The 57671-nt window shown below is 47.5% G+C and carries 55 protein-coding genes, 17 tRNA genes, 2 rRNA genes and 1 pseudogene (1 of these 75 running past the window's edge); 9 read left to right on the top strand and 66 right to left on the bottom strand.

What is annotated here, in order from left to right; translation table 11 throughout:
* From dptF to KJS57_RS07920, 5 genes are all read right to left on the bottom strand, one after another.
* Positions 1-1054, bottom strand: the 5' portion of a protein-coding gene (dptF, locus tag KJS57_RS07940) for a DNA phosphorothioation-dependent restriction protein DptF (protein WP_213654328.1). 740 nt of this gene lie to the left of the window's left edge; only the first 1054 of its 1794 coding nucleotides appear in the window; its start codon is at positions 1052-1054; its stop codon lies off the left edge, out of view.
* A gap of 391 nt (positions 1055-1445) precedes the next feature.
* The gene (locus KJS57_RS07935) at positions 1446-2237 is read right to left on the bottom strand and encodes a sensor domain-containing protein (RefSeq protein WP_213654327.1); all 792 of its coding nucleotides are present in this window, start codon (positions 2235-2237) and stop codon (positions 1446-1448) included.
* Positions 2238-2380: 143 nt separating this feature from the next.
* On the bottom strand, positions 2381-3280 hold the full coding sequence (locus KJS57_RS07930; protein ID WP_213654326.1) for an alpha/beta fold hydrolase: 900 nt from the start codon (positions 3278-3280) through the stop codon (positions 2381-2383).
* The gene (locus tag KJS57_RS07925; protein ID WP_213654325.1) at positions 3277-3900 is read right to left on the bottom strand and encodes a TetR/AcrR family transcriptional regulator; all 624 of its coding nucleotides are present in this window, start codon (positions 3898-3900) and stop codon (positions 3277-3279) included. The genes KJS57_RS07930 and KJS57_RS07925 overlap by 4 nt, the downstream gene beginning before the upstream one ends.
* 100 nt (positions 3901-4000) lie before the next feature.
* Positions 4001-5071, bottom strand: coding sequence for an SGNH/GDSL hydrolase family protein (locus KJS57_RS07920; protein WP_213654324.1), 1071 nt, complete (start codon positions 5069-5071; stop codon positions 4001-4003).
* Positions 5072-5174: 103 nt separating this feature from the next.
* Between KJS57_RS07920 and KJS57_RS07915 the strand changes: the two genes are divergently transcribed.
* Positions 5175-5564, top strand: coding sequence for a hypothetical protein (locus KJS57_RS07915; protein ID WP_213654323.1), 390 nt, complete (start codon positions 5175-5177; stop codon positions 5562-5564).
* Positions 5565-5582: 18 nt separating this feature from the next.
* Here KJS57_RS07915 and KJS57_RS07910 read toward each other — a convergent pair whose 3' ends face one another.
* The 8 genes from KJS57_RS07910 to KJS57_RS07875 all read right to left on the bottom strand — a co-directional run bounded on the left by KJS57_RS07910 (position 5583) and on the right by KJS57_RS07875 (position 11082).
* Positions 5583-6281: an ABC transporter permease gene (locus tag KJS57_RS07910; protein WP_213654322.1), complete on the bottom strand. Its 699-nt coding sequence runs from the start codon at positions 6279-6281 to the stop codon at positions 5583-5585.
* A complete protein-coding gene (locus KJS57_RS07905) occupies positions 6274-7197 on the bottom strand; it encodes an ATP-binding cassette domain-containing protein (protein ID WP_213654321.1) in 924 nt (307 codons plus the stop codon). Before KJS57_RS07905 ends, KJS57_RS07910 begins: the two co-directional genes overlap by 8 nt.
* Before the next feature lie 150 nt (positions 7198-7347).
* Complete coding sequence (locus tag KJS57_RS07900; RefSeq protein ID WP_213654320.1) at positions 7348-8283, bottom strand: sensor histidine kinase; 936 nt, start codon at positions 8281-8283, stop codon at positions 7348-7350.
* A gap of 3 nt (positions 8284-8286) precedes the next feature.
* Positions 8287-8988, bottom strand: a complete 702-nt coding sequence (locus tag KJS57_RS07895) for a response regulator transcription factor (protein ID WP_280520369.1) — start codon at positions 8986-8988, stop codon at positions 8287-8289.
* A gap of 237 nt (positions 8989-9225) precedes the next feature.
* Complete coding sequence (locus KJS57_RS07890) at positions 9226-9438, bottom strand: cold-shock protein (protein ID WP_211022548.1); 213 nt, start codon at positions 9436-9438, stop codon at positions 9226-9228.
* Positions 9439-9518: 80 nt separating this feature from the next.
* Positions 9519-9719, bottom strand: a complete 201-nt coding sequence (locus KJS57_RS07885; protein WP_114497440.1) for a cold-shock protein — start codon at positions 9717-9719, stop codon at positions 9519-9521.
* Between the two features lie 203 nt (positions 9720-9922).
* The gene (locus KJS57_RS07880; RefSeq protein WP_213654319.1) at positions 9923-10648 is read right to left on the bottom strand and encodes an alpha/beta fold hydrolase; all 726 of its coding nucleotides are present in this window, start codon (positions 10646-10648) and stop codon (positions 9923-9925) included.
* Positions 10649-10719: 71 nt separating this feature from the next.
* Positions 10720-11082, bottom strand: coding sequence for a hypothetical protein (locus KJS57_RS07875; protein WP_213654318.1), 363 nt, complete (start codon positions 11080-11082; stop codon positions 10720-10722).
* A 128-nt stretch (positions 11083-11210) separates the two neighbouring features.
* Between KJS57_RS07875 and KJS57_RS07870 the strand changes: the two genes are divergently transcribed.
* Positions 11211-11594, top strand: coding sequence for a YkvA family protein (locus tag KJS57_RS07870; protein ID WP_213654518.1), 384 nt, complete (start codon positions 11211-11213; stop codon positions 11592-11594).
* Between the two features lie 101 nt (positions 11595-11695).
* Here the strand turns inward: KJS57_RS07870 and KJS57_RS07865 are convergent, their stop codons facing one another.
* From KJS57_RS07865 to KJS57_RS07800, 14 genes and pseudogenes are all read right to left on the bottom strand, one after another.
* Entirely contained in the window at positions 11696-15079 is a 3384-nt protein-coding gene (locus KJS57_RS07865; protein WP_213654317.1) for a GH36-type glycosyl hydrolase domain-containing protein, read from the bottom strand.
* 49 nt (positions 15080-15128) lie between these two features.
* Positions 15129-17294: a beta-glucosidase BglX gene (bglX, locus tag KJS57_RS07860; protein WP_213654316.1), complete on the bottom strand. Its 2166-nt coding sequence runs from the start codon at positions 17292-17294 to the stop codon at positions 15129-15131.
* 231 nt (positions 17295-17525) lie between these two features.
* Positions 17526-18293, bottom strand: coding sequence for an alpha/beta hydrolase (locus KJS57_RS07855; RefSeq protein WP_213654315.1), 768 nt, complete (start codon positions 18291-18293; stop codon positions 17526-17528).
* A 41-nt stretch (positions 18294-18334) separates the two neighbouring features.
* Positions 18335-19342, bottom strand: coding sequence for a LacI family DNA-binding transcriptional regulator (locus tag KJS57_RS07850; RefSeq protein ID WP_211022481.1), 1008 nt, complete (start codon positions 19340-19342; stop codon positions 18335-18337).
* A 43-nt stretch (positions 19343-19385) separates the two neighbouring features.
* The gene (locus tag KJS57_RS07845; RefSeq protein ID WP_213654314.1) at positions 19386-20204 is read right to left on the bottom strand and encodes a carbohydrate ABC transporter permease; all 819 of its coding nucleotides are present in this window, start codon (positions 20202-20204) and stop codon (positions 19386-19388) included.
* 20 nt (positions 20205-20224) lie between these two features.
* On the bottom strand, positions 20225-21124 hold the full coding sequence (locus KJS57_RS07840; RefSeq protein ID WP_211022483.1) for a carbohydrate ABC transporter permease: 900 nt from the start codon (positions 21122-21124) through the stop codon (positions 20225-20227).
* 118 nt (positions 21125-21242) lie between these two features.
* A complete protein-coding gene (locus KJS57_RS07835; RefSeq protein WP_244861447.1) occupies positions 21243-22490 on the bottom strand; it encodes a sugar ABC transporter substrate-binding protein in 1248 nt (415 codons plus the stop codon).
* Between the two features lie 551 nt (positions 22491-23041).
* Positions 23042-23884, bottom strand: a pseudogene (locus KJS57_RS07830) (aldo/keto reductase).
* 142 nt (positions 23885-24026) lie between these two features.
* A complete protein-coding gene (locus tag KJS57_RS07825) occupies positions 24027-24446 on the bottom strand; it encodes a DUF1259 domain-containing protein (protein WP_213654313.1) in 420 nt (139 codons plus the stop codon).
* A gap of 64 nt (positions 24447-24510) precedes the next feature.
* Positions 24511-24891: a DUF1259 domain-containing protein gene (locus KJS57_RS07820; RefSeq protein ID WP_213654516.1), complete on the bottom strand. Its 381-nt coding sequence runs from the start codon at positions 24889-24891 to the stop codon at positions 24511-24513.
* Between the two features lie 209 nt (positions 24892-25100).
* Positions 25101-25583, bottom strand: a complete 483-nt coding sequence (locus tag KJS57_RS07815; protein ID WP_213654312.1) for a GNAT family N-acetyltransferase — start codon at positions 25581-25583, stop codon at positions 25101-25103.
* A 59-nt stretch (positions 25584-25642) separates the two neighbouring features.
* Positions 25643-26905: a mechanosensitive ion channel family protein gene (locus tag KJS57_RS07810; RefSeq protein ID WP_213654311.1), complete on the bottom strand. Its 1263-nt coding sequence runs from the start codon at positions 26903-26905 to the stop codon at positions 25643-25645.
* Between the two features lie 109 nt (positions 26906-27014).
* Positions 27015-27299, bottom strand: coding sequence for a hypothetical protein (locus KJS57_RS07805; protein WP_244861446.1), 285 nt, complete (start codon positions 27297-27299; stop codon positions 27015-27017).
* A gap of 42 nt (positions 27300-27341) precedes the next feature.
* Positions 27342-27791 (bottom strand): MerR family transcriptional regulator, encoded by a 450-nt coding sequence (locus tag KJS57_RS07800; protein WP_213654310.1) that lies wholly within the window; start codon positions 27789-27791, stop codon positions 27342-27344.
* A gap of 170 nt (positions 27792-27961) precedes the next feature.
* Here KJS57_RS07800 and KJS57_RS07795 point away from each other — a divergent pair, with 170 nt between their 5' ends.
* The gene (locus KJS57_RS07795) at positions 27962-28813 is read left to right on the top strand and encodes an aldo/keto reductase (RefSeq protein ID WP_213654309.1); all 852 of its coding nucleotides are present in this window, start codon (positions 27962-27964) and stop codon (positions 28811-28813) included.
* A gap of 135 nt (positions 28814-28948) precedes the next feature.
* On the opposite strand, the gene KJS57_RS07790 is transcribed toward KJS57_RS07795, so the two are convergent.
* From KJS57_RS07790 to KJS57_RS07735, 12 genes are all read right to left on the bottom strand, one after another.
* On the bottom strand, positions 28949-29707 hold the full coding sequence (locus tag KJS57_RS07790; protein ID WP_213654308.1) for an ABC transporter ATP-binding protein: 759 nt from the start codon (positions 29705-29707) through the stop codon (positions 28949-28951).
* A 5-nt stretch (positions 29708-29712) separates the two neighbouring features.
* Entirely contained in the window at positions 29713-32031 is a 2319-nt protein-coding gene (locus KJS57_RS07785; RefSeq protein WP_213654307.1) for an ABC transporter permease, read from the bottom strand.
* 24 nt (positions 32032-32055) lie between these two features.
* Positions 32056-32688: a TetR/AcrR family transcriptional regulator gene (locus KJS57_RS07780; protein ID WP_211022494.1), complete on the bottom strand. Its 633-nt coding sequence runs from the start codon at positions 32686-32688 to the stop codon at positions 32056-32058.
* A gap of 197 nt (positions 32689-32885) precedes the next feature.
* Entirely contained in the window at positions 32886-33512 is a 627-nt protein-coding gene (locus KJS57_RS07775) for a polysaccharide deacetylase family protein (RefSeq protein ID WP_213654306.1), read from the bottom strand.
* Positions 33513-33546: 34 nt separating this feature from the next.
* Positions 33547-34521, bottom strand: a complete 975-nt coding sequence (locus tag KJS57_RS07770; protein WP_213654305.1) for an aldo/keto reductase family protein — start codon at positions 34519-34521, stop codon at positions 33547-33549.
* A 37-nt stretch (positions 34522-34558) separates the two neighbouring features.
* Entirely contained in the window at positions 34559-36046 is a 1488-nt protein-coding gene (locus KJS57_RS07765) for an alpha-N-arabinofuranosidase (protein WP_213654304.1), read from the bottom strand.
* A 34-nt stretch (positions 36047-36080) separates the two neighbouring features.
* Positions 36081-36938, bottom strand: coding sequence for a carbohydrate ABC transporter permease (locus tag KJS57_RS07760; RefSeq protein ID WP_211022498.1), 858 nt, complete (start codon positions 36936-36938; stop codon positions 36081-36083).
* Between the two features lie 11 nt (positions 36939-36949).
* Positions 36950-37819 (bottom strand): carbohydrate ABC transporter permease, encoded by an 870-nt coding sequence (locus KJS57_RS07755; protein ID WP_211022499.1) that lies wholly within the window; start codon positions 37817-37819, stop codon positions 36950-36952.
* 70 nt (positions 37820-37889) lie between these two features.
* Entirely contained in the window at positions 37890-39209 is a 1320-nt protein-coding gene (locus tag KJS57_RS07750; RefSeq protein WP_211022500.1) for an extracellular solute-binding protein, read from the bottom strand.
* Between the two features lie 120 nt (positions 39210-39329).
* On the bottom strand, positions 39330-40910 hold the full coding sequence (locus KJS57_RS07745; protein ID WP_211022501.1) for a response regulator: 1581 nt from the start codon (positions 40908-40910) through the stop codon (positions 39330-39332).
* A complete protein-coding gene (locus tag KJS57_RS07740; RefSeq protein WP_244861445.1) occupies positions 40898-42727 on the bottom strand; it encodes a sensor histidine kinase in 1830 nt (609 codons plus the stop codon). Before KJS57_RS07740 ends, KJS57_RS07745 begins: the two co-directional genes overlap by 13 nt.
* 163 nt (positions 42728-42890) lie before the next feature.
* Positions 42891-44591 (bottom strand): ABC transporter substrate-binding protein, encoded by a 1701-nt coding sequence (locus KJS57_RS07735; RefSeq protein WP_213654513.1) that lies wholly within the window; start codon positions 44589-44591, stop codon positions 42891-42893.
* A 204-nt stretch (positions 44592-44795) separates the two neighbouring features.
* On the opposite strand from KJS57_RS07735, the gene KJS57_RS07730 reads away from it, so the two are divergent.
* Positions 44796-45656, top strand: coding sequence for a helix-turn-helix domain-containing protein (locus KJS57_RS07730; protein ID WP_213654303.1), 861 nt, complete (start codon positions 44796-44798; stop codon positions 45654-45656).
* A 2-nt stretch (positions 45657-45658) separates the two neighbouring features.
* Here the strand turns inward: KJS57_RS07730 and KJS57_RS07725 are convergent, their stop codons facing one another.
* The 5 genes from KJS57_RS07725 to KJS57_RS07705 all read right to left on the bottom strand — a co-directional run bounded on the left by KJS57_RS07725 (position 45659) and on the right by KJS57_RS07705 (position 50157).
* On the bottom strand, positions 45659-47158 hold the full coding sequence (locus KJS57_RS07725; RefSeq protein ID WP_213654302.1) for a glycoside hydrolase family 43 protein: 1500 nt from the start codon (positions 47156-47158) through the stop codon (positions 45659-45661).
* Between the two features lie 112 nt (positions 47159-47270).
* Entirely contained in the window at positions 47271-48233 is a 963-nt protein-coding gene (locus KJS57_RS07720; protein WP_213654301.1) for an amidohydrolase family protein, read from the bottom strand.
* A gap of 123 nt (positions 48234-48356) precedes the next feature.
* On the bottom strand, positions 48357-48728 hold the full coding sequence (locus KJS57_RS07715; RefSeq protein WP_213654300.1) for a PAS domain S-box protein: 372 nt from the start codon (positions 48726-48728) through the stop codon (positions 48357-48359).
* Positions 48715-49548: an alpha/beta fold hydrolase gene (locus KJS57_RS07710; RefSeq protein ID WP_213654299.1), complete on the bottom strand. Its 834-nt coding sequence runs from the start codon at positions 49546-49548 to the stop codon at positions 48715-48717. The genes KJS57_RS07715 and KJS57_RS07710 overlap by 14 nt, the downstream gene beginning before the upstream one ends.
* Before the next feature lie 108 nt (positions 49549-49656).
* Positions 49657-50157 carry a MarR family transcriptional regulator gene (locus tag KJS57_RS07705; RefSeq protein ID WP_213654298.1) on the bottom strand — a complete coding sequence of 167 codons (501 nt, stop codon included), beginning with the start codon at positions 50155-50157 and terminating at the stop codon, positions 49657-49659.
* Positions 50158-50318: 161 nt separating this feature from the next.
* On the opposite strand from KJS57_RS07705, the gene KJS57_RS07700 reads away from it, so the two are divergent.
* The gene (locus tag KJS57_RS07700; protein ID WP_213654297.1) at positions 50319-51062 is read left to right on the top strand and encodes an NADPH-dependent oxidoreductase; all 744 of its coding nucleotides are present in this window, start codon (positions 50319-50321) and stop codon (positions 51060-51062) included.
* A gap of 166 nt (positions 51063-51228) precedes the next feature.
* Positions 51229-51534, top strand: a complete 306-nt coding sequence (locus tag KJS57_RS07695) for a hypothetical protein (protein WP_213654296.1) — start codon at positions 51229-51231, stop codon at positions 51532-51534.
* A gap of 440 nt (positions 51535-51974) precedes the next feature.
* Here KJS57_RS07695 and KJS57_RS07690 read toward each other — a convergent pair whose 3' ends face one another.
* Genes KJS57_RS07690 through KJS57_RS07680 form a run of 3 tightly spaced genes read right to left on the bottom strand, consistent with a single transcriptional unit; the run spans position 51975 to position 53334 of the window.
* Complete coding sequence (locus KJS57_RS07690) at positions 51975-52337, bottom strand: DMT family transporter (protein ID WP_213654295.1); 363 nt, start codon at positions 52335-52337, stop codon at positions 51975-51977.
* Complete coding sequence (locus tag KJS57_RS07685; RefSeq protein ID WP_213654294.1) at positions 52334-52927, bottom strand: TetR/AcrR family transcriptional regulator; 594 nt, start codon at positions 52925-52927, stop codon at positions 52334-52336. The genes KJS57_RS07690 and KJS57_RS07685 overlap by 4 nt, the downstream gene beginning before the upstream one ends.
* Positions 52924-53334 (bottom strand): YvaD family protein, encoded by a 411-nt coding sequence (locus tag KJS57_RS07680; protein ID WP_213654293.1) that lies wholly within the window; start codon positions 53332-53334, stop codon positions 52924-52926. Before KJS57_RS07680 ends, KJS57_RS07685 begins: the two co-directional genes overlap by 4 nt.
* Before the next feature lie 197 nt (positions 53335-53531).
* Between KJS57_RS07680 and KJS57_RS07675 the strand changes: the two genes are divergently transcribed.
* Genes KJS57_RS07675 through KJS57_RS07665 form a run of 3 tightly spaced genes read left to right on the top strand, consistent with a single transcriptional unit; the run spans position 53532 to position 55395 of the window.
* Complete coding sequence (locus KJS57_RS07675; protein ID WP_213654292.1) at positions 53532-53984, top strand: VOC family protein; 453 nt, start codon at positions 53532-53534, stop codon at positions 53982-53984.
* Entirely contained in the window at positions 53981-54760 is a 780-nt protein-coding gene (locus KJS57_RS07670) for a DNA alkylation repair protein (RefSeq protein WP_213654291.1), read from the top strand. The genes KJS57_RS07675 and KJS57_RS07670 overlap by 4 nt, the downstream gene beginning before the upstream one ends.
* A gap of 50 nt (positions 54761-54810) precedes the next feature.
* On the top strand, positions 54811-55395 hold the full coding sequence (locus KJS57_RS07665; protein WP_213654290.1) for a TetR/AcrR family transcriptional regulator: 585 nt from the start codon (positions 54811-54813) through the stop codon (positions 55393-55395).
* 83 nt (positions 55396-55478) lie between these two features.
* On the opposite strand, the gene KJS57_RS07660 is transcribed toward KJS57_RS07665, so the two are convergent.
* From KJS57_RS07660 to KJS57_RS07570, 19 genes are all read right to left on the bottom strand, one after another.
* A tRNA-Gly gene (locus KJS57_RS07660) sits at positions 55479-55549 on the bottom strand.
* An 8-nt stretch (positions 55550-55557) separates the two neighbouring features.
* A tRNA-Pro gene (locus tag KJS57_RS07655) sits at positions 55558-55634 on the bottom strand.
* A gap of 8 nt (positions 55635-55642) precedes the next feature.
* A tRNA-Leu gene (locus tag KJS57_RS07650) sits at positions 55643-55722 on the bottom strand.
* Between the two features lie 30 nt (positions 55723-55752).
* Positions 55753-55827 (bottom strand) — tRNA-Gln (locus KJS57_RS07645).
* 21 nt (positions 55828-55848) lie between these two features.
* Positions 55849-55924 (bottom strand) — tRNA-His (locus KJS57_RS07640).
* Between the two features lie 25 nt (positions 55925-55949).
* Positions 55950-56026 (bottom strand) — tRNA-Arg (locus tag KJS57_RS07635).
* A 6-nt stretch (positions 56027-56032) separates the two neighbouring features.
* Positions 56033-56107 (bottom strand) — tRNA-Gly (locus tag KJS57_RS07630).
* Positions 56108-56112: 5 nt separating this feature from the next.
* Positions 56113-56196: transfer RNA gene (locus tag KJS57_RS07625), tRNA-Leu, on the bottom strand.
* Between the two features lie 11 nt (positions 56197-56207).
* Positions 56208-56280, bottom strand: a tRNA-Lys gene (locus tag KJS57_RS07620).
* A 24-nt stretch (positions 56281-56304) separates the two neighbouring features.
* Positions 56305-56381, bottom strand: a tRNA-Asp gene (locus KJS57_RS07615).
* 32 nt (positions 56382-56413) lie between these two features.
* Positions 56414-56487 (bottom strand) — tRNA-Met (locus tag KJS57_RS07610).
* A gap of 37 nt (positions 56488-56524) precedes the next feature.
* Positions 56525-56600 (bottom strand) — tRNA-Val (locus tag KJS57_RS07605).
* Between the two features lie 77 nt (positions 56601-56677).
* A tRNA-Glu gene (locus KJS57_RS07600) sits at positions 56678-56752 on the bottom strand.
* A gap of 21 nt (positions 56753-56773) precedes the next feature.
* Positions 56774-56865: transfer RNA gene (locus KJS57_RS07595), tRNA-Ser, on the bottom strand.
* A gap of 74 nt (positions 56866-56939) precedes the next feature.
* A tRNA-Asn gene (locus KJS57_RS07590) sits at positions 56940-57012 on the bottom strand.
* A 4-nt stretch (positions 57013-57016) separates the two neighbouring features.
* Positions 57017-57092: transfer RNA gene (locus KJS57_RS07585), tRNA-Ala, on the bottom strand.
* A gap of 40 nt (positions 57093-57132) precedes the next feature.
* Positions 57133-57209, bottom strand: a tRNA-Ile gene (locus KJS57_RS07580).
* 58 nt (positions 57210-57267) lie between these two features.
* Positions 57268-57384: ribosomal RNA gene (gene rrf, locus KJS57_RS07575) — 5S ribosomal RNA — on the bottom strand.
* Positions 57385-57444: 60 nt separating this feature from the next.
* A 23S ribosomal RNA gene (locus KJS57_RS07570) occupies positions 57445-57671 on the bottom strand; the annotation flags it as partial.

The raw sequence follows: 57671 nt of genomic DNA, 5'->3' as shown, positions 1-57671 counted from the left end.
ATTCAATGAAATATTGGTCCATTTTCTCCGTTCGAATCCGTGTTGGATTAATTTGATGGATCGCTTGATGAATCGATGAGGCATCCTTTTTTTCGAATAATTGAAAAGGCAATAACGATGAGGTATAATCTCTAAAATCTAGTTCCTGTATAAACTTCTTAATTAGCAAGTGATCCATATTCTCCATAGATGCTGGGACTAATATGTTATAAATAAAATCCAATAGTCCTCGAGTAGAAATGATCAACTTTTCCTTTATCATAGCCTGAATGAGTAAATCTATTATTTTATCTTGTACATCTTCATGTTGAAATAATTCATAATTTTGAATTACCGGGTTTCTTAGGGCTATGTCACGATCATTCTCATAATCATAAAGATAAGCCCGATAAAATGGGTTATCCTCCGTTTTCTGCGTAATTTTTTGAAATAGACCTTTAATATAATCTGATTTCGGTCCTTGCTCGGTCAATTGATACAAATGGTAATCACTGAAGTTGACATACTTGAAAACACGATCATCTGCTGTAGCTTCTTCAGCAATGACCGATTCAAGAATACGCTTTTTGTGTACAAAATCTCTTAATCGTGAAAAAGCGCTGCCATGTTCCGAGTCAATAAAATTGTTTAACGCTCCTAAATTAATGGCCAACACAATACTTTTGGTCCCGCCATATTGGAGGCCTTCATCTGAAAAAGGTTCTAAAACAGCAGCCAAGGTTTCAATGGATGTTTTCCGAGGTGAAAAACTTTCCGTAGCATCATTATGCAAATAAAATGCATCTGAATCATTTAAAAATGGATACTTATCCTTTAAATAGGATAGGATATGTGACTTACCATCGCCAACTCCACCACAGACTAAAATTAACTGCGCACTCTGAGAAGTGAAGGCATCGTTAATATACTTCTCTAACTCAAGCTCTACAGGGCGCTGTACATGCATATATTTTTTAAATGAACTAAATTGCTCCAGATTTTCAACAGCTTCCATTGAAGATTGTTTGCATCGTTTCAATACATCAATAAAATATTCTCTATTCGTGGCTTCCATGTGATTCCTCCACATAGTTTCTAATAGTAAGGGAAATTAAGTAAACAGTTATTATAACTCAATAGTTCAAATGTCCTGGTATATCCACTTTCGACAAAATACTATTAGAAACCTCTTGTCATTTGTAATTTATTTTAAGCAGTTCGAATTATCCCTGTCTTCCCTTCTTATTTTAAACCTCACTCCTACCCCATGACATCCTTAAGCTTAAGCTCTACCACTAGCTTCTCAGCTGTCGAAAACTGAAATTTAACTATGTAACCGTCCGCTTCCGACTACATCTCAAACCTCTTGACTTTGTCTTCGTATTTTTATTCAACATGAAATACCCTTATTCTGGAATAAAAAAGACACCTGCATCCGCAAGTGTCTTCCCCATTTTATACAGCCCCTAAACCTGTCTATGCGCCGCCTGCACCATCCCTTGAATGGACTGACCCTCTTCATACTCATAATATTGCGACGGAACGGACGCATACATTTCTGCTTCCATAGGTACATTCGACTGCTGATAAGCCTCGTCCACATACATAATCCTACGTTGAACTTGCATAAGGCCATTTACGACGCGCAGCGCGATCCAGAAGAGGACAAGGCCTACGCCTACGTAAAGCAGATATTGCTGGTTATAAGTCCAATCGATATGGAAATAACTGAACAAGCTATTTTCTAAGATATCGAGCTTCATTTCATTCATCAATATGATATGCACGGCCGGAAGAGCAATGAATCCTAATCCCAGTGCAAGCACGGTTACCATAATAGCAAAAAATACAATGCCCGTTACGAATCTCGAGAATACGAGCAGCAGATTTCGTATGAATAGCCCGCCATCGAAAGCTTTAACCATCCGCATAAACCAGTTCTGCCCGGCTTCCGTCTGTTGTTTGGAAATGTGTGAAACAGATGGAGCAGGTAAACCTAAAATATGCCGAATCATGCTTTGTTCAAAAGTCACAATCCCATTCAACAGCTTGGCTACTCCAAAGAATAGCGGGATTCCGATAAATATCGGAATTAAACCGATGGATAAGGTAAGTCCCGTAAGTGCTACCGTAAAATAAATAATCCCTAACGGGAGAGAGATCAATAAATAGAGAATCGTGGCATAGGTTTTGGGATTAAAAAGCACCCAATTTACCTTTCCTGCCCGCGACGCCGCAGTCGCTTCTGTTGCCTTCATTTTCAAACACTCCTTTTGGCTTCATAAGTCACGTTCTGAGTTATAAACCCATTATATCTGCCTTATTTGCCTGACATAACCGTCTTAAGGGGTGTCTGAACCTAGACTTTAGGCTAGGGAATTCACCCGCCGCCCGATATGTTTTACTTATAAGTTCTCGCTTTAATCATAAATCTACGAATAGCTTCGTTCACCGATGATTTTTGCTCCAGGATAAGGCAGTGCCCTGCTCCATTAATCAACACGACCTCTGAATCAGGCAACGTTTCTCTGACACATTTCAACACGTTCTCTGCATCGTAAATTTTCTCTTCATCTCCGACCAGAAAGAGTACCGGTGCCGAAATCCCGCTCCAAGCTTCTTTCTCAATGACACGAGGGACAACCGGAAGCTGCGAGCGACCATGCGTATAGGCTGATATGACCATGTCCATCACTTGCGGAGGAAGAGAGTACCCCTTCTTACAAAACCAATCCCACGCTCTCCGAATTCGATCAGGCTTGGGCCACAGCATGGCTGGGTAGACTTTTATGAGAAATTTCAGAAAGGGGACTGGCAAAAATGTCGCCACTGGAGCAATCAGAATTAACCGCTCGATTCGTTCCGGTCTGCTTGTAGCATAATTCGAACAAAACCAACCCCCCATCGAGTGGCCGATGAATGTCGTCTTAGCAAGCCCAAGCGCGTCTAGAACTTGATCCATCCAGTGAACAGCATCTTCCAGGGTGCTAATACGTTTAGCAACCCTGCTTTTGCCAAAATCCCCCGGCGTATCGATACAATAGACTCGAAAGTCCCTCAGTGCTTCAATAGTCGGGTACCACATCGATGAATTACTCGTCATCCCATGAAACATCAGGACGGTCTCCCCGTCTTCGGGTCCACTAACGATCACATGGCAAACCCCAAATTCGGTTTGGATCTCCATCGTTTCATACGGACTTGGCCAATATTCCATCAATTTATCATATGTATTCATAAACAGCCCGGCCCCTGCTACGCTTTTAAATACGGACAAATCATTCCGTCTCGTACTCGTCATACATTACCCTCCAGCCCGGAGGGCATAAGTATGGAGTGGCAAACCGTTAATAACAACTCAAATTGCTGGGACAATTCTATATTTTCAAAACCATTAATAATACTCTCAATATAAAGTCCTTCAAGTAACGAAATGAGCCAATGAACGAAAACATCCAGAGGCTGAGCAGGATGAAAGTCCCCTCTCTGAACTCCATTATTGATAAAGTCAAAAAGAGCTCCGTACACGGACTGGGACCGTTCTTCAATTAGCTTGCGACGATGATCTTCTCTGCGACCCACGATAAAATATTCATACAGGCAGGGGGCTAACCCGGTATTCGCCTCTCTAACCCGTTTTTCTTGTCCCTTAATGAACTGCACAAATGTGTTCCACGCACTGCTCTGTTCTTCTAATACAAAATCCAGCGCCATGTTCTCATACTCCCGGCGAAGCAGATCAAGAAAAACATCCTCCTTACCGGAATAATATAAGTACACACCTCCGAAGCTTCTACTAGAGCTGATCACAATATCGCTCATAGAAGTGGCTTCATATCCCTTTTCTATAAAAACATGTCGTGCTGAATTCAAAATGTCCATTCGGATAGCTTCTTTTTGTTGTTGTGTAATTTTAGGCATGAAGATGTCCTTCCCTCCAAAAAATAAACGAGAGTATTCTCTTTTATTATAAAGAGAGCACTCTCGTTTTACAATGATTTATAACTGAGTGATTAGGGAATTACCAACCCATTACTTCCTTAACCTCCGCCACCAGCTTCTCCGCAGCCTTCCGATGAGTCACTTCCGAGGGGTGGAAATTAACGACATAACCGTCCGCTTCAGACTGCATATCAAACCGCATGGCCGAGATTTTCGTATCGCCCGTTTCTTTCATATAGTCCTTAGCCGCTTGTTCAACAAAAGGATACAGTCTGTCTCTCATAATCCCAAGTGTACAGAGGATGGTGGCTTCCGGGTTATTGGATCTGATCATTTTCAGGAATTCTACGTACTGCTTCACGTAATCGGCCTGTTTCTCGGGGTCATCCTCAGTGTAGGAATCATCATTTGTCCCCAGATTCACGACGATCAGATCAGGTACAAATTTATTGAAATCCCAGCTAAGAGATTGAGGCACCAGGGTGCCGTCAAATTTCCCTTCGGATTTGCCTACCTTTTCGTAGTAATCCGGAACGAGATGGGTGAGGAGCTTTTCGCCGTTTTCCGTGTACCCTGAAATAATGCCGTAACCACTGAACGAAACCATGCTGTAATCGGCCTGAAGCTGCTCAGCTGCCAGATAAGCGTAGGTCTTCGTGACGTCTTCCGTCGCCGTGGTGAAAGTACCGGACACATTGTCATCGTCCACCCCATATCCGCAAGTAATGGAATCGCCGATAAATTCAATTTTGTGTTCGTTTGCCGGAGTGGGCTTAATCCCCTCTTTGGCATCAACCACGATCTCCTGAATCCCCACCGTCGACATGGCCGCTTCCGATAGTTTAATGACTCTAATGGTCACGTGTTGATCCGTATCGCTTTCGAATGCAGTATACTTTTTCACGGGTTGCTTCACCATGTCATCAATAACCCGGTTTCCGTTTACATAGATGCCGATTCGTGCCTCATTATTTCCGCTGGTCGCAATAGGATCGCCTTTTATGGTGATTTCCGCTTTTTTACCGTAAAAAGAAAACTCCACTCCGCCGCCCGACAAAGCCAGCCAAAGGACATCGTTGTGCCCGTAGGTTCTTCCAATGATTTTTACATGGTTCTCGGTTGCTCTGAAAACTTGCGCTGCTTCTGACATATTCGGACCTTCCTCTCAGCTCTTTACCAGTAACTTCTGCCAATATTAATTTGTTATAATCATAACACTACCTAAACTTATTATAATATGAAGGATTGTTGTTATGGATTATAAAAACTATGAGAGGTTAAAAGAAGGTCCCTATCAGAGCGTCGGAATTTTGGAAGGTGTGTACGTTTTTGAAATCCTGACCGGAATAGCAGATACCCCGGAATATTACCGGATCACGAAGGAAGAATTCGACACCTATGAACAGTGGAAAACCGAGTGGATCACGGATCTGAATACGCTATATACCATCGTAAATAGAAAATGCATATGCAGCGGGTACAACCGGACTAATTTCACGCCGCGCAATTACCACTTTGATGTGGCCGCATGCACAACATGCGGGCATGAGACAGTCAGCCTAGTCGGAAATATCCCGCTGGGGAATTCATATGAAGTAAAATGTTCGCAGTGTGGGAACACATTTACAAAATTAAAGGAATAACTTTTCGAATGCTACGTGCTACTGATCCCCTAATCGATTCACCAATTTAACGGACAGGTATACGCTGGCCATGCCCAGAAGACTAATGATCGCATAAACAATGTCCAGATTCAGCGTAACCCTAAGCATACTGAGAATCGTAGGGAGCTGCATAAGAACAATGGCACAGATGACCGTGGGGATGACCAGTCTTTTCCAAAGCCCGAACCAGAATAGCGGGATCAAGCTGGCCAGTGCGATAACCATGGAATGAGTAACCGCCCGGATCGCATAAGTCATAAAATCCGCCAACGTGGGCTCACCGTTAATGACACCCATCATCTGATCGAGCACGTAGGTAGTAATCCCTGACAGAACAAAGGATACCAGCGTGCAGAAGAAGACCGCCACGGCAATGAACATCGCCTTCGCCTGAACCAACTTTTTCCGGCTGATCGGATACCCGAAGGAAAGGGCGATCGTCTTGTTCTTATACTCTTCTATGAATACATGATTGATCAGAGAGGCCCCGAACAATAGGAATCCCATTTGAATCGGCAGCATGAGGTGAATTGCATCGGAATAACTCCGTCCGAACGCAATCATGGGATCGTCGGCAAATACAACGGTAAGAAAAAAGGTCGGCATAAACATGATAATTATCCAATAAATAAGCACTTCCCCGATCACTTTATTTCGTTCTAATTTCCTCCACTCCAGCTCCATCAGCTTAACCAACTTTATCCCCTCCTTGGAATTGATTATAGAAATAATCCTCCAGCGTGCTTGAATGCTTCTGAATCCCCTGGATTTCAATCTCATGGGAGATCAACACTTTAGAAATCTCTCCGATAGATGCTCCTGCATCATAGATTCGTATTTTCTCGCCCTGAACTATTTTTATATTGGTCATATGAAGCTCATGCTCCAGCAGGTAGGCTGTTTTCTGCACATGGGACGTCGCAAGTTCAATATAATCGCTCCGCTGCTGACGGATATCCGAGATTGCCACCTCATCAACCAGCTTGCCTGATTGAACGACGCCGATTCTGCCCGCCACCTGTTCAATTTCGCCTAATATGTGGCTGGAGAGGAGGAAGGTGATGCCGTACTCCTTGTTCAGTGACCGAATTAAATCTCTCATGTCTTTAATGCCGATCGGATCCAGGCCATTCGTTGGTTCATCCAGCACAATCAGTTCCGGCTTCGTAATCGCAGCCCGCACAATCCCTAGCCGCTGCTTCATACCGAGTGAAAATTCCTTCACCTTCTTATTTTCGTTTCCTTGCAATTGGACCATCTCCAGAGTTTGGAGAATCGCCTGTTTATCGTAAAACCCCAGGTATTCACAATGAATCTGCAGGTTCTCCATTGCCGTTAGGTGCTCGAAGAAGATGGGATATTCAATAATACTGCCCATGCGTTTCAAGCCTTCCTTGGTATCTTCCGTAAGCTTCTTGCCAAACAGCATGATCTCTCCGGAAGTCGGGATGATGAGCCCGGTGAGCATTTTCATAATCGTCGTTTTCCCGGCGCCGTTGGAGCCGAGCAGCCCGTAGATATCGCCTTGTTTTACATGAAGATTAACACCGGATATGATTGTCTTTCCGTTTATTCTCTTAGTGAGATCATACGTTTGAAGGATGTTATTCATTTTGCCGAACCTCCCGTATTTTTCATATCGTCTTCATTTGTTACTCTTATAATAATTTAAAAATTGCGTTTTTTTCTTTCTCATTCCTTACATGTTTCTTTCGGCGATAAAAAAAGAGACGTTCAGCAGAACATCTCTTCGCAGTAAGGTTCATAATTTCATTTGTTTAAACTTGCAGGTGAAGGTCGTTTTCTCAAAAGGGGAACTATTGAGGGTAATCGTCCCCTTCATCCCTTCCGTTAAGCGTTTGGAAATGCTTAGCCCCAGACCGCTTCCCTGAAATTGCGGATTCCGCGCATCATCCAGGGTGTAGAGCCTTTCGAATACGCGGTCCTGGTTCGCCTCGGCAATCCCTTTACCGCGATCCCACACATCTACCGCAACGAATTCTCCTTCTTCCCGAAGGGTCAAACCAAACACGCCGCCATCGCTTCCATACCGGATCGAATTGGAGATTAAATTACTGAGTATTCGATGCATCGCCTGCTCATTGCCGAAAATATAGATGGGCTGTTCCGGAATCTCAATCTCTACCCGAAGCCCCTTAGAGGAAAGCAGGTCATAAAATTCAAGCACGATTTGCCGGCAAATCTCGTTGAGCGATATTTTGCTTAAAGGGATTTCATAATCTTCCGACTCGATTTTTACCAGGTCAAAAAATTGATTCAGCAAACCGACCAGACTATTTACTTTATGGTTCAGCCGCATAACAACATACTTCTGTTCCTCTTGGGTCATCGGCTGCTCTTGATTCAGTTTTTCCGCATATCCCAGAATGACCGTCAAAGGAGTCTTTAAATCATGAGACATGTTGGATATCATCTTCTTCATGCTCTCTTGAGTTTTCGCATAATCCGCAATCACCTTCTGCTTATGGAACAATAGACGGTTGATTTGAATGAGTAGCTGTTGAATCTTGAGCTGATCGGTTTGGATGAGCACCTTCTCGTCCGTTTCATCCTGGATGATCTCGGTTATTTTGTCCGCAATTTCATCTATATTCTGGTTTAATTTTCTTCTGGAGTAAGATAACCAAACTATCGTCACGGCCATAACGCCAATGATCAGGCACAAAAGAACAATCATGACCTAATCCCCCAGTTTATATCCGATACCCCAAATGGTCCGAATATATTGAGGGCTTGAAGGATCCTCTTCTATTTTTTCTCGGAGTCTCCGAATATGTACATTGATGGCATTTTCATTTCCTAAATAATCATCTTCCCAAATCAATTGATAGATTTGCTCTTTGGTGAACACCCTCGACGGATAGGACAGAAACAGTTTCAAGATTTGAAACTCCTTGGAAGTGAGCTGTATGACCTGCCCCCTGACCTGTACGGAGAACAAATGCAAATCAAGAATCAGATCTTTAAACTGAATGGTTCGGGGGTCTTCTTGATGGCTATTATCTGTTTGGATATATTGAGTGGCTCTGCGAATCGCAGCCTGCACTCTAGCGGTTAATACCGCCATGGAGAAAGGTTTGTTCAAATAATCATCCGCGCCAAAGCCAAGACCCATCACCTTGTCGAGGTCACTGTCTTTTGCAGATATGATCAAGACCGGAACCACGCTAGTTTCGCGTATCCGTTTTAGCAGCTCCATTCCATTCAACTTAGGGAGCATTAAATCAAGCAATATAAGATCAAACTTCTCTCTTTGAAAAAGAGCGCTGGCTTCATCACCGTCGAATGCCGTACATACGATGTAGTTCTCCTGTGTCAGATGGCTTTCGATTAACTGGCTAATTTCCCGGTCATCCTCTACGAGCAGAATGCGGTTCGGCATGCGTTATGTTCCCCCTTTCAGATCTTACCGTTTTCTCTTCATTACTTTCCGGTTCGACTGATTTCATTGTATCGGAATAAGGGGTGTACTGTCTAAGTTCAAATAGCGAAAAAGGGGTCTCCTATCGTCATCTATTCATGACTTTTGAGACACCCTTTTCTGTGTAATGGAGGCGAGGGGGGTTGCACCCCTGTCCGAAGGCAACGCTACCCACGTTTCTACGTATGTTAATAGTATTTAAGACTTTGTCTGATTAGGACTTGTATTAGCCAGAATCGGCAGTACTTTCTCACCCTTCTCCATGAGGGAATTGCATTGGCCACAGATCGGCTGAATCGAAAAAACGAAGTTGTTCCTCATCCATCCGTTGCACTCTTTATTGGTGCAAGACCATATCATTGTCATTTCCTCTGGAAGATCAATCATCTGTCTTTTCCGTGAATAATACAAACAGCATCCCTCTTTCTCTTCTGGAATAATGAGTAAAAAAAAGGCCCCAAAACGATGTTTGGGACCTTTTAACAGCAATCTTATAGTTTAACAACATTCTCGGCCTGCGGGCCACGATTGCCTTGTACTACATTAAATTCAACGCGTTGACCTTCGTCCAACGATTTGAAGCCTTCGCTAACAATGGCGCTGAAGTGCACGAATACGTCGCCTCCGCCTTCAACCTCGATAAAACCAAAGCCTTTGTCTGCATTAAACCACTTTACTGTTCCTTGTTCCATGATCAATTACCTCCATATTTTCATTATTACATGATCTTCAAATCCCAAAAAAAAATCACATATTGTACAAGGTTACATAATCAAAATCATAACCCTCTACAATATGTGATCTCAGGTCGAAATTCCAATAAACTAAATATAACACAACTGGATCTGATTTACAACTTCTTTTTTTATTTCCCCCACGGTCATTCCGGTACCCTTTATTTCGTCGCGTCCACGATGAACTTAGTAATTTCCTCCACCGCTACCCGTTGCTGCTCTTCCCGAGTTATAGTTGCTTCGCCATCGTCCTTCTGAGCGCCGTAATTACCGAATTGGGCGTGATTGCCGCCTTCGATGACATATGGATTCAAAGAAGCGGACAACTTGGATTTATTCAACACCTTATCTTCGCTTCCATAGATCGCAAGCGTCGGCAGGTCGCTATCCTTCACCGGGTAGGCGCCTAGCAGCACAAGCCCCTCAATTCGGTCCTGATTCTTCACCGCATAGCTGCTCGCCATTGCGCCGCCCAAAGAATGGCCGCCCATTACCCAATGTTTGATTTCAGGGAATTGAGCATAAACCTTGTCAGCTGCGTTGATATCAAATACGGCCAGGTTAAACGGCATATGAACCAGGACGCCGGTGATTCCCTGCTGAGAAAGTTGTTGCAGCAAAACTGAGTAGGCCTTATCCTCTACTTTCCCGCCCGGATAGAAGATAAACCCGACGCCCTTGTCCTGCTCGGCACTTGGATGAAAGATCCACATATCGTCCTTCTTTTCAATCTGAGGCTCCGCCTCTGTACTCGACAGTACAGCAACCGCATTGTCATCGGCCCGATAGTAATCCAGGGTATAGATGTACCCTGCACACAGCAATACTAAAACGGTTACTATACTTAATAAGGTGATTTTTAATCTTTTTTTCGCTTTTGGCTTCAATGTTGTGTCCTCCTGTTTCTTCTGCACCCTGATCTGCTTCGTCATGAAAAGATGACTTTTTGAACAACCTCTTATAGCGAAAAGTCGGTAACGCCCTTTTTAGCTGCATATTTCAGGGTGTATGCTGCATCCGTACCATAAGGCATGGTAGCAATTTTGATGCGGGTATGGTCCAGCCGGCTCTCTTTTAGAACTCTTTTTACCAAGCTTATGCTCCGCTCTTCGCCCGAAACGACGCAAAAGATATTAAGATGATATTTCATCGGGTCGGACAGGGATTTCCCCATGTCAAAGCCGTCAACATGGCCTAAGTCGGCATCTGCCAGAGCGATCTCCAGGTATTCCATGACTTTATCCTTTAACCAGCCGTCGCGTTGAGTACCTTTTGCGCTTTTCAAGGGATACTGTACCACTAACCAGAATTGTTCGCTCATGTGATCACCAGCCCATTTTAATTTAATTCCCGGATTAACCAAATCGCCGCCTTTAAGCAGCTTTAAAACTACCTAATATTTGCTATATTATTATAAATGGAGGAGATTCGGTGGGACAACCAAACGCAATGACTAAGCTAAAAAGTTACGCCAAGAAAACAAAGCAAAATTTATTCGTACTTTACTTATCCTACAAAGATAACCGGGTCCCCTGGTATGCAAAAGCGGTTGCTATTTGCGTAGTAGCTTATGCTTTTAGTCCGATTGATTTAATTCCCGATTTCATTCCGATTTTGGGTTATCTGGATGACGTCATTCTCGTCCCGCTCGGGATCACCTTAGCTTTGAAACTAATACCACCTTATATTATTGAGGAAAATAGAGCAAAGGCCGAAGAGATGAAGCGAAACGGGAAGCCAAAAAATTGGGTGTTTGCAATCATAATCGTGCTGGTTTGGATATTGTTGGCTTTATGGGTCGGCAAGTTAGTATATGGATTACTGAATAGATAAGCTGATCGGATCACTGATAGTTTCAGTCCATTGTAAGCTAAAAAAGAGCCCTTTCCAAGCGGTTGCCGACCGCGCAGAAAGGGCTCAATCTATTTATAATCCTACATCTCAATCTCCACAATCGCTTTGCCGTTCTCCCGCAGCTTATCGAATTCGGCCCGGGAAATGCGCAGTCCGCCCGTACGATACGGGTTGGAAATCCGCTCGGCTTCCACTTTGTGTCCGTTTATGGTTACGGACTCTACGACGCTGCCCTTAACCCGGTAAATGAAGGTGACCGGGCCACCGTAATCAAACTCGAAGCGGGTACCGTCCAGCTCATCCGGCAGCACGGGATCGATCAGCAAGTCTCCGCCGTCCACCCGGATGCCGAGCACATTGGAAATCAACTGGTTCATGTAGATTCCGGGACCGCTGGAGTAAATGCGCCAGCCGCCTTTCACCTGAGCCGAGCCGTCGCGCAGGTCTTCAAAACGCTGCTGCGCCTCATACCGTGTATTAAACTTGCCGTCGGAGCTGCTGAAATACGTATTGCTTTGACGCAATTCCGCATTCGGCACGACATCCCGGATGCCGATCGGATTAATGGCGGCCAGATCATGCCAGATCTGCTCCCGCCGTCCGGTCTTCGCCATCGCTTCGATATAGCGGATGTGCGCATGCACGTACTGCAGCCCGATTTCGCGGCCGAAGTTTGCCGCCTGCTCCGCGCGCTTAAAGTGCACATTGACCCCGCCGACATATTGCGCCGGACGGTCCATCAGGCGTACACCGTCAGGGAACAGCAGCTTGTCCTGGATCAGCCGGTAATGGCTCTCCGCCTGTTCCGGGGACAACAATTCGCTGATCATGCTCTGAATCATCGGCAGCAGCCGGTACTTGATGCCGGTCTCCCGGTCTTCCGGGTGCAGCATCAGCTTCACGTCGTTCGGATCCTCGAAATAGAGGAAGCCCGGAATGACGCCCTTTTCCAGCATGTAATGGTTATAGTCGCGTTTGATGCCTTCGACAATCTGCTTCAGATCTTCCGACCAGGCAGGATCCACCTGGCTTAACGCCTTCGACAACACATCTGCGGCTTGATACGTCAGGGCCACGGTCCAACTGCTGACCATAAACTGCTTTAATTGGGCATTGGCCGGTTGAAGCGTATCGTCCCAGTCGCCGTCGCCGTAAGAAGAAAGATAAGTGTCATGAAGGAAATGCTCTTTGATGTAACTCAGTTCTTTAAGCACATGCTCGCGTACCGAGGCGGTCTCCTTCGTAAAGTTAAAGCCATGTTTGCTCGTATAAGGGATCTGTTCATCGAGAATTGAAAAGTCGCGGGTCGCCGTCAAATAATCGCCGAGCACTTTGAGCGGCCAGACAATAATGTCCCCATGGCTTTCCTCTTGCTGGATTTGCGTATATTTATCGAACATGAACCACTGCGGCCAGTTGCCGTCCTCGGCATATTGATGGGCATAGACCGTCAGCAAAATATCCCGTACTTGCCCGTACTGATGAGTCGCCGAAAAATATTCCACCGGCCCCTGGCAGACGTCCCGCGTCCCCCAGGCCGCGCCGCCGTATTGCTCCAAACCGTGCGGCACGGAGTAGTGAACGAGCATATTGTGGGTGTACCACCAGGCCAGCGCGTTCACCTTAAAGAACTCGCCCTCGTTCCCGCCGTCTTTAGTCAATTTAAAGCCGCTCATAACATCGGCGTAAAAATCTCTATAGCGCTCGATCTCAGCTTCGGCGGAGCGGTGATTGGCCGGCAGCTCGCCGCCGTTCAGCAGCCCTTGGTGCGTCAAAGTCCATTCCGCGCTCGCATCCAGCTCCATCGCGATCAGCGAAGCGCAGCCTGGAGCGGCGCCTTCGGCCAAGACCGACTCGTCGCGCAAAGAGTACGTTGCCCCGTCCAGTACCATCCGGTAAGTAAGCTGCGGATATACCTGCGCACTGATGCAGGAAGCGTCGGCCCGGAACGTAAGGGCTCCGCCCTCGCCGTCCTGTTCCATCACATACGGAATTTCATATTCGGCCACGTTCATCGTGATTTGATTCGTCACCAGGAAGCGGTACTTAACCCCGTTTGCGGAACGCACCTGCAACCGGACCTCCGGCGTGTCGACCGTGGTGAAGTTAGTGACGATCAGCGTGTCGGCAGGCATTTTATAATACCAGCGAACGTAGTTGAACCCGATCTCGAATAAGGAAGGCAACGTGAGCAAGCGGTATTTGCCATCCAGCTCTACGTAGATCCGCTGCCCGGAAGTTTTCGGCACATTGAGCGCATTGCGGGCGTTGGACATCATCTTGTTGAGGTTCGTATTGCCCACGACCAGCTGCGAATTGAAAATACCGTACATATAAGAGGTGGTCGTAATGACCTCGGCACCGAACCGCACATTATCTCCGCTCATTAGGATATGGCCATGCGGGCGTTCAACCAGCAGTTCTTTTTCCTTCAGAACGATATGTTCATAGCTATCCGTGAAAAAAGACAGCAGTTGCTCGCCGGCATATTCCACCTGCTGACGCCGCGGGAACCATTGGTCCAGCTCTTCCATAGTCACCGGCAAAGTTTGCAACGGTTCTCCGAGCTGCGGCGAAAGAGTTACCGCCGCACCGTTCCCGTCGCGATCACTTTCCTGCTCCAGATCGGCCGAAGCCGACTCCGCCTCTTCCCATGCCTGACGGATCACGTCATCGTATTCCAGCTCCGTAATCGCGGAAGGATGATCCCCGCGGAACAAACCGTAAAATACAAAGCGCGCTTTGCCACTTAACTCCGTCTTGCGGGATTGCAGCGCCGTATAGGCGAACTCGTACTGGTAAACCTCGTTTGCCAGCTTGTCCTTGGACAACGCCTCAGGCCGGTTGCTTTCCTTATAGGACAAGCCGAAAAACTGGAACCCGTCCGTGGAATAACCTTCGGCCTTGGTCAGCGAGCCTTGCTGCAAGTACGGGAACTTGCCTCCCTGCGGCTGGTTTTGCCGGGAACATACGACGAAGCCTTTGTCCGCATCCTCGAACACGGTATGGTCAATGTACTGCGACAAATAAGCTTCATTGCTGCGTACGGCGCCCGGATCGGCAAGGCCGACATCCTGTCCGTACACGATATCGGCGGTTACGCCGCTTCCTTCAAGCTGCACATCCCAGAACCACACGCCTTGGGCGGTCAGCGTGAACACGACCCGATACCCGATTGGCTTCTTCCCTTCGCCCGGCGCTATTTCGCCTTCCCACACCAGCCGGTCACCAGCTTGACGGAATCGGCTGCCCGAATGAATGCCCAGCAGCGGGTAAGCCTGAATTCCTTCCGCCGTGTGCAGCCGGGCGTAAAGATTGCCCAGTGAACCGTCAATCGGATTGCTTAGAAGCTGATTAATCATCGTGGAGCCGCCGGTTGCTTCATACAAATCGCCGTTCTTATGAAAAGTGAATTCTAGCTCGCCTTGTTGAATCGACAGTTTGGTATCTGTTGACATCGCCATTCTCTTCACTCCCTGTCTCTCTATTATGTCAATTTCTACATAGCCTAATTTAATGCTCCAACCGGAACGCCGCCTGCAGCGTATCGCGGCTGTTTCCTCCAACGTACAGTTCGAATTTCCCTGCATCGCTGGCAAAAGACAAGTCGCTGTGATGATATCGCAGCTGCGCTTCGGTGATCTCGAACGCCACTTCCGTACTTTCGCCCGGAGCTAGCGTCACTTGGCGGAAATCCTTCAACTCTTTCATCGGACGAACGACCTCGCCGGAAACGTCGCGAATATAGAGCTGGACCGTTTCCGTTCCTGCCATGCCCCCATCGTTGCTGACCCGGACCTTGGCCTCCAAGGTCTGCCCCGGTTTCAGCGTCTCCGACGACAATGACAGCTCTCCATATGAATAATCCGTATAGCTTAAGCCATACCCGAAAGGGAATAACGGCGCATTCGGACTATCCAGATAATGCGAGACGTATTTCTCCTGCGAGTCTTCCGCTGGCTTCGGACGTCCCGTATTGAAGTGGTTGTAATACACCGGAATTTGCCCCACCGTGTATGGAAAAGACATGGTAAGCCGGCCCGAAGGATTGGCAACGCCATATAGCAAATCCGCGATCGCCGCCCCGCCCGCACTGCCCGGGAACCAGGCTTCGAGCACCGCATCGACCTCTTCGTAGATGCCGTGCAGATCCAGCGGGCGGCCGTTGAACAGCACGGCAACCATCGGTTTGCCGAGCCGCTTCATGGCTTGCACCAGCTTAAGCTGCGCGTCCGGCAGCTTGATGTTGGTGCGGCTCGCCGCCTCGCCGCTCATCTCCGACGCTTCGCCGAGCGCCAGCACAATGACGTCAGCTTCCCCGGCGGCCTTGACGGCCTCTTCAAGCTGGCGCTCCGTGATGTCATGGATGCCGCAGCCCTCGGCCACTACAAGACCGGAACCGCCGAGCTCCGCCATCGCCGTCCCGAGCTGAATTGCCGTCTCCCGCGATCCGGTCCACGACCAGTTGCCGAGAATGTCGCCGCTTTGCGCAAACGGACCGATCAGTGCGATTCTTTGTCCTTGCTTCAGCGGAAGAATGCCTTCATTTTTCAGCAAGACGCTGGATTTCACCGCGAGCTCCTTCGCGGCTTCTAGATGCTCCTTGCAGTACACGACTTTACTTTCCGCCTCAGGATCGGCGCCGCGCAGCGGGTTATCGAACAAGCCGAGCTTTTCTTTTAACTGCAAAATGCGCATGACCGCTTCGTCGATCAACGACTCGGGTACAAGCCCGTCTTCGACCAGCCGGGCCAGTTCCAGAACATATGCCGAAGTCATCATATCGATATCGACGCCAGCCTGAATCGCCTTTAATGCCGCTTCGCGGTCATCTTCGGCGACGCCGTGCGCGATAAGCTCCCTGATGGCGGCCCAATCGGAAATGACGACGCCGTCAAATCCCCATTCGCCGCGCAGCAGATCCCGCATCAGCTTGACGTTGCCGCTGGCCGGGATGCCTTCCACCGTGTTGAACGAAGTCATCACCATCTCGGCGCCCTCGTCAATAGCGGCTTTATAGGCCGGCAAATAATATTCGCGAAGCTGGCGCTCCGAAAGATCGACCGTATTGTATTCCCGCCCGCCTTCCGCCAGCCCGTAGGCCGCGAAGTGCTTCACGCAAGAAGCGACTCGGTCCGGATCGTTCTTTAAATCCTTACCCTGAAAACCCCGGACCATCGCCCGCGCGAACAAAGCGTTCAGGTAAGGGTCTTCTCCCGTCGACTCCATCACCCGGCCCCAGCGGGGGTCCCGCACCAGGTCCGCCATCGGAGCGAAGGTGACGTGCAGCCCGGAAACGGCCGCTTCCTTGGCCGCGATTTCCGCGCTGCGCTCGGCCAGTTCCAGATCCCAGGAACAGCCCATAGCCAGCGGAATCGGAAAAATCGTCTTGAACCCGTGCACGATATCCGCCATAAATAGTAGCGGAATGCCATGCCGGTTGTTCGCCATATGTGCCCGCTGTACGGAGATGACCTTCTCCGCGCCGGCTACGCCAAGCACCGAGCCGGCGTTCTGCACGGTATCCGCCGTAATGCCGAGCGATTCCATCGGCCCGGTAATTAGCCCCTCGTCTTCGGCATCCTCATAGAAGGGCGCAGCCAATTGCTGCAGCTGGGCGATTTTTTCGTCGAGCGTCATTTTCTGCAAAAGTTCTTCCAGTCGTCGTTGCTCGGACATGATTTCTCCCTCTCCTATACAAGTTGAATTATCGAGTGATTGTTTAAATCGAATCGTTTCACAACTTAAATCTCTTTATATTCAAGCAATCTTTATCTAATTTATGTTTTAAAATAATAACGTTTCGACTCAGATTTACAGGTTTGTCCGGACAATGCCTTCACAATGCCAGCGCAATGCCCGGGTTATACCTGCACAGATCCCCAAGTCACGGATATTCAAACCCATTCACTAACGGTTCTTATCCACCGGCAGCCAGTCAAACACTTTTTGAATGTTGCGGTCCCAATAGCTCCATTCATGGCCTCCGGGTTCTTCATCATAAGTCACCCGCAGCCCGACCTTCTCGGCATGCTTCAGGAAATTCCGGTTGCCCTCGTACAAGAAGTCCTCCGTCCCGCAGCATTGATACAACTGCGGCTGATTTCCCGCCGCGGCGACCTTTCCCGCCAGCGCCAGCAAATCGTCATCACTGCCTTGAACCTCGACCACGCTGCCAAACATCCGCTCTTCCTCGCGGTTTCGGAATACTTCCGGCTCGCTTAAGCGGTGGACGATGTCCAGACTCCCCGACAAGCTCGCCGCAGCCGCAAAACGTTCCGGCTGGCGAAGCGCCAGTTTGAATGCCCCATATCCGCCCATCGACAAGCCCGCGATGAACGTGTCTTCCCGGCGGTCCGAGATCGGGAACAAGGATTTGGCGATGGCGGGCAGCTCCTCCGACAAATACGTGTAATACGCCGCCCCTTGCTTCATATCCATATAGTAGCTGCGGTCCGCCCGCGGCAGAATGAGCGCGATGCCTTTGTCCTCCGCATAGCGCTCCACCGAGGCCTGCCGGGTCCATTCCGTATGGTCACCGCCCAGTCCGTGAAGCAAGTACAGGACGGGCAACTTGCCGTCCCGGCTGGACCGAAGCGCAGCCATTGGGATCACCGCATTGATATCCGTTGACATTTCAAGCGTTTCCGCAAATAGAGCCGTTCGTATAAAAGCCAAACCGATCACTCCGCTTTCATTTCACCTTGATGTGTGCTTGTTCAGCTCTTGATCTCTGACACGACCGTTTGAACCGATTGGCGTTCCGTCAGTTCCACCTTTAATTTATACGAATCGTTGACCTGTTCGTCATTCAGCAGTTGAAACAGCAGATGGCCCGCCAGGGAGCCGGAATCATACATCGGCTGATGAATCGTCGTCAGCGGAGGTTGAACATACTCGGCCAGCTGAATATCGTCAAATCCGATGACGGATATGTCGCCCGGCACGGAGTAGCCGCCTTCTTCCATCGCTTTGATGCCGCCGATCGCCATTTCATCGTTGCCATAGAAAACGGCCGAAGGGATCTCGCCTTGCATCAGCATCATTTTTGTCGCCTTATAGCCGCCTTCCCGCACAAAATTTCCGCTCAGCCGCCATTTGGCCTTCTCCTCAAGCCCTGCCTCATGCATCGCCCGCAAATATCCCTGGTACCGGACGCTGTTATCGTAGGAATTGGCCGGTCCGCTAATAAAGGCAATGGAACGATGCCCTTTGTCGATGAGATAACGGGTCGCTTTATACCCGCCGAGTTCCCCGTCAACAACGACGCTAATAAGGCCTTCGCCCGTCGTAAGCCGGTCCATCACGATGATCGGGAAGCTCGAACTGGCCGCATTCAACAAGATTTCATCGGTAATGTTTTGCGCCAGCACGATCGCGCCATCCACTCTTTTTTCTCGCAAATATTTAACCGCCGTAGACCCTTTGCCCCCCATGGAGCTGCAAGCTACCAGGTCGTAACCGTTGGAGAGCGCCACATCCTGGACGCTGCGAATCAATTCCGAATAATAAGGCCCGGATAAATCCGTTAAAATGAGGGCTATCGTATTTGTGCGGCTCCGTTTTAAATCCATGGCGAAACCGTTCTTGTAATAATTCAGCTGCCTAGCCGCTTCCAGCACCTTTTCCTTCGTCTTGGCACTGACTTTGCTGTCTCCGCTAAGTGCGTATGATGCCGTGGAAAGCGCCACGCCGGCCAATTTCGCCACATCCTTAATCGTAGCCATTGCTTATGTCATCCTTTCTAACCGTACAAAAAATCCTACTTACTTATTTCATCCCCGAAATCGTATATCCTTCAATAATATGCTTTTGGAAGAAAGAAAAAACGATAATGATCGGAACTACCATGAAGGCGGCACCGGCCATTTGCAGGCCGAATTTCGAGGCGTATTGTCCCTTTAAGAGCGAGAGTCCGACCGACAAGGTATACAGTCTTTCATCGTTGGCAATGATCAACGGCCACAGGAAGCTGTTCCAGGCGCCGATAAATGTCAGGATGCCTTGGACGGCGAAGACCGGTTTTACGATCGGCATAATCAACTGGAAGAAAATTCGCAGTTCGCCCGCACCGTCGAGTCTGGCCGCTTCCATCAAATCCGTCGGAATGGTTGACATGAACTGGCGGAACAGGAAGATACCGAACGCGCCGACCAACCCCGGCAGTACAATGCCTGCCATCGTATTTACCAACCCAAGCTTGTTGATGATCAGATAAGTAGGAATCATGGTTACTTGACCCGGAATCATCATCGTAGCCAGGATGAGATAGAAAAATTTGTTCTTGCCCGGAAATTCAAACTTCGCAAAGGCATATCCGGCAAGTGCGTTCAGGAAAAGCCCGACGAATGAACACAACACGATGATCAGCGTATTTTTGAGATAAACCATAAAATCCATTTTCGCAAACAGATCCACATAGTTTTTGAAGGTCGGATGGTTCGGAATGATCGTCGGCGGAACAATAGTAAATTCGTTTTCCGGCTTAAAGGACGAGCCCAGCATCCAGATAAACGGAATCATCATCAGAAGGCCGCCGGCAACCAGAAGAAATATCATAAAGCCCTTTTCAAATCTTTTCAACGCCATTTGCGTCCCCTCCTTTACCCTTAATATTCAACTTCCTTCCGCTTGACGAGGAACTGCACAATCGTTGCGATGATAATGATAATGAACAGAACAAAGGAACCGGATGCCGCGTAACCGAAGTCGCTTAGCTTAAATCCGTTGTTATAAATAAAGAGCGCCATGGACATCGTTGCGTTGAGCGGTCCGCCCTTCGTCATGACCAGCGGTTCTTCGAAGAACTGAATCCAGCCGATCAGCGTCGTAATCGTCACGAAGAAGGTAGCAAAGCTAAGCAAAGGAATGGTGATATAGCGGAGCTTCTTCCACCCGGTGGCGCCGTCAATTTCAGCCGCTTCATAATAGGAGCGGGGAATTCCTTGGAGCGCTGCCAGGAAAATGATCATATTCAGGCCGATCGCCTTCCATACCGCCATCATAATGAGCGACAGTTTGGCCAGTGTCGGATCCTGCAACCAGGCTTGCCCAGGGACTCCGAACCAGGAAAGGATATAGTTAAACAGCCCGTACCTGCTGTTATAGAGATAACCCCATACAACAGCCACGGCTACAATATTCGTAATGGATGGCAAGTAGTAAACAACCCGGAAGGTATTAAACAGCCAGCTCGTTCCATAATTCAGCAATAGTGCGGCTGCCATAGAAAATAAAATGACCAGCGGCACCCCGATAATGACATAAATGCCGGTGTTCACAATGGATTTTATAAATACGGGATCCTTAAATAGCCCTAGATAATTTGTAAAGCCGGCGCCGTTAATGTTAGAAAAGTCGGCCAGCCCCAACAGGTCCATATCGGTAAAGCTGATGACTAATGCGATAATAATCGGCAAAATCGAAAATACCGTGAGTAACAGTATGGCCGGAGCAATGAACAAATACGGATACTTATATTTGTGCCAGCTATTTGCATGCTGCTTCATTTATCCTCACCCCTTAAATTTGTCCACTCCCTTCCAGACGAAGAATCTTAAAGAGATAACCGGGACCCTCGCTTCTGTAGAGTCCCGGCGTCATCTTCGCAGGCGGAAGACAAAATGATTAATTTCCTAGAATTCCGTTGGCTTCCTCATTTAATGCGTCCATCTCGGCTTGCACATCCGCTCCGCCAACTGTAATTCGTTCAAAGGCTGCGACCGAAGCTTGCGAAACTTCTTCCCATTCCTTGACCATCGGCGTCGGAATGGCACTTTCTAGTTGCTTACCGAATGCGGCGATCATCGGATCGGAGAATTGCTCGTTCTCCCAAGCCGTTTTCAAAGCAGGCAAGGAATTTGATGTTTCGTAAAATTTAAGCTGCGCTTCCTCGCTGCTCAGATAGGCGATAAATTTCGCCGCCCCTTCAGGGTTCTTGCTGTATTTAAAGATCGAAAGGTCGGAACCGCCCATCAGCGATTTATTGTTTTTGTTGGCAGGCAAGGTCTTAACTGTCCATTTGCCGTCAATTTCCGGATTTTGTTCCTTCACGGCTTGAATCATCCAAGGACCGCTGATAAACATGGGCACTGTGCCGTCCTTAAAGCCTGTAACGGTATCCAGGTCTGTCGGCGGAACGAGATTTTCCTTATACAAGCTGTTCAGGAAGTTCATCGCCTCTACGTATTCCGGCTGATTAAACTGTGGTTTGCGGTCGGAGCCAATGACATCGCTGCCTGCTTGCCAAGCGAACATGGACAAATAGTTTTGGTCCTTCGCATCGACTGGCATCATATAGTTACCTTCGCCTCTCGCGGCCAACTTCTTACCGGCATCTTTCAGTTCATCCCAAGTTTTTGGACCTTCAGGATATCCAACTTCCGCAAGTAAATCGGTACGATAGAACAATCCGCGTGTTTCCACATACCAAGGGATACCTACAGTAACGCCGTCATATTGCGTAGTTTGAATGGCACCGTCAAAGAAGTTCTCCGTTTTAAGCTCCGGATATTTCTCGATGTATGGAGCCATATCCAGCAGGGCACCGGCCGAAGCAAACTCCGGAATCCATGTCGTACCCATTTGGATGACGTCCGGGCCATTCTTGGAAGCGACGGCCGTAAGGAGTTTGTCATGCGCGGAATCCCAAGGGATCGCCTGCACGTCTACTTTCACGCCTGGATTTTTCTCTTCATACATCTTTGCAATCGGCTCTACGCTCTCCGAGGTGCCCATGAACCAGACCTTTACCGTCTTGTTGTCGCCGCCTGAAGCCGCGTTGGAACCCGAATTGTTATTTTTCGAGCCGCAGCCGGCCACGATAACAGAAACAGCAAGCAGTGTAATCAAAGCAACTAACCAATTTTTCTTCACTTTTTCTCACCTCTTCATTAGTTTAAAAGTCTTGAATAAAAACCGAAAAACTATGCGTTTGCCCTCTAACTCGAAACGTTTCGATTCATTTCGAAAAAAATATCGAACTTCTTCGAGCTGAATCTTCTCTAATTCGTGTGCAAACCCCCTGTAAAATGTTGTTTTGCTTGAAAGTTACCGCTTACATTTCCCTTTGATAGAATTGGAAGCCGTTTAGCTTCCACTTAGGATATTACAGTAAGTATTTAATTCGAAACGTTTCGTATTCACATTATAAACCCATCATTCCTGAAATTCAAGCTGTTTAATTTCAGTTTTTTTTGTTGGGTGGTATTTCCACGCACGCGCCTGTTTAACGCGCATACTTAAGACTTAATACCCGGAGAAAGGAGGTTTGTAACAGGAAAGGTAGATTGGACCTAACGCAAAAAGCACCACACAAGCAGAAATAAATTCCGCTGAATGGTGCTCCGTATACAATATATAAGATATAAGATTAGACTAAGTTTCGAGAGCCTGCCGATTCTATGACTTGGGAGTGTTACCGGCCCTTAATACTCTTCGACCTCACTCGGATCCTGCCCCCATAACCGTCCGTCTTTACGGGTGAAGGATGAGACGATATCCATCTCCTCCGGGGTTAGTTCAAAATCGAAAATAGCGAGATTATCCTTCTGATGCGGAAGGGAGCCCGATTTAGGGATCGGAATCGCCCCCAGCTGGGTATGCCATCGCAAAATTACCTGGGCCCCCGTTTTTCCATGAGCCTTCGCAATCCGTACGATTTTCTCATGCTGAACGATATCGTTCCCGCGTCCGAGCGGACTCCAGGATTCCGTAACGATGCCATGCTCCGCATGTTTCTGCCGCTGCTCCGCCTGGTCGAAGAATGGATGCAGCTCCACCTGATTTATGCTTGGAGCTACGCCGGTTTCCTGAATCAAGCGATCGAGATGCTCGGGAAGGAAATTGCTAACCCCGATAGACCGGATATAGCCGCGCTTTTTCGCCTCGATCATCGCCTGTCAAGCCTCCACATATAAGTCCTTCTTGGGGTTGGGCCAATGAATCAAATATAGATCGTAATAATCCAAATCCGCTCTGTACAGCGATTCCTCGATAGTGGCGAGCGCCTCTTGGTAGGGATGACGCCGGCCTGGCAATTTGGAGCAAATCAACAACTCTTCCCTTGGAACGGAACTTCGCTTGATGGCCTTCCCGACGGCTCCCTCATTCTCATAGCTGACAGCCGAGTCGATCAATCGATATCCTGCATCGATCGCGGCAGCCATCGCCTTAACGCCTTCCTCCCCCTTCAGGCTATACGTGCCCAGCCCGATCGCGGGAACCTTTAACCCGTCATTCAGCGTATATTCCGGAATATTCTGATTCATCTAAACAACCTCCTAGCTGTAGTTGGTAGGATAATGAATGCTTCCATTATAAACGAAAATGAGAGGTTATTGCCTACGGCGGAGTGAAAGGTCATGCTACAAGCTGATTGCCCGGTGGGGTTTGCTGTATTGACAGGAATGCCTAACCCAAGAAAGCAATAGAGCTTTTTACTTTCCTTGCGAAATCAATCGGATTATCGATTGACTCCCAGTGGACATACATTAACCGCGGTTTCTCGAACAACCAGTGATTGTGAACCGCCGTTACTTTAATTCCGTTATTGCGGAGATTACTCAGCAATCGGTTGACCTGGTCCTGGAAGAGTGCCGTTTCACCTAAACAAAGCGCGCGGCCGGAACTGTCCAGCGATTCAAACGAGAACAGTTGATATCGGACCAAAGGAGATGTGGTTTTCCTTCCAAGAATGCTGGCATTTATTTTTCGGTTTCTGCTTACAAAACAAACCGGGCCTTTGGTGATTTCATGTTCCGTTCCGCCTAAAATCGCTGAGAATTGGTTGCATAGTCTTCTAAAACGAGGGCTTGCCTTCACTTGTTCCATCAGTCGGGTTCATCCTTTCAAGTCGTAATTATGAGGTGACTTCTAACTTTACGGCCGGTCCGTATCAGCCCAAAAAAGATATGGATTCTTTTGTTTTTCTGGCAAAAGTGACGGGATTCTCAATAGCTTCCCAGTGCATATACATTAAGCGCGGATTCTCGTTCAGCCAGTGATTATGAACGGCGGTTACCTTGATCCCCCGTTTGCGGAGATTCGAAATCAATCGATTCACCTGATTCTGATGCACTGCCGTTTCACCCAAACAAAGCGCTCGGCCCGCCTTATCAAGAGACTCGAACGAAAACATTTGCATTTGAACCAAAGGGGATTGCGTTCTTCTTCCCAGAATCGTCTCGCTCAGATTCGTCATCCGCGTGACAAAACAGACCGGGCCTTCTTCAATTTCGGACTCGCCTCCCAGGATTTTGCCGAATTGGGCGCACAGCCGTTTGAATTGCGGGCTTACCTTTGGTAAATCCTCCTCTAATTGATTTCACAACATCCTATGACCACGAGAAAAAAGGGAACAAGACAAAGGCCCAACGGATCACAACAAATTAGGGCGAACGACAAAAAAACCCGCATCCTCATGAGGATGTGGGTTTACCGTATAAACGAAGCAAGGCTCCCGCGAAGTTCATCCGTACGTTTAAGCTAAACTTCTAATTTTCGAAAATACCATGCATCGCATGCAAAATGATCGGAACCGGCCAGCGGTGCATCCAGCGGCTGAAAGCCGTGTTTCACATAAAAGCGGTTGGCCGCTTCCATTGTCTTCAGCGTCTCCAGATAGCAGGCGTTATAGTGCCGCTGTGCAAACAGGAGTGCCGTCCGCAGCAGCTCCGCCGCCGCCCCTGTTCCTCTAGCCTCCGGAAGCAGATACATTTTCTGCAGCTCGCAAATCTTGTTCTCCGGGGAACCGAATTCGGCGATACCGCAGCCTCCAAGCATCTTGCCGCCGGTATCGAAGGCCGCCCAGTATTCCCGGCCGTCCTGATTATAGTAATCGGACAGATGGCTCAAGCTCTCGTCTTCCCAAGCCAGACCTTCGCGATTCCCGCCAAATTCGATCAGGCATTGCCTTATAATGACCTCGATAGTGCTGTTATCTTCCGTCTGAATGCTTCTTATCATCATAATGCTTGCCCCCAACCTCTAGCTTTCAACTCTATATTCATCCTTCCCACGACGCCGTATCAATAATGTACCGATCCTCGCGAGAATTCCGCTCTTTCTTTTAATTGGACGATATCGTGCCCTGTCGGGTTTTGGAAGACGCGCAGCCCGAATGTCGGAGCAACCGCAAAAATGTGGTCAAAAATATCCGCCTGAACCGCTTCGTACACTCCCCAGTTGGTGTCGTTGCTGAATGCGTAAACTTCGAGCGGCAGTCCGGTATCTCCCGGTTCTAATTGCCTGACGATCAGCGTCATCTCCTGATTAATTTTGTGATGATTCCTCAAATATTGATGGATGTATTCTCTGAATACGCCTACATTCGTGAGCTGCCTTCCGTTCACTTTGCTTTCCGTATTAATCCGATGCTCCGTATTGTAAGTGTTTATTTCATTTATCATTGTCGTGACATAATCGGTAAGATAGTGAATCTTCTTGAATTCCTCAATCATTTCCTCGCTACAAAAGCCAATGCTGCTAGTATCGATAAATACGCTTCGCTTAATTCTTCTGCCGCCGGATAATTGCATACCTCTCCAATTTTTGAAAGAATCCGAGATCAGAGCGTAGCTTGGAATCATCGTAATGGTCTTGTCGAAATTCATGACCTTTACCGTGTTCAACGTAATGTCGATCACATCGCCGTTCGCATCATATTTAGGCATTTCAATCCAGTCTCCGACGCGCACCATATCATTCGAGGATAGTTGAACGCCGGCCACCAGCCCTAATATAGAGTCTTTGAAAATTAGCATTAGAACGGCCGATAAGGCCCCAAGCCCGCTGAGAATAATTAAGGGATTTTGGCCAATGAGATTCGCAATGACCACAATGCCCCCGATGATAAATAGAACGATCTTCGCCACCTGGATATATCCCTTAATCGGCCTGATCTTGGAAACCTCAAACGAACGATAAATGGCGTCAAAAGCATTGAGCAGTGCATTAAATACCATAATAGTTACGATAATTACGTACGTTAGTGCGGCCTTCTCAATCAAAGCTTGATAGGACGGAAAGATCGACGCGGAATAATAGATGATGATCGCCGGCACGAGATGCGACAGCTTATGGAACACTTTGTTCTCCAGAATGATATTATCCCATGTAAACCTGTTGCTGCGGATGATATAACTGCTGGTCTTTAATACGATTTTTTTGGTTATATAATTGGCAAGTATGGAGACCACAGCGATAAAAACAACCATGATCATATTTGAAAAATAAACTATGGCTTGGTCGCTCATGCCGTATCCGTCTAGTTGATGTTTGATAAAGTCCATTACTTCCTCCTGACCCGATTTATAATAGCCTATAATTATAAATTAGATCCTAGTACGAAGCAAAAAGAATCACATTCCAATTTCTCTCATTAGCTACCGGCAGATAAGTTTATCTGTTTTCGGATTTCAATTTATCAATATATTGTTTGCCTTCTAACAAAGAAAGGCCTAAAGTTTCCCTTGCCTTTTTAACGGCTTTAACATCTTCGCCCTTCTGGATTAACTTGCGCAGCTCATCGTTTATTGGATTTTCCGGTAGTCCCGTTTGTCGGGTTAACCGGTCTATGGTATCTTGCATTCCTTTTATCCGGCCTTCCAATTTCCCCACCTTAGTCCATAAATTAATTATTGCAAGAAGAGATATAACTATAAGAAGGTATTCCACGTATTGCATGGATCCACTCACTCTCCCTCTATACTTAATTAGTTCCTTCCCTCATGCCTTCCGAACGGAAGGCGAGTAAAATACGTCACTATGCATGTGTTGAATTTTGTCCCAGTTGCCGGGATTGGTCGTATCTGGAGAGCGGTGCTCCAGAATGGCCTGATATAGGGCGGTTTTTTGTTCCAAATGGTCGATGTGCCGTTTGGCTTCCTCGAGCTTAACGAGCGCCGCTTCTTTATGCTCCATCATGAGCGTATAGCGTTGCGGAATGGTCGAATCGCCTTCAAGACAAAGGTCGATGTACGTTTTGATAACTTCAATCGGCATCCCGGATTGCTTGAGACATTTGACGCCAAACAGCCAGTTGATCGATTCCTCGTCGAACATCCGAATGTTGTTTTGATTGCGCTGCACGCTCGGCACCAGACCTTTATCCGTGTAAAAGCGTACAGCATGCTCGGTGAGTCCCGTGATCAGAGCGGCTTCTTTAACCGTATGCATGTGAAACCTCCTTAAAAAACATTTTTGGAAGCGGCTTGACTTCGTGTAACACGAAGGCTCTAGGCTTATTGTAATGCAAACCGGCCGTAAGCGAAATCCTCACACGGTGTCCGACACCAAGGATTCGCGGCCGTTGCAACTCAACAATTAAAGAAATGGGAGGAATTACAATGCAAACCGTAACACTAAACAACGGTGTGAAAATGCCGATCCTCGGCTTCGGAGTATACCAAGTTCCAGATGCTGAAGAATGCGAGAACGCGGTATATGAAGCGCTGATGGCCGGTTACCGCCTGATCGACACCGCCTCAGGTTATTTGAATGAGGAAGCGGTCGGACGTGCGATCAAACGCAGCGGTATACCGCGCGAGGAGCTGTTCATCACGACCAAACTCTGGGTTCAGGATGCAAGCTACGAGAGTGCCAAGGTGGCGTTTGCCAAATCCTTAAAGAAGCTGAATCTCGACTATCTCGATCTATACCTGATTCACCAGCCGTTCGGCGATTACTACGGCGCTTGGCGCGCGATGGAAGACCTATACCGTGAGGGCAAAATCAGGGCGATCGGTGTCAGCAACTTCCTGCCCGACCGTCTGATGGATCTCATTGTGCATAACGAAATCGTACCCGCCGTCAACCAGGTGGAAACACACCCGTTCTATCAGCAGCTCGAGAGCGCCGCTTTTATGAAAGAGCAGGGAGTGCAGCACCAGTCCTGGGCACCGTTCGCCGAAGGACTTAACAACCTGTTTGGCAACGAGGTTTTGTCCATAATCGCAATGAAATACAATAAGTCCGTCGCTCAAGTCGTATTGCGTTGGCTTATTCAGAAGAATATCGTTGCCATTCCAAAATCCGTACGCAAAGAGCGTATCGTCGAAAACTTCGATATTTTCAATTTCGAGCTACACCAAGAGGATATGGAGCAAATTACTGACCTTGATACGGGGAAAAGCCTTTTCATATCCTACCACGATCCAGAACTCGCCAAGAAGATGGGTAACTGGAAGTTTGATTACTAGGATCAAACCGCGAACGGAAACAAACCGTAAACGTATCACGGCATCATCCTCATCTACGAAGAGAAGACAGGGCGGGCCCGCCCTGTCTTCTCTTTACTTAATTCGCATGGAAGCAAACAACCCTTAAGGGCATTATCATATTCCGATCTCCCTCATCTTCACCGTTACCTTCTCGATTCTGTCATCCGGATTACTCCCGTCAAACTTTGGAAGCGTCAGCTCGCTTGCGATAGTTCCATCGTTCATAAATAGGATGCGTTCCGCCCGGGCGGCAACTTTGGCGTCATGGGTAACCAGCATAACCGCGGTCCCCTCCGCATTGATCTCGGAAAACAGGTCCATGATTTCCTGCGCGGTTTGTGAGTTGAGCGCCCCAGTAGGCTCGTCGCCGAATATAACTTTCGGGCTGTTCATCAGCGCCCGGCAGATTCCCGCACGCTGAAGCTGACCTCCCGAAACCTGGGTAATGTCGCGCTTTTCCAGCTCTGCGATTCCAACTCTTTTCATCAGCGCTCTTGCTGTTTCCGTCATTTTGGCGGCATTTTTACGGTTCCCCCGCATGGATGGGAGAATGATGTTGTCGAGGATATTCAGATTCTTCAGCATCGTCGGCTGCTGGAACACGAATCCCATCTTACTTCTGCGTAAATCCGACAACTCCGTCTCCCCAATCTCCGAAATATCCTTGCCGTCAACCATAACTTTGCCGCCATCAATGCCATCCGTCCCGCTTAGCGCAAATAGCAGCGTTGATTTCCCCGAACCCGATGGTCCCATCACCGCGACGAATTCGCCTTCGTTAATGCAGGCGGACACACCGCCCAGAACTCGGCGCTTCTCCTCGCCCTCCCCGAAGGATTTAACGATCTGATCCCCGATAATGATCTTCTTCATAGTCCCTACCCCTTTATATTTTCGGAAATTTTGATTTGTCCCGCGCCCGATGTACCGATCAGAGTTGCAATCAGCACCGAGCCGATCATCATTAACGGACTAAGCAGATACGCTGAGAACGGATTGACCGTAAATTGAAATGTCGACGCTCCAAAAGAGGAGATTACCGCGCCCGCAAGCCTCTCGCCGAGCGTGTTGGCCAGAAGCGTACCGAGAACAATTCCGACGATCAGAACGAACGCCGAACGGGAAACGTACTGTGCCTGAATATCCGCCTTCGTGAAACCGAACGCCTTCATGACGCTAATGGAATATCTGTCTTTTGCGACAAGCAGCTTCATGAACAACAGCGTAACCAACACCATGATTACCAGTGCCACAACAATTGCGGATTTTGAGGCCTTTCCGACAGAGCTCATCGTCGAGCCGAAGGTCTGTGCAACAAATTCATCGATGTCCGACACCTTCGCATAACTGAACCGGTCAGCATATTCCGCAACCTTACCGCCGATCAGAGCGGGGTCCGTAAGCTCCGCACAGATCACATACCACATCACATCCGCCGACTGATCGGTAAAAACAGCCTTTGCGGTCTTGCCTCCGTTGGTAATGTCGGAGTAAATGCCGCTTACCGTCAGGTTTTTGTCCTGCCCCCCAACCACCAGGGTGATGATCTCGCCGACCTTTGTTCCCAGTTCGCTGGCGTTCAGAGCTGAAAGAGCAATTTCATCTGCCGCTGCAGGCGCCCGGCCCTCGGAATATTTGACGGGAAATATGGAGTGGTCGCCGAGCTCAACTTTTATCCGTTCTTCCGAGCCGTCCTTCGTCTTGGCCTGGAATGTTTTCGTGGCAAGCACGACATATTGTAAAATGTCCCTGTCGTCGTTCAACGTTTGTGCAATTTCAGCCGCCTTTTCGGTAATCCGATCGGTCTGCTGAAGGTCCATTCGCATTTCGGCATCGCCTATCCCCATATACTGAGAGAAGCCCTTCGAGGAAATCGTGTTATGTAAATTTTGCGGAACAATTATGATAAATGCCGAAATCATCAGCACTGCAAGCATAGTGGCGTAGAGCTTTTTCCTTGCGAGAACATCCTTCACGCCGAGAAAAATATTCGTGCTGAGCAGCCTGTTTCCGCTCAAGCTAAAACGCTTTGCTCCCGCTGCTTTTTCCTGGGAAGTGCCAAAACGGATCGCTTCGGCCGGAGATATTCTCCGGAAGCGTCTCAGCACCCCGCTTACATAGCCTATGATGGCAAGAAATACCACCAGGATACCGATGATTCCGAAGGCTCCCGCCCAGGAAGAATGCTCGCTTTCCCCCATATAAAGCCGTATATTTTCAAGAAGCATGCCTTTGAATACGAAAGAGAGCCCGAACCCTAGAATGCTGCCAGCAGCCGCAACAGCCGCATATTTAGCGAGATAAATCTTCTTGATGTCCGAAATGCGCAGTCCGATGGCCTTCATGACCCCGATTTCACGATAATCGTCTTCGATTTTGGCAAGCAGCGTAAATCGAATGCACATTAAAGCAATGGCAACGACAAGCAAGCTGACAAGCAGAATTACTCCAATCATCATGCCGTCGGAAATGGCGTTGATCATTTTGAACAAGGGGTATGTAATTGTTGGTCCGTTCGCTTCAAGTCCTGCGGAGGCATAAGCGGTTTCGAAGGCGCCGAGCGCCGACAAATCCTTTAATCTGAACTCGATCAGATACTCCGTACTTCCCAGGTCTTTCATTTCCGCATAATCCTTGCTGCTTACAAGAAATCTCTTTGAAGAGGAAAGCGTGGAGTTCATCTGCGAATCGCGGAGAAATCCCGCCACGGTAAATTCCTTTCCGCTGATGACGGCCTGGTCGCCGACCTTTGTGCTGTTGTCCTTCATATAACTTAACGGCACATACAGCCCACCATCGGATACGTGGATGACGTTTCCGTTCAGATCAAGGAGATAGTCAAACTTTTCACTCTGGACGCTGAATCCGTTATCCTGAACACTATCCGCAAGCGAAGTATCGCCTAATCTGATCTGCGCACCGTCCATATTGAGAAATTCCAGCACCTGAAATTCATCGACATTCCCGTTCCGCTCCGCAAACTCCGCTAGGCGGCCAGTATCGATATCCCCCGTATGCATCTGCATAAAATGCGGCGTTTCCGCCTTCATCATCAACGTATTTATCGCACCTGAGAGATTTACGACGAGGATCACCGCCAGAGATACCAGCATTGCCGCCGCAGCCACAAATATCATCGTTGTCAACGTGATCAGCTTACTCCTGGCTATGTCATTGCGAATTAATCTGTAATACATGAGCCACCTCCGAATTCCAACTTTCTAACCCCCAAACATCCTCATGACGTCCATCAAACTTCCACTTTCGGCACCAAGCAGCCTTTCAACGTTGCATACAAAAGCCAGTATTCGCGATCCGCGCTCCTCCTCTGTCATAGGGACCATGTCATCATCAAATACCGTATTCGCATAGATCACGACCATTTCCATACATTCGTACGGGAACGGGGTGTTGAAAATTCCCTGCTCGATCCCCTCGCGGATGATTCCCGTAAGAATCGGCGTTACTCCAGTAATGATGCTCTTCTGGATTTTCTGGTGCATCAGCGCATTCTGCGGTTTATGAATATGCTCCATAATCTCCTTGCTGCTGCTTCCGCCATGGCTGATGTTCATAGCCATTACGGTGCGAATCACACGCTCGACGACGGGAATGCTCGTATCGGCGGCAACTGCCTGCGCCGCTCCTAAAATGTTGATATTATAGCGCTCAATCAGCGCGTCCATAATATCCTCCTTCGACTTGAAGTGATGATACAGAGTTCCCCTCGCAATGCCGACCTTGTCGAGCAGATCGTTAGTGCTTGTGCCATCAAAGCCCTTCTGTCCGAAAAGCTCATCCGCCGCATCCAGGATTTCATTTCTGCGCTCTTCCGCCTCTTTTTTAATTCTCATTTATCTGGTGCCTCCTTCATTACCGACCGACTGTCTGTCGGTTAGATATTAACAACGATGGTTTGGGATGTCAAGGGGGTGGAGGGTGGTTTTTCCAATTCAAATTATAATAAAAGAAGCGATCTCTTACCCCTGTAAGAGATCGCTCCTCTGATATTTCCGGCACGCTTATGAATAACCTTCGGGCCCTATTTCATTCAGGCTTGGTCAGCAAGCTCCAACAGCTCGCTCACCGTCAAGAACCTATACCCTTCGGCAGCAAGCTCTTCCAGCAAAACTTTTACAGCTTCAATCGTCTGGGCCCGTTCGCCATACCCGTCATGGAACATAAAAATGCTGCCATTCTCAATCGTAGGCCTCGTGTGATCCAAAATAAACTCTACTCCGGGTTGTTCCCAATCCTTCGCCTCGCCGTTGACAGTGCCGATCGAGGTATATCCAAACTCTGCGGCAAGTGAAAGAATGTCCTCATTCACGCCAAAATACGGAGGTCTAAAACTCAACACGGGTTGTCCCGTAATCTGACGAATTCTTTCATCCGCCTGCTGAATTTCAGCCCGCGCTTCCTCCAGCGTAAGTTTGGTCAAATCAGGGTGCGAGTAAGTATGATTGGCAATCTCATGGCCGGCTTGATGGACTTCCGCCGCAATGTCTTCGAACGCATCGATTTCCTGACCGATCATAAAAAATGTCGCTTTCCCGTTCGCCTTGCGAAAAATATCCAGCAGCTGCCGAGTATACAAGGGATGCGGCCCGTCGTCGAATGTAAAAGCGACCGCCTTGTCCCGGGTTGAAACTCTATGAACCAGCGATAGTGTGGTCATTAGGCTACTCCTTTCGATTCGTCATGAATCGTCATTAACCTATTTTACGAACCGTGGGTTTATAATCCAGAATGTGCTCGATTTCAGTTAATATTTCTTCCGAAAGTTCAAATCCGCTTGCAGCAATATTGTTTTCTATCTGTTCCGGTCTTGAAGCACCGGTGATCAGACTGCTGATTTGAGGTTTTCTAAGACACCATGCCAGTGCAAGTACGGAAAGGTTTGTACCCAATCCTTCCGCTACTTGAATTAATCTTTCAACCTTATCCAAATGATCCTCGGTAAGGAGATTGTTAATTTGCCTGTCCGCCTGATGCGTTGCCCGGGAACCCTCGGGGATGACCTGACCTTTCCGGTATTTGCCGGTAAGAAGCCCTTGTGACAGCGGACTGAACGGAACGATTCCCAATCCATGCTTCTGGCAGATCCCCATGATTTCGTCCTCAATATATCTGTCCATCATATTATATTGCGGCTGTATGACCGACATGGGGCGAAGGCCCATCTCCTTGATAAGATACAATGCTTCCGTAAGCTGTACGGGCGTCCATTCGCTTACGCCGTAATACAGCACCTTACCTTGCGCGACTAAATCACTCATGGCTTGCAGAGTTTCTTCCAAAGGGGTGCTCTCATCATACCGATGACAAAAGTACAGATCTAAATAGTCCACTTGAAGATTTGTAAGAGACTTGTCTATTTGTTCGATGATGTGCTTCCTGGACAGTCCTCTGTCGTTGACTCCGTTTCCGGTCGGAAAGAACACTTTACTTGAGACTGCAAAGGAGCTCCGTTCGAATTCCTTTAATATATTTCCGAGAAAAATTTCTGCTTGTCCGCCGCTATACGCATCTGCGCAGTCAAAAAAATTAACACCAAGATCATAGGCGCGTCTAATGCTCTTCTTCGCCGTGTCCACTGATTCCGGGGTTTGAACATCAGTCATCCAGCTTCCCAGAGCAATTTCACTCACTTTTAGTCCCCATTTGCCAAGGTTTCGGTATTTCACAGCAACAACACCCCCCTATTCATGTCAAAAGATCCACTTATGAGTGTAACGTCAGTACTACCACGGACATCGGTGGCAGCGTTGCCGACAAGCCGTCAACGGTTAGGCTCGTGACGCCGTCGAACACCTGCGGCTTCACGGTCTCCGGTTGATCGAATGTGTTATGAGCATTCATATCTTCGTGAGTCAGCACCCGGGCGCTGACATTCAATTCTCCGCCCAATCCGCGCAACCGCAGAGATACGTCCGCCTGGCGGTGCGGGTCGACGTTGCACAGGCTGATGTCGATCGTTCCGTCCGGCCGCTTCGATGCCGAAGCGCTCACCTGAGGAATCGATTCGCTGCCCACTTGGTAATCGCCCGTCTCAAGATGAAGCGCAAGCGCCTCCGCATCTTGGTGCACCTTGAACATCTCAAACACGTGATACGTCGGCGTCAGCAGCATTTTGTCGCCTTCCGTTAAAATCATCGCCTGCAGCACATTGACGGTTTGGGCAATGTTCGCCATATGGACGCGATCACAATGACGATGGAACACGTGGAAATGCAGACCTGCAACAAGCGCATCCCGCAGGGAGTTCTGCTGATACAAGAAGCCCGGATTCGTACCCGGCTCCACCTGGAACCAGGTTCCCCACTCGTCGACGATTAGGCCGACCCGTTTCTTCGGATCGTATTGGTCCATGATCGCCGAATGTCGCACAATGAGTTCGTCCATATGGAGCGCTAACTGCATCGTCTCGAACCATTCCGCTTCATCGAATCCCAGCGCCGGACGTTTAACTTCAAATCCACCCGGTACCGTATAGTTATGCAGACTGAGGCCATCCATATGCCCGCCGGCTTCACGCATCAGCGTCTCCGTCCAGTGGTAGTCGTCGACGTTGGCTCCGCCGGCAATTTTATAAACGCGATTCTCGCCATAATTCCGGACATACGTCTGGAACCGGCGGTATTCGTCCGCGTAATACTCCGCCCGCATGTTGCCGCCGCAACCCCAGTTCTCATTTCCTACCCCGAAATATTTCAGCTTCCAGGGCTTCTCCCGGCCGTTCGCCTTCCGCCAGTCCGCCATCGGTGATTCACCGTCAAAGGTCATGTACTCGACCCATTCCTGCATCTCTTGAACCGTACCGCTGCCGACATTCCCGCAGATATACGGCTCTGTATCCAGCAGCTCGCACAGATCGAAAAACTCATGCGTGCCAAAGTGGTTGTTCTCCACGACGCCGCCCCAGTTTGTATTGACCATGCGTTTGCGCTGTTCCCTCGGGCCGACGCCGTCCTTCCAGTGATACTCATCGGCAAAGCACCCGCCCGGCCAGCGAAGCACCGGTATGCTGAGGTTGCGCAAAGCCTCCAGAACATCGTTCCGGATACCGCGGGTATTCGGGATCGGTGAGTCTTCGCCCACCCAGATGCCTTCGTAGATGCAGCGGCCGAGATGCTCGGCGAAATGCCCGTAAATATGACGGCTGATCGTACCCGAAGTCTGATCGGTATTGACCGTAATCGTTGCTTTCATCTTAATAACTCCCTTCTAGTCTTTCTTTCGGCCCTTATCCTTTGACAGCGCCTGCGATCATACTCTTCTGCACCTGTTTGTTGAGCAGCAAATAGATAATTATCGTTGGGATTGTAGCGATCATGAGTCCCGCTCCAATAATTCCCCATTGCGTAATATAGGTCCCGACCATCGACATCATCCCTACCGTCAAAGTCTGATAGGATTCATTATTGATGAAGGTCGTCGCAAACATTAACTCGTTCCAACAAGCCAGGAATGTAAATATCGCCACCGTCGCTATAGCTGGACTGACCAGCGGCAACATAATCGAAAAAAAGGTTTTGTAAATCCCGCATCCGTCCATCACCGCCGACTCTTCCATTTCGCGGGGCACTCCCTTAAAGAAGCTGCTAAGGATGAACACCGCGAGCGGGATACCAAAGGCGACATAAGGAATAATCAGGGACCAATAGGTATTCAATAAATGCAAGTTCTTCAGAACCATAAACAGCGGTAACAGAGCTGCATGAATCGGGACCATCATCCCGAGGAGGATCAGCGTCATCGTTAAGTTGCTTAACTTCCAATTCATTCTCGAAATGGCATACCCCGTCATTGCGGACAAGATCAATACAAGGATGATGGAAGCGGCAGTTACTAACACGCTGTTAAAAAAATAATTTAATACATGACCGTCCGATAATGCCTTAGCATAGTTGCTCCAGAGGAATTTCTTCGGAAGCCCCACGACATCGCCGCTGAATATTTCACTATTGTCTTTCAGTGAGAAAAATGCCAACCAGATAAGGGGGTAAATTTGTATGATCGTTACAATGATTAAAAACCCTTGCAGTAGTATTTTCCCAATGAAGTTTGGCCTTCTTTGCAACAGCCCTTTTGCAGTACTCACTTTGCTCCCCCCTATTCTGTTTTGAAAAACTTATTAATGATGACTGTAAATATTAAGCATTCCAATATAATAAAGACGGATATCGCACTGCCATAGCCATATCTGTAAGTATCAAATATGGTGGTATACATCAGCGTGCTCGGCACCTCCGTGGTAAATAAAGGCCCTCCGCCAGTCAATACATAAATGAGGTCGAACACTTTAAATGCTCCGATTACCGAGAAGACAAGACACACTTTGAGAATAGGGCGCATTAACGGAATTGTAATGGAAAATGCAGTCCGTATAGGGGAAGCTCCGTCAATTTTAGCCGCTTCAAAAATATCCTGCGAAATCGATTTGGCGCCGGCATACATCAGCAACATATGGTAACCCACGTACTGCCAAAGCGTCGGAATAAAAGAAGCGACAAGCGCAGTATCCTTTTGTCCAAGCCAGTCTTGTGCCAAATTTGCAAGACCTATATTCTCGAGCAACCAGTTTAAAAGGCCATAATCCGCATTATAGATTTTGGACCACAGTTGAGCGATTACAACGGTCGAAATCAACACCGGAATGAAATATACCGTACGGTAAAACCCTTCACCCTTGATCGTGGATGCCAGTATAAGGGCAAGTACAAGAGAGATCGGCAACTGAATGAAAATAGACGCTGCCGCAAACAGCATGGAATTTTTGATGGAATTTAGTGCCCGTGTATCCGTGAACATCTCTTTATAATTATCCAGTCCAATAAACGCACCTTTGCCGACGCCATTCCAATCCAATAAACTATAGTAGCTGGAAACGAAGATCGGAACTAATACAATTCCACAGAATATGAGGAGGGTAGGCAGGACAAATATAGCAATAGCCTTCTTGTTGGAAAATACAGAATTCATTATGGTTCTCCTCTCAAAGATGTGGTCAGGGACAGTCCCTGACCACATCTCGTTTGGGTTTATTCAAGGATTAGAGACTTAGTTCCGTCGGTTTAAGCTGTGCCATTTGTTTGCAGAATTCCTCTGGAGTGATATCGTCCGCCAAGAGTTGTGCAATTAGGTTTTTGTGGGTTTCCGCAGATTCGGCCGGAAGAATATTATCCCACCATGCGATAAACGAGGTAGCTGTTTTCATGATGTCTGCAGCAGATTTGTCGAGTTCGGAAAGGCCTGAAGTATCAAGGCCATCAATGTTCCAGCTAGGAAGACCTGCTCCGGCAAGAAAGCCCTGCGTACCAAGTTGCTCGCTTAAATACATAAGGAACTCAACGGCTTCCTTCGGATGCTTTGTGGTGCTGCTGACATAGAAACCATCGACCGCCCCGCCGAAAATTTCAGTGTTCTTCCCTTTACCGTCTTCAAAAACCGGGAAAGGAATTACTTTTACCTTGCCTTTAACGGCCGAGGAGTCATCTTCGATGCCGGCATTCACCCAGTTCGCCTGGAACATCATGGCTCCGTTACCCGCATTAAACGCACCCAGCATTTCATCATAGCTCATGCTGAACATACTGCTGTTGAAGGCGCCTGCCTTTGCCAGCTCCTGCATTTTGGTAGCTGCAGCAATGAAATCCGGCGAATTCCATTTGGATGGATCCTTAAACGCTTCGATGACCGCTTCATTCCCTGCTTGCCGCATGGCAATAATGTCGTACCAGTACATCCCAGGCCACCGGTCTTTCTCTCCAATGAGAGCCGGAGTAATGTTCGCTGCCTTCAATTTCTCTACGGCATCCAGCAATTCTGTATAAGTCGTCGGGATTTGGGCTCCCGCTTTATCGAACAACTCGGTATTCACAAAAAGATTTGCAATGTGGGTGTAAACGGGCAGTGTATAGATTTTCCCATCCACTTCAATGGCTTCCGACATTCCTGGGGCCATTCTCGACTTCACGTCGTCCGTTAAATAGTTGGTGATTTCAAGAACATTTCCGGATTCAATATAAGGCTGCATGAAGCTGCCGCCACCCATACCGTAAAACAGGTCAGGCGCTTCGCTTGCGGCTAATGAGGTCTTGATTTTGGTCTTATACTGTTCGCCGGTTGTGCCTGTGCGTTCAATTTGGATATTTGGATGCTCACTATTCCATTTCTCAATAATTTGCGGCAACAATTTAGCCGATGGATCCGTATTACCAACCGACTGATCCCATAGTGTCAACTTTATGGAACCGCTTCCATCCTTGCCCGAAGATTTCCCACCGGACGAATCCGAGGAGCATGCGGCCAGGCTTCCTGCAATCCCTACCGCCAGAATAATGCTCAATGATTTTTTTAATAACGCTTTCATCTCTTTGACCTCCCTATTTGTGAAATCGCTGCTTCTAGTAGTCATTTTAGGGAAGTACCCTTAATAACTCCATTCAAAATCCGCACATCGTCTTTTAAAATTCGAACATCTCTTTACCCGTCATTTTCCGTTCCGATACTCATTCATAGACCTGCCGGTCGTTTTCTTAAAGAGAACACTGAAATAGTGCGGGTCCGGGATTCCTACCTGTTCACCAACCTCGTATCCTTTTAAATCAGTCGTTTTCAGAAGGTTTTCAGCTCTTTTCATGCGAACATGGGTAAGATACTCCACAAAGGTCTGCCCCGTCTCCTTCTTCATAAGCCGTCCCAAATGGCCTGGACTGATAAAGAATGCGGCAGCGGTACTGGCCAATCCAACCTGGGGATCACTCATATGATTCTCCAGATACTCTTTCACCTGGCTGATCAGGTTGCCTTCTTTGGTTTGGAATTTCGAATGAATCGTTTGGCAAACGTAAAGGACATACCTTTCCAGTATGTTCATCAATTCCGGAAGATTGTCTGCCGTGAGAATCGAGACCAGGGTTTCCGCATTCTGCGCTTGTTCATCTTCGATCTGCTGCTCCATCGCCGCCCGCTGACATTCGGTAATGACATCCATCGCCGCCATCCGGAATTGTGATACACCGGAGAACGAAACATTGAATATTTGCTCAAGAATCTCCGTCGCCCGCTCGGACGAACCGACACTGATGCAGAACTGCAGTTGCTGAAGAAGCTCCGGATTAGACCGATAGTACTCTTCCCGGTTGTCCACGATATCCTCAAAGCAAACTACCTGATTATGTCCGACGAACGCTTTGTAGTGAATTGCACGACAGGCTTCCTGATACCCCAGGTGCGCTTCTTGCATTTTATCGCGTCTTCGCCCGATCCCGATGTTCACCAAGCATTTGTACGATTTGAGCAAAGTGGCCTGAATCGATTCGCAATCGCTGACAAGATGCGTTGTCTGGCTGAATGAAATGATCACCATTTGATTTCGGGTATCTGGAATAATCATCACCCGGGAATCATCCTTATAGAACGTTTCTATCTTGTTCCTGCACTCCATTCCCAACAGAATCAACTGTTCCTCTGTCTGCTTCTCTGATATCGGAGAGATTTCTATCACGGCAATTTGATAGGTACCACCGCTGAAAAACACAGGCAGTTTGAAATACTCCGCCTTTTCATGGATTTCCTCTTTTGAAAGAGCACCTTCTAACCATTGATAGAGGAATTTCTCCCTGAGATACGGGAAATTCCTCTCCAGGTCTTTCTTCAGCCTCTCCAGTTCTTGATTTCGCGTCCGTTCCTCATAAATCTTCTGCGTTAACTTGGCGGTCACATGGAGCAGATCTGAAGCATGAATCGGTTTTAGAATGAAATCCGAAATTCCAATTTTGATACTCTGTTGGGCATACTCAAACTCATCGTGGCCGGTAACGACCACTATTTTGATATCCGGATATTTCTCTAGTACCTTGCCGCTAAACTCAATTCCGTTAATGTACGGCATATAAATGTCTGTGAAAATGATATCGGGTCTAAGCTCATCCACCATATCCATCGCTTCATGTGCATTGGAGGCTTCCCCTACGATTATCAGACCTTGGCTTTCCCAATCAATTCGCATTCTAATCAGATTACGTATCAGATGTTCATCGTCAACGATCAAAACCTTCAATTTTCCCATGATGCATCAACTCCATTCGGTATGATTAGCGTTATAATCGTTCCCTTTCCGGGTTCGCTCTCAATGGTTACACAGTCTTTATCCCCATAAAAAATTCGCAAGCGTTCCATGGTTCCCCACAGTCCAAAGCTCTTGATTTCACCCTTTCTTTCGGTATAGAGAATTTGCGTAATTTCTTCCTCTGACATGCCGACACCGTCATCAGCTATGGATAGGATCACTGCTCCTTCTGAATTTCGTGCGCTGATTCGTATCGTTCCTTTCACACCTTTGGGTCGTATGCCATGATAAAGGCTATTCTCAACCAATGGTTGCAGCACCAGTTTGGGAATCGGGGACTGATAACAGTCTTCGTCTACGTCAAATTGAGCCTCAAAAACATCCTGGTAACGTACATTTTGGATTTTTAAATAGTTTCGAACGATCTCAATTTCTTCACCGACCGTGATTACGTCTTTTCCTTTGCTGACACTCATCCGATAATAGCTTCCCAATGCTTCAATCAGATAACACACCTGATCGTTTAACCCGGACAGCGCCAAGGAAGTAATGGAATCCAGCGTGTTATATAAGAAGTGCGGTTTGATCTGGGATTGCAGTGTACTTAATTCCGCCTTACGAATGGTTCTCTGCTCCTCAATAACGCGCTTCAACAATTGATCGATTTGTTCAATCATCTGATTGTAGCCGTTGTAGAGCTGTTCAAATTCATAACTGTTCAACTCCACATTAACTTTCATAAAGTTGCCGCTCGGGGCCTTGTTCATGGAACGCAAAAGCTTATGGATCGGATTGATAATACTGCGCGAAATGACGAATGAGCTTACAAAGAAGATCGTCCCGTTAATCACCAGCAGGATCAGCGCCAACAGCACGATCGACTTGTTTCGTGACTCAATGGAGTTATGCGGCATGATGCTCACGAATTTCCAATGATCCTGTCCGTCCGAAAGATAAGAAACACTATATTTCTGCGAATCCGAGCTCATTGTAAGAACCCCTGAATTTCCTTGCTGAAATTGTTGCTCCAGCGTATCTTTGTTCGTTGTCAGGAGCTCTTTAAAGACTGCATCACTTTGATCTTCCGTGGAATCGGCTACGATAATTTGATTGTTTTCATCCAAAATCGCAATTTCCAATGAATTCTGATCGAGCAAACTGGAATAAGCCTGGACAAATGCATCGTCTTTGATATTAATAACGAGGATTCCGAGGCGGGAGGTATCATCAATGTCCCGGATCAAACGAATGAAGGATACGAAATTATCATCCGTGGTCCCCTTCTGAAAGGTTCCACTGCCGTTTAGTCTCAAGATATACTTCCCTTTATTCTGTACCACTTGCTCATACCAGGGAGCATCCTCTATGTTCGCATCCATAAAAGTCGGCAATTCCTCTGTTCCAACCGAAAACCGATGACCGGAATTATCGAAAATATTGACCGAGTCAATAATAGGAACCGCTTGCATAAGATTATACAAGTAAGCGCTGACCTTAGACTGGGTTTGAAGGTTGGCATACACGTCCCCCTGTCTTAACAGGTTTTGCAGATTATGATCCGAAAATATCATTTTAGAATAGTTATTAACGTTTTCGATCATTAAATCCACGTTGGTCTGTATAGAGGTTATGGTCTGTAATGACGCCTCATTAATTTTCTTCTGCGCTGTATTCGTGGCTATTTGATTCATGACCAGATAGCTGAACCCCACCGTAAACAAGATGACTAAAAAATAGGCGAAGGGTATTTTGAATGCCAGTTTTCTCGGTTTGCCATAAAATATTGATTTTACGCTTCTTGTCATCCGTTCTATCACTTTTCGCTCCTCCGCCACTTATGTCATATTCAATGCCAAATAATTAAATCCCATTATAGCCATAACTCTTAATTTCGGACAATGAGAATTCGACATGAACATGAAGAGCACGGACCGTCGGGTCCGTGCTCTTACGTGTCTTAAACCATATATTCTATCAACTCTATTTTATTTCCTTGCCCGTAAAGAGCGAAACTCTCGCTTTTACCAATTCCGTATATTCCTCCTCCATCTTCTCGGCTCCGACTTTATCCAACTCGGCGAGGAAGTCGTCATAAACCTGGTCGAACTTATCCGCTTTGGCCAAAATCGCCTCCGGAATTCTTTTTTGGATGATATCCTGAGTCTTTTGATAAATGACCTGGTAGTCTCCGTCCGTTGGAACCTGCATGTTGTACAAAGCGCCCCACTCTTTGACAGGAAGCTCATCTTCGCTAGGGAACAGATCCTTCCATGTCGTTGCTTTATAAGCGGCTAATGTCTCTTTTTCAACATCCGAATATTTGGCGATGATTTGCTCCGGAAAATTGGTTGTATAGTAATTGCCTGTGGCATCTTTAACGCCATCCCCGTACCGTGGAGCGAGGGTCGTATACAAATCGACACCCGTTTCTTTGGTAAAAGTGCTGGCATCATTGACTTTTTTGTTGAGAACATCTTCAGGAATGACGCGGGTACCGTTCTCTACGTTATATTGCTTACCCTCGATCCCCCAGTTTCTAAGCACTTGACCCTCATCTGAGGCCAGCCAGTCGAGGAACTTGATCGCACGGACCGGATCCTTACAAGCGGTCGTAATGCTAATGCCGTAACCGTCAACCCCGAAAGATTGCATGGCATGATCCTTGTATTCTTCGCTCAGCGTAACCGGAAAGTGCGCATACGTGTATTCGTATTTGCCTGCAGCTTTCAAGGCATTTTCGGCTTCGCCGTATTCCCAGTCCACCGAAGTTAAGCCCAGCACACGCCCGCTTGCGATTTTCGCCTTATATTGATCTTCCTTTTGCACAAAAGAGTCTTTATCTAGCAATCCATCATTGTACAACTTGTTCAACCAGCGAAAATATTCCCTTTCTACCGGTCGTTTATAGTGAAGCATCGCCTCATAGGTTTCGGGATCTACATGATATTCACCGTCATTCATCCCGCCTGTCGTATTATTGGCCTGATTGGTGACCGTAATTAGCATTTTCCAGCCATCCGCATTCAGCGTAAGCGGAATTGTTGGTTGCCCGTCTGTGGTCGGGTGCTTCTCCGCATATTCTCTTAGCACATTTTCAAAATCATTGATCGTTCTGATTTCCGGATAACCCAGTTCCTTCAATACGCGATGCTGAACTTGAAAGCCATTCGTAGCGTCAAAATATTGCTGGCCCACTCCGATATTGGTCGGGATCGCATAAATGGCCTGGTCTTCATTGCTATATTTCAAACGATTCATATTTTCGCTCATAATCTTCTTGATATTCGGGGCATGCTCCTCGATCAGATCCGTAAGATCTATAATCGCGTCGGAATCCACCAGCTTACCGAGCTCGCCCTTGGCGTATATGAGATCGGGATAATCGCCGCTTGCCGCCATCAAAGAGATTTTGTCCTGACCGCCGCCGCTACCTACATCAAACTCCGCTTCGAGGGTGACTCCGGTTTTAGCTGTAATTTCCTTGCCCACATCATCCTTCATGTTGTTCCAACTCGGGTTCGCATCGGCTCCAAAAAAGGTAAATGAGATCGGGCTATTATCGTCTCCGCTAGTTGAATTCCCTGAATTCACAGCTTTATTTCCCGAATTGCCGCAGCCTGCCGTAACGAGCAGCATACTTGCCAACAACAGAACTCCAAATTTCTTGTTCAAGCTTCGCATCAAATCATCCTTTCCCCCTGTATATTTCTCGGTACAACCTTGGTGAATACGCTTTCTTTAGTGGCTATAAGCCATAACTCCCAGCGAGTTCGGCCCTGCTTACATTCCTCATTCTATCGCATCATTTATGAGCAAACCTTGATTTTCAAGTCATTCAATAGCATGATATAGACATAAACTTAGCCATAGCAGGCGGTGATCATTTTGACGGATGTCTATTTAAACTGGTTTACGAGGGATGAGCATTTCCCTTTTTTCATTCAATATGGAGGACATGAGGAGGACACCTTTGATCATAGTCACGTAGATTTCTCCGAATTAGTCATTGTTCTGAACGGACATGCTACTCATATCGTCAATAACGAAGAGTCATTTATCAAAAAGGGTAACGTCTTTGTTATTAACGGCAGTACTTCTCATGCTTATAAAGAGCCTCAGGATTTTAAAATTTGCAACATTATGTACAAACCCGAGATGCTGGAATCCGCCGGCCCGGATCTCCGGACGTTAAATGGATTTCAGGCGCTTTTCATTCTGGAGCCGTTTTATCGGAATATCACCACCTATAAAAGCAAATTAAATTTATCGATATCAAGTCTGGAGTATGTTGCGTCCCTCATCTCCTTCATGGTCGGAGAATACGAGGCCAAGCTTCCCGGCCATCAAACCTTGCTCGCTTCGCGCTTTATGGAACTCGTTGTCTATTTGTCCAGACACTATGACAATGGGGAACGCGGCTTGGACAACGGTCTGATCCACCTGGCGAATGCGGTCTCCTATATTGAAGACCACTATCTCGAGCCAATTGCCTTGGAGGAAGTTGCTGCGAAATCGAATATTTCCATAAGACACTTAAACCGGATTTTTAAAGCCTATTATCAGACGACACCGATTGCTTATCTTCAACGACTTCGGCTTGAAAGAGCCTGCATGCTCTTGAAACAGACCCATCTTTCTGTAACGGACATCTCCTACGCATGCGGATTTAACGACAGTAACTATCTGGCGCGCCAATTCAAAAAGGCTTACGGGATGTCCCCGCAAGCCTACCGAAAGAACCGGTGAATTTAATTCACCGGTTCATAATCAAACCAATCAAAATATGCAGGGGTTGCTTGCTCCGATTCACTCACGGCATACATCGCCATAAACACGCCGGTAAAACCGCTCGCTACTTCTGTCGAGAGTAAATGAGTTTCGCCCCATCCTATCTCAACACTCTTCGAATCCATCGTTCGGAGTGACAACTCGAACCTCTCGGGAAAAGCTTTAATTTGAAGCTCGATCACTCCCTCTGGGCAGTCGAGCCTCTCCTCTACTTTCATCGAGCCGACCGTCCGGCGAAAAACGACTACTTTCCGTCCTCTGTCGCGCCTTACGGCAAGGTCGTAATGATATTTCTCATTCATATACACGGTTAAACCCGCCTCTTCCCCATCGTGCAACGGGTCAAATTCCATCGCCGCCCTAATATGGCTGGTGAAATGACAAAGTCGCCGTCCGACAAAAGCCGGGGAACCTATATCGTTCAATGACGTTGAATTGCCATAAAGAACAAGATAACTCGGACGTTCTTCCAACGACCAACAGCTTATGTGAGGATTTCGTAAAAAAGTCCACTCCATTCCCAGCCGGGATTGGTCGAAGTCGTCTCTGATCGGTTTTTCCGGCCAATGAACTTCCGGTAAATTAGGACCCTCCATGAGGGGGTGAATATGTCCGGAGTTCCCAATGATCGGCCATCCGCCCGCCGTCCAGGTTACATTCGCAAGGAAAACTTCTCTTCCCAGATGGTGCCGATATGGATAGGAGACGGGTCTTATTCCCAAGCAAACTGCCCACCAGCTGCCGTCCTGGGCTTGGACCAGATCCGCATGTCCTGTAGCATGTATCTTGCTATCCATGCTCCGGTTTGAAAGAATAGGATTATGGGGACAAGACTCATACGGCCCAAACGGATCACCGCTTCTGGAAATAGTCTCCATATGGCCATATTCGGTACCGCCTTCGGCGATCATCAAATAATACAGACCATTGATTTTGAATAAATGTGGCGCTTCGGGATGTGCCCCGCCCGATCCTGTCCAGATCAAGCGACTCTCGGTCAACATGCTTCCGGTTTCAATATCGATCTCGCATTGATATATACCGCCATTACGTGCAGACTGAAAATACACGCGTCCGTCATCGTCGAACAAAAGGGAAGGATCTATGCCGTCCTGAGCAACCTGAATCGGCTTCGACCAGGGTCCTTCCGGATTCATCGTTTTCACATAGAAGTTCCCGATTCCGCCTACATTGGTGGTCGCCATATAAAACCAGCCCTTATGATAACGGAGGGTCGGAGCATATATGCCCCCGGAACTTCTTATATTCCCAAGCGTCAGCTGGTCTTCGGTCGTTAAACAATGGCCGATCTGCCGCCAATGGACCAGATCCTTGCTATGAAAAATAGGCACTCCGGGAAAATATTCAAATGAGCTCGTAACCAAATAATAATCGTCACCGACCCGGCAAATACTGGGGTCAGGGTGAAAGCCAGGGATCACGGGATTGATAAACTGCATCCATTGCACTCCTGTCTAAATCTATTTTCAATCCCATTATATTTTACGCCATGATATAAAACCTTCACTTTAAAGTCATGCAACTAGCATGATCTAGACATGGGGTGAACTTTTACCTTTTCAAACCTGTCAGACGAATCTCGTTGAGCTCCTCGGGTGTCATCAAACCGGATTTATAAAGATTCATATATTCCTGAGATACACTTTGGTTAAAGATCAATAAATCGTCGGTATTTATGGTCACCGGGATTCCATGTTCATATAGCTTACGAATGGGATGGGTGCCATAACTCTCAGCCACGCCGAGCATAATATTGCTTGTCGGACACACATTCAGTTGAATCTGATTCCGAGATAACCAACTCATGATTTGAGGCGAACTGACTGCCGCAATCCCATGGTGGACCTCCTGAAGCTCCAACTCCTCGACGGCCTCCATGACGTGATCGGCGGTGCCAAACTCCCCCACGTGAGCTTTCAGGGTCAGTCCCGCAGCTTTTGCTGCTCTGTAAATTGACTTGAAGCATGCGATAGGCTGGGCAAATTCATCGCCGCAGATATCGGTCGACCGGAACCATTGGCAAGCCAATACAGCATCCAGTCGTCCAAGCACTTCTTCTACATGACAGGCTCGATCCAAGGCCAGCTCGGGTAAAAATTTCGTTTGAGGAGCATAACGACGATGAAAATCATCCATGATCCGCGAAAAAGAATCCATCCCTCCCAAATTATCAATCTCATCGAGCCCGAAGCTTAACGCCAATATTTCGATATGGTCTTCTGCTGCCTGCACAAAAGAAGCCTCAATCCGTTTTAAATAACCTTGCATGCCGGAGCAATGCCGTTTCACATGTTCATCAAACCAGCTCTGCATGTCGTGTAACGATTGAAAAGGCTCTGTTGGCGGTTGAATGCCAACGTTGGCCCACTCGCTTATATATTTGATATTTCCGCCGCGACCGGCGTGGTTGTGCAAATCGCTCTTTGGTATGGCCTGCAATCCCTTAAGTGATCCATCCACCAGGCTATCTATAAAATTACGTTTTATAGCGGATTCCTCAAAATGAAGTGACACTCCCAACAACCCCTTCAACGTTTTGAAGTAGAGAACCATCCATATATTACATTAATTAAAACCCACAGCCTTAAGTGCTGTGGGTTTTTTGTGAACCGGATTCGGGTTAAATTGAGTTTCTCATTAACCTTCGCCGTTATTATTATCGAATTTCTGTTGTAAGGGGGCAAGAAAAACGTTGTATATCTCTTGACCCTCGGTTACTCTGGAAACCACATCCACCGTCATCGGTACGCTCTCACCAATGTTTGACTTAAAAGACAACTGCATCCCTTTGATTTCTCCATTTAACTTTATCATAGGCAAGAAGTAAATTTGGTAGAAGATGCGGCTGGAACGAGTGAGCAAGGATTCGAGCTTGGCGCCCTGGAGTCCGTTGATAGTGTAACCAAGGGTTTGTCTAAAAGCTTCGTTTATACTGGAAATACACTGATCCTGATCCATTGAAAGAGACGCTAAGCGGGTACGGCCAGGTCGTTCATCAAAATAGTCCATGAACAGTAACGCGACCTTTTAACTCCAAATATTCTGATATAAGGGAGATCGTCTCCTCCGGATGGCTCATATGCGGGCAGTGCCCGGTGGCATCCATAATTTTAAGCACGCTGTCTTGAATTTTATCATGCATGTAAGCCCCTACTTCCAGAGGCGCTATCGCATCTTCGGAGCACTGCAAAATCAAGGAAGGAGCAGAGACGCTTGGCAGTTCATTTCTGTGGTTGGATAGAAAGGTAGCTCTGGCGAACTGGCGGGCAATTTCCGGCTCCATGGAGCAGAAGCTGTCTTTCAATTCTCCCGACAAATGAGGACGTTCACCATTGGCCATAATGATCGGGGCGAAAACTTCAGCCCATTGTACAAAATTCTGATCCATGATACCCAAAAGTTCCTCAATATCTTCTCTTTCAAATCCTCCGACATAATCAGGTAAATCATTGATATAACAAGGAGAGGCGCCGATGAGAATCAAGTCTTTGAAGTACTCCGGCTTACGGATGGACGCAAGCATGCCGATCGTGGCACCAACGGAATGACCTACATAGATCGGATTCTTCAAATCCAGCGCCTCGCAAATTTCCAGCGTATCTTCCGCATAGCCATAAAGATCGCTGTACTTTACCGGATCATATGCCGTAATATCCGAATTGCCGGCACCGGTGAAATCAAATAAGATAACTCTAAAGTTCTCTTCAAACGCCGGGGAAACATAGCGCCACATATTCTGATCACAGCCAAAACCATGTCCAAAAATAAGCGGCTGTTCCCCATTTCCTTTTATCTTTACTTGATTACGCGTCATAATATCCTTGGCCAAAATGAGAAACCTCCTTTTCTAGATGTACTATGAAACCTCTTCCTGTAGGATAAGTATAACATAGATGAAAATCCCGCAACCGGCGGGCAGCGTAACGATCAACAGTTGTTATGAAGATGTATGATGCATACCCGCCAGCTTCTCGAGAAAATCCGCCACGATCTCGAGCGACGCCGTATCGAAACTGGCCAACAGCTTCGTCACTTTTTGATCCTTCTCCTCGTGAAATAGCCGATGCAGTCCGGCCAATTCGTCACCCAGCGGGGTCACGGAAAAATAAACTTCCTTCTGATTGTCCGGCAGCTGAGTTTTTCGAATTAGACCCTGATCCAGCAGTTTGCGGGTGATTTTCGAAACAGCGCCTTTCGTTATGCCCATATCGCGGGCGATGTCGATCCCTTTAATGCTGTCATGCAAATGAATAACATCCAGCACGTGAAGGCTTGACACGGACAGGTGGGGTAGCAGCCCTTTTAGCCTTTCGTCGGAGATCCGTTCCATAAGCCAAAGACGATCCTGGTCCTCCTCGCTTTCGCTAATGAGAATCCGGTACATTGAATTTTCGATGCGGTTTTTGAGCTCGAGCATATCATCATTCTTATATGGCATAAGGCAGGCCTACCTTTTTTCTTTTTATTATAACATGGTTTCCTAAGAAACTATTTGACGCGATATCCTTTTCTTGTTATTATGGTTTCCAAGGAAACCATAAGGCAAAAGAGAGTCTTGCTGCGGCTTCTATGAAAACCATGAATATGGAGGGAAACGAAATGAATGAGGTTTTACAAGTAATCCGCCAGCATCGCTCTATCCGCAAGTTTAAAAATATTCCGTTGACCGGCGAACAGATCGAAGCCATTGTCGATGCGGCGCAAATGGCACCCACTTCCGCGCATCTGCAGCCATTCTCAATGATCGGCATCACAGATCGGGAGCTGCGGAAGAAGATTGCGGTCCATTCAAATAATCCTTGGATTGAGGAATGCGGGTACTTCTATATTTTTTGCACCGATCTTCACCGCTTAATGCTGGCCGCCAACCCGGATCAACAAGAAAAGGTTAGCTCCAACCTGGGCTATTCGTATTTTTATCAAACCGCAGTACTGAGTGCCGCACTGGCCCTGCAAAATGCCAACCTGGCGGCCGAATCGATGGGGCTCGGGGCCGTGATCATCGGTGGTATTAACGAGGCCCTGCCCGCTCTGGACGAATGGCTTGATCTGCCGGACTTCGTCATTCCTTTAGCCGGTCTTGCGGTAGGTGTCCCCGACGAGTTCCCCGAGCAGAAGCCGCGGCTGCCTCGGTCCGCCGTATTTTTTGAAAACCAGTATAATCGCGATCTTAAATCACAGGTCGAACAATATGATCGGGAAGTCGAGGAATATTACAGCGCGCGAACCAATAACAAGCGGAAGGTAAGCTGGTCCGGAAAATTCATATCCATGCTAGAGAAGGATTTACCGCTCAGCGGATATACGGAATACGTGAAGAGCAAAGGGTTTGATTTGAAGTAGCCGAAAGGAAAATTTCACGCAAGCCAATGCCTGAAACGAAAAGCCACAATCTCATAGGTTGTGGCTTTTTATTCTGTAGAGGCGAACTTACAGGGGGGATGTCACTCCCTTATGGGCTCCTGCATACGATGGAGAAACTGACGAATCGAAGATGGAGGTCATGATTATGAGCTTGCAGCAAATGGGGCAGCAAGAGCAAACACTGTACAGAATGGACGCACCTACGATGCAAACCTTAAAATCCGTTCAGGATCACATAGGCAAAATAAGCAAAAATTATGTTAATAAGTATGTCCGGGTGGAGACCGTTGATGGCGATGTTTTTGAAGGGTTACTTACCCACTGCGAAAGAGGCATATTATACTTAAAACTTCCAAGCCATGGGACTAGTCGCGGCTTTTTTCCCGGTTACCAAAGTGATGTCATTTTACCTCTGGTACTGTTCAATCTACTGGCCATTTCATTAATATAGGCCTGATCAAACCTTCATTTTTAACAATAAGGAGTGTTATCTTATGGCATTTACACCGCCTCAAGGACCACAAGGAGCTCAGCAGCCGCCATCTTCCCCTCCACCGCAATTTACACCACCGCAACCCGAGGCTACAACGTTCGCCGTCGACCCCGGAGCTATTTCCGGCTGCCTATTCCGCAACACATTCGTGTGGCTGAGAAATGGGAACTCGTTCTGGTTCTTCCCGACCTTTGTAGGCTTAACATCCGTTGCAGGTTTTAGATGGACCGGTAGAATGTGGGTGTATACGGGGGTCGATCTAAAGAGTATTGTGTCATTTACATGTTTTTAAACGGTTTACCTGATTCCTTGCATACGAACAAACAAAAACGGACACCAAGGGTGCCCGTTTTTTTGTACTGCATATGGAGACGAATCGTGCCTGTATCACGTATCACTCACTGCGTCGAGGATACGTTCTGCACAGCCTCTTTTTCCATAGTAGAAGATCCAAGGTTGACCAATACAACGCCTGCAATAATGAACGCAATGCCAAAAACTGTGATTAACCCGACTTTTTCTTTCCATATCAGAATCCCGATTATGACCGTAGCCATAGTTCCAACCCCCGACCATATCGCGTAAGCAATGCCTAAGGGGATCTTTTGCAGACTCAGAGAGAGCATATAGAACGCCAACCCAAAACAGAGAACCGTCGCGATGCTCGGATATAATTTCGTAAATCCATTCGATAGCTTCAGCATTGATGTACCTAGCAGTTCACCAATAATCGCTACCAGCAAAAAAAGGTACGGCTTCATTCCGCTCCGCTCCTTTCTCCGCTTTTCACTTCGGGCCCTCCATCCAGGATTCCCTGCATCAAGAACTCAACCATTTGCACCAACACCTTATCCAAAGACAATTCGATCTTGTTCGCAACATGTATATCCATAAGCTGATTCAAAGCTCCGATGTAAGTCTGGATGAATAGCTCGACATGAAAGGGCCGCAGAATGCCTGCCGCTACTCCTTCTTGGATCAAGATCCGGATGTTATCCCATCCATGCTTTATATATGCATCCACCTCACGCCACAGTTGCGGATACCGTTGTTTCAAATCATGAAAAACATGAACGTCTTTAAATACAAATCCGCGAGGTAAAATAACTAGAGCCATCCTCAGTTTCTGGGCGGCATTCAACGACGTATCGTTCATCACTTCCTGCTCGGCTTCCCGCATATCCGCAATGGATTGATCGACGATGTAGCTAATCATGTGCTCTTTTGACTCATAGTATTGGTATATCGTCTTTGTACTCATCCCTAGACTTGCAGCGATATCCCGAAGCGAAAATTTCAACCCCCGCTTCATGATTTCTTCCCTTACAACTTCCGTGATTCTTTCCTTCATGGGTTCACGTCCAATCGTGCTGTAGTTTTGCAAACGAATCGAGGCAGGAAGAACAGAGGGTATATCATTAAAAACAAATTCGGTATCCACCACGACGCATCAAAATCATGCCGCAGACCCCAGAACGCGATTGCTTGCAAACCTGAACAAAACGTAAGCGATAACGAAATGATACATAAAGAGATTCCAAATTGCGGCCGTTTCCGATACAAATAGATGCTCATTAACCCGGTACAAGAAATCAACAGATCCAGAGGAATAAACGATAGATTCCAGGCCACCATCATTTCATTGTCATAATCCTTGTAGAGATAGTCCTTCGGCAGCAGATTAAGAAATACGATAAGCCAGTACGCCACAAATCCCACATCCGTGACGAGCATGGCGGTCTTTAATGTTCTTCCCATCGCTTTATTCTCTCCCACGCACATAGCCTGGAAAACAATTAATAAATTATGTTTTCCCTGTTTTCCATTATACATTCCGAGTTTCAGCTAATCAACCTCACTATCGATTAGCCGGAAACTAACTACGAGTGTATTTACATACATACTGTATGTATGTTAAGATGAGTCCATATTTAGGATAAAGGAGATGTTTACCAATGATTACTACAAGCTTCTATCCTGTTATATTGACGGAGAAGGTTGCCTTGAGTTCAACTTTTTACTCGACCTATTTTCAATTCGAAAAGGTATATGAAGCCGACTGGTACGTGAGTCTTAGAATGACTAACGGTAAAGTCCCTTATGAATTAGCTCTCTTGGATGCATCTCACCCTACCATCCCCCCTGTTTACCAAAAAAGAGTCCAAGGCTTGATTCTAAACTTTGAAGTAGATGATGTGGATTCAGAGTATAAGAGACTTATTCTGGATGAGAAGCTGCCCCTGCAACTCGATATTCGTAATGAAGAATTTGGACAGAGACATTTCATAACCAGCGACCCTAATGGTGTGTTAATTGATATTATACAAATTATCCCTCCCTCGGAAACGGAGAGTGCTAATTATGCAGAGCAGGTATGGTTGAGTAATAACGATGGTGAAATAGAATGAGTACTACGGTACAATTAAAGCATTATTTTGCTGGAGAATTAGCCGTTCGTCTATCCAAATTGATCAGCCCGCACTATCCTGATTTCCCTACGGAAATATTCGTCGAGTCCGTTAGAAATAGGGTAGAATCACTTGAATTAAAAGACCGGGTCGCCGTCATTGCCGATCAATTAAGACAAGCATTACCCTCTGATTATTCGGTAGCTCTGAGCATTCTATTAAATATTGTTGGACCGGAGAATGAAACCGAAGAGGGAATGTTCAATAATGGGTATTTTCTAATGCCTGTTGCCTATTTTGTTGAGAAATATGGGTTAGAGCACTTCGATATTTCCATGCATGCTATATATGAGATCACAAAAAGACATACTTCAGAATATGCCCTCCGTCCTTATCTTGAAGTTCACCTTGAGGATACTTTAGATCAGCTAAGTCAATGGTCACGTGATGCTAACTCTCATGTCCGTCGTTTAGTCAGCGAAGGAACACGTCCACGTCTTCCCTGGGCAAAACGAATCCATGTCATCAAGGGAGACCCTGCTAATAATCTTGCCTTGCTGGAGCCCTTGTGGGAGGATCCTTCCTTTTATGTAAGAAAGTCCGTGGCTAACCATTTAAACGATTTAACGAAAGACTATAAGGAAATTACACTTAACTGGTTGAATGATCGTTTGAAATTTGAGGGAGAGCATCGCACCTGGATGATTCGTCATTCACTGCGATCCTTAACGAAATCAGGAGATCCGGCGGCAATAGCACTTTTGGAGAAGCTTTAAGAGCGGTCTGATTAAGGGTAAGAAGAGATCGAGACAGGAGAAAAACGTGTATGAGAAGAAACAAAGAAGAAACGAATGAAACCATTAACCGGTTGATAGAAGTGGCCAGAGGTTATTTTACCGAACACGGGTATGCGGACTCTTCCCTGGAGGAGATTGCCAAGGAGTCCGGGCTAACGCGAGGGGCACTCTATCATCATTTTAAAAATAAAAAAGGTCTCTTTCACGTGGTACTGGAATCGGTTCAGAAAGACGTTGCAGAACGAATAGAGACGGAAGCGGCGAAAAGTGAGGATGTCTGGGAACAGCTGCTTCTTGGGTGCATTGCCTTTGTAGCTGCCGCAGTTGAGCCTCAGAACAAACGCATTATGCTCGTGGACGGACCTGCTGTATTGGGGTGGGAGACTTGGCGGAGTATGGACGAGCATAACTCCATGCGCTTACTACACGGGCAACTGCAAATTATGGAGGAACAAGGATGCCTCAAACCGGGCTCGATTGAAGCCATGACCCATTGTCTATCTGGAGCCTTGAATGAATCTGCGCTCTGGATTGCACAGATGCCGGATTATGAGCAAGCATTGGCGGACACCAAAGTCATCATCTCCAATATGTTGAATGGTTTCAGGAGTTAAGTTGAATGGAATGCAATAGAAAGCAAAAAAACACACTTCCCACTGATATTTTCAAAGGGAAGTGTGTTTTCTTGCTTGTCATAAGCGGGTGATGGGAATCGAACCCACGCTACCAGCTTGGAAGGCTGGAGTTCTACCATTGAACTACACCCGCAAAAATAATGGTCGGGATGACACGATTTGAACATGCGACCCCCTGGTCCCAAACCAGGTGCTCTACCAAGCTGAGCTACATCCCGATAAATGATGCCGGTGAAGGGACTCGAACCCCCACGGTTTCCCTCACGATTTTGAGTCGCGCGCGTCTGCCAATTCCGCCACACCGGCATTTATCAATATTTACTACAATGTTAAAAATGGCTGGGGATATAGGATTCGAACCTATGGATGACGGAGTCAAAGTCCGTTGCCTTACCGCTTGGCTAATCCCCAACACTGTTTCAAAGTTATGAATGGGGCGATCGATGGGACTTGAACCCACGAATGCCGGAGCCACAATCCGGTGCGTTAACCCCTTCGCCACGACCGCCATGCATAATCGAATGATAAAAGAATGGCGCGCCCTAAGAGATTCGAACTCCTGACCTTTTGATTCGTAGTCAAACGCTCTATCCAGCTGAGCTAAGGGCGCTTAAGATGGAGCGGACGACGGGAATCGAACCCGCGACCCTCGCCTTGGCAAGGCGATGCTCTACCGCTGAGCCACGTCCGCAAAGATGGTGCGCGTGGAGGGACTTGAACCCCCACGTCAAAGACGCTAGATCCTAAGTCTAGTGCGTCTGCCAATTCCGCCACACGCGCATTTTGAAAAGTGAGCCATGAAGGACTCGAACCTTCGACACCCTGATTAAAAGTCAGGTGCTCTACCAACTGAGCTAATGGCTCTCATAAAGAAATCTAAAATAAAAATGGCGGAGCCGACGGGATTCGAACCCGCGGTCTCCTGCGTGACAGGCAGGCATGTTAGGCCTCTACACCACGGCTCCACACTGGTAAATCTTCATCCCTAAAGGGATAATTGCGGGGGCAGGATTTGAACCTACGGCCTTCGGGTTATGAGCCCGACGAGCTACCGGGCTGCTCCACCCCGCGTCAGTTAAAATGAATATTTACTTGTCAAAGTAAACTATGGTGGAGGCTGAGGGGATCGAACCCCCGACCCTCTGCTTGTAAGGCAGATGCTCTCCCAGCTGAGCTAAGCCTCCGAAATCATGAATGTCTGGGGTCCCCGAAAAGTAATCGGATTACACCACAGAGCTTGACTTCACTTTTTGGGGTGTGTTGGTGACCCGTAGGGGATTCGAACCCCTGTTACCTCCGTGAAAGGGAGGTGTCTTAACCCCTTGACCAACGGGCCTTGTTTATGAAAGTGAAATTATGGCGGAGAGAGAGGGATTCGAACCCTCGAGACGCTTGTGACGCCTACACGATTTCCAATCGTGCTCCTTCGGCCAGCTCGGACACCTCTCCACAGTATTTGGTTAGAGTCCCCAGAAAGCGTCCGGAATAGACATCGAAGCTATTCACACTTTCTGGGGAATGGACTCCCCGAACAGGACTCGAACCTGTGACAACTCGATTAACAGTCGAGTGCTCTACCAACTGAGCTATCAGGGAACAATGGTGGAGCCAAGCGGGATCGAACCGCTGACCTCCTGCTTGCAAGGCAGGCGCTCTCCCAGCTGAGCTATGGCCCCAAACTTATTACAAATACATGGAGTATGATGATGGGTTAGATGGTGGGCCCTAGTGGACTCGAACCACCGACCTCACCCTTATCAGGGGTGCGCTCTAACCAACTGAGCTAAGGGCCCATTTAAAATGATTATATATGTAGAATTTTAGGCAAAAAAAATCCCCCACAAGGGGTTTGCTTGGCGGCGTCCTACTCTCCCAGGACCCTTCGGTCCAAGTACCATCGGCGCTGGAGGGCTTAACGGTCGTGTTCGGGATGGGTACGTGTGGAACCCCTCCGCCATCGCCACCAAACGGTTCAAGCATCTTAATCGCTTGAAAACTGGATACGAAACTTGAGTTTGCATTAGAAATTTGGATAAGCCCTCGACCGATTAGTACCTGTCAGCTCCATACATTGCTGCACTTCCACCTCAGGCCTATCAACCTCGTGGTCTTCAAGGGGTCTTACTAGTTGGGAAATCTCATCTTGAGGGGGGCTTCACGCTTAGATGCTTTCAGCGCTTATCCCGTCCGCACGTAGCTACCCAGCTATGCTCCTGGCGGAACAACTGGTGCACCAGCGGTGCGTCCATCCCGGT

This window comes from Paenibacillus vini (assembly GCF_018403325.1).
Taxonomy (GTDB): Bacteria; Bacillota; Bacilli; order Paenibacillales; family Paenibacillaceae; genus Fontibacillus; species Fontibacillus vini.
The sequence above is the reverse complement of the archived record's forward strand: the minus strand, read 5'-3'. Positions and strand labels throughout refer to the sequence as shown.

Excerpts from the sequence above, each read along its gene's own strand:
- KJS57_RS07935 (WP_213654327.1), bottom strand. The coding sequence starts at position 2,237 with ATGAAGGCAACAGAAGCGACTGCGGCGTCGCGGGCAGGAAAGGTAAAT.
- KJS57_RS07930 (WP_213654326.1), bottom strand. The coding sequence starts at position 3,280 with ATGACGAGTACGAGACGGAATGATTTGTCCGTATTTAAAAGCGTAGCA.
- KJS57_RS07925 (WP_213654325.1), bottom strand. The coding sequence starts at position 3,900 with ATGCCTAAAATTACACAACAACAAAAAGAAGCTATCCGAATGGACATT.
- KJS57_RS07920 (WP_213654324.1), bottom strand. The coding sequence starts at position 5,071 with ATGTCAGAAGCAGCGCAAGTTTTCAGAGCAACCGAGAACCATGTAAAA.
- KJS57_RS07915 (WP_213654323.1), top strand. The coding sequence starts at position 5,175 with ATGGATTATAAAAACTATGAGAGGTTAAAAGAAGGTCCCTATCAGAGC.
- KJS57_RS07905 (WP_213654321.1), bottom strand. The coding sequence starts at position 7,197 with ATGAATAACATCCTTCAAACGTATGATCTCACTAAGAGAATAAACGGA.
- KJS57_RS07900 (WP_213654320.1), bottom strand. The coding sequence starts at position 8,283 with ATGATTGTTCTTTTGTGCCTGATCATTGGCGTTATGGCCGTGACGATA.
- KJS57_RS07895 (WP_280520369.1), bottom strand. The coding sequence starts at position 8,988 with ATGCCGAACCGCATTCTGCTCGTAGAGGATGACCGGGAAATTAGCCAG.
- KJS57_RS07885 (WP_114497440.1), bottom strand. The coding sequence starts at position 9,719 with ATGGAACAAGGAACAGTAAAGTGGTTTAATGCAGACAAAGGCTTTGGT.
- KJS57_RS07875 (WP_213654318.1), bottom strand. The coding sequence starts at position 11,082 with ATGAGCGAACAATTCTGGTTAGTGGTACAGTATCCCTTGAAAAGCGCA.
- KJS57_RS07870 (WP_213654518.1), top strand. The coding sequence starts at position 11,211 with ATGACTAAGCTAAAAAGTTACGCCAAGAAAACAAAGCAAAATTTATTC.
- KJS57_RS07865 (WP_213654317.1), bottom strand. The coding sequence starts at position 15,079 with ATGGCGATGTCAACAGATACCAAACTGTCGATTCAACAAGGCGAGCTA.
- bglX (WP_213654316.1), bottom strand. The coding sequence starts at position 17,294 with ATGTCCGAGCAACGACGACTGGAAGAACTTTTGCAGAAAATGACGCTC.
- KJS57_RS07850 (WP_211022481.1), bottom strand. The coding sequence starts at position 19,342 with ATGGCTACGATTAAGGATGTGGCGAAATTGGCCGGCGTGGCGCTTTCC.
- KJS57_RS07845 (WP_213654314.1), bottom strand. The coding sequence starts at position 20,204 with ATGGCGTTGAAAAGATTTGAAAAGGGCTTTATGATATTTCTTCTGGTT.
- KJS57_RS07840 (WP_211022483.1), bottom strand. The coding sequence starts at position 21,124 with ATGAAGCAGCATGCAAATAGCTGGCACAAATATAAGTATCCGTATTTG.
- KJS57_RS07825 (WP_213654313.1), bottom strand. The coding sequence starts at position 24,446 with ATGGAACAAGTGAAGGCAAGCCCTCGTTTTAGAAGACTATGCAACCAA.
- KJS57_RS07815 (WP_213654312.1), bottom strand. The coding sequence starts at position 25,583 with ATGATGATAAGAAGCATTCAGACGGAAGATAACAGCACTATCGAGGTC.
- KJS57_RS07810 (WP_213654311.1), bottom strand. The coding sequence starts at position 26,905 with ATGGACTTTATCAAACATCAACTAGACGGATACGGCATGAGCGACCAA.
- KJS57_RS07805 (WP_244861446.1), bottom strand. The coding sequence starts at position 27,299 with ATGCAATACGTGGAATACCTTCTTATAGTTATATCTCTTCTTGCAATA.
- KJS57_RS07800 (WP_213654310.1), bottom strand. The coding sequence starts at position 27,791 with ATGCATACGGTTAAAGAAGCCGCTCTGATCACGGGACTCACCGAGCAT.
- KJS57_RS07795 (WP_213654309.1), top strand. The coding sequence starts at position 27,962 with ATGCAAACCGTAACACTAAACAACGGTGTGAAAATGCCGATCCTCGGC.
- KJS57_RS07790 (WP_213654308.1), bottom strand. The coding sequence starts at position 29,707 with ATGAAGAAGATCATTATCGGGGATCAGATCGTTAAATCCTTCGGGGAG.
- KJS57_RS07785 (WP_213654307.1), bottom strand. The coding sequence starts at position 32,031 with ATGTATTACAGATTAATTCGCAATGACATAGCCAGGAGTAAGCTGATC.
- KJS57_RS07780 (WP_211022494.1), bottom strand. The coding sequence starts at position 32,688 with ATGAGAATTAAAAAAGAGGCGGAAGAGCGCAGAAATGAAATCCTGGAT.
- KJS57_RS07775 (WP_213654306.1), bottom strand. The coding sequence starts at position 33,512 with ATGACCACACTATCGCTGGTTCATAGAGTTTCAACCCGGGACAAGGCG.
- KJS57_RS07765 (WP_213654304.1), bottom strand. The coding sequence starts at position 36,046 with ATGAAAGCAACGATTACGGTCAATACCGATCAGACTTCGGGTACGATC.
- KJS57_RS07755 (WP_211022499.1), bottom strand. The coding sequence starts at position 37,819 with ATGAATTCTGTATTTTCCAACAAGAAGGCTATTGCTATATTTGTCCTG.
- KJS57_RS07750 (WP_211022500.1), bottom strand. The coding sequence starts at position 39,209 with ATGAAAGCGTTATTAAAAAAATCATTGAGCATTATTCTGGCGGTAGGG.
- KJS57_RS07745 (WP_211022501.1), bottom strand. The coding sequence starts at position 40,910 with ATGGGAAAATTGAAGGTTTTGATCGTTGACGATGAACATCTGATACGT.
- KJS57_RS07735 (WP_213654513.1), bottom strand. The coding sequence starts at position 44,591 with ATGCGAAGCTTGAACAAGAAATTTGGAGTTCTGTTGTTGGCAAGTATG.
- KJS57_RS07725 (WP_213654302.1), bottom strand. The coding sequence starts at position 47,158 with ATGCAGTTTATCAATCCCGTGATCCCTGGCTTTCACCCTGACCCCAGT.
- KJS57_RS07715 (WP_213654300.1), bottom strand. The coding sequence starts at position 48,728 with ATGGACTATTTTGATGAACGACCTGGCCGTACCCGCTTAGCGTCTCTT.
- KJS57_RS07705 (WP_213654298.1), bottom strand. The coding sequence starts at position 50,157 with ATGCCATATAAGAATGATGATATGCTCGAGCTCAAAAACCGCATCGAA.
- KJS57_RS07700 (WP_213654297.1), top strand. The coding sequence starts at position 50,319 with ATGAATGAGGTTTTACAAGTAATCCGCCAGCATCGCTCTATCCGCAAG.
- KJS57_RS07695 (WP_213654296.1), top strand. The coding sequence starts at position 51,229 with ATGAGCTTGCAGCAAATGGGGCAGCAAGAGCAAACACTGTACAGAATG.
- KJS57_RS07690 (WP_213654295.1), bottom strand. The coding sequence starts at position 52,337 with ATGAAGCCGTACCTTTTTTTGCTGGTAGCGATTATTGGTGAACTGCTA.
- KJS57_RS07685 (WP_213654294.1), bottom strand. The coding sequence starts at position 52,927 with ATGAAGGAAAGAATCACGGAAGTTGTAAGGGAAGAAATCATGAAGCGG.
- KJS57_RS07680 (WP_213654293.1), bottom strand. The coding sequence starts at position 53,334 with ATGGGAAGAACATTAAAGACCGCCATGCTCGTCACGGATGTGGGATTT.
- KJS57_RS07675 (WP_213654292.1), top strand. The coding sequence starts at position 53,532 with ATGATTACTACAAGCTTCTATCCTGTTATATTGACGGAGAAGGTTGCC.
- KJS57_RS07670 (WP_213654291.1), top strand. The coding sequence starts at position 53,981 with ATGAGTACTACGGTACAATTAAAGCATTATTTTGCTGGAGAATTAGCC.
- KJS57_RS07665 (WP_213654290.1), top strand. The coding sequence starts at position 54,811 with ATGAGAAGAAACAAAGAAGAAACGAATGAAACCATTAACCGGTTGATA.